Raw genomic sequence first — 56,680 nt, forward strand, 5'->3', positions numbered from 1 at the left:
GGTGGAGGAAACTTTACAATTGACAATTTCTATATTTCTGGAGTTGATTTAGGTGTTAAAGTAAAATCTACTGATGCTGAAGCTGGTGCAAGAATTGAAAACGGAGACTTAGTAATGACTAATGTTGAGTTTGCAAATAATGCTGCTGGTTTCCAAATGACTGATTATACTGGTGCTGCCGGTTCTACTTTCATTACTCAAGGAACAACTACTGGTGCTGGAAACGGAGCTGATGCTCCTGCTTGGGCTTCTGGATGGACTAGAGGGTTATAAAATACTTTTCTATATAAAAACAAAAAGCCGCGGTATATCCGCGGCTTTTTATTCTTTAAGGGTTTAATTCTTACTTTATAGCAAGTTTAGCTCCTTCTTTACGAGATTGCACACTTGCTACAGCGTTGTTCTCATAATTAACTTCTTTTAGGCCTTCTTTCGTCCATACAAGCCATTTACCTACCTTTTTACCTAGGTTATATTGAGCAACGACAGTTTTGTCGCCTTTTTCGTCAAAACGCTTCCAAACGCCATGTAATAGCTTATCTTTATAATAACCTTGCTCTTTAATTTTTCCGTTATCGTAAAAATGGGTGACTTTTATTAGATCGCCATCTTTTTCATAAAGAGGCTTTATTTCTTGTGCTTGCAGTATTCCGAACGTTAATACACAAGCTAATATCATTAATTTCTTCATACCTGTCATTTTATTCATTAACATTAATATTACAAATATAGTCATTTTTTTTACTTTTAAACAACATTCTCGTAACATTAATTTAACATTAAGGAGTTTTCCCTTCTCATAATGAATAAAATAGCTTTTTCAATGATCGAAACAACAAGCTTTTCGCGTTAAAATCTCACCACAAACACACTTCATATAACATACTGATTTTAAAAACATTAAAAATTCTCATCTTATAAAACGACTCATTATACACTTAAGTAGTATATTTACAATACTTTATGAATTATTAATCAATTAAAATTGTTCTTATGGCTGTAATGAAAGTAATAGAAATTTTATCTAACTCAGAAAAAAGCTGGGAAGATGCAACTAGAAAAGCAGTAAAACAGGCTTCAAAATCTGTAAAAAACATCAAATCTGCTTTTGTACAATCGCAAAGTGTTGTGGTTAACGACGATGAAGTAACTGAATTTAGAGTAAACTTAAAAGTAACTTTTGAAGTTAAATAACTTCTTTTAATATAAAAACTAACTACTACTACTTTTTATTTGCGGTATTAATTTAATTAAAGCCGCTTTTTTATTTTAAATCATAATTCAATACTATCTAAAAAAATGAAAGAAGACATTTTAAAACTGAAAAACATTTTAATTGAGTACGCTCCTAAAGTTGCTGCAGCTATATTTTTATTAATCGTTGGTTTATGGGTAATCAATATGTTTACCAGAGCGACTCATAAAATCATGGAAAAAAGAAGTTTAGACCATTCATTACGTGGTTTTTTTGCCAGCTTATTAAACTGGGGTTTAAAAATCTTTTTATTCATTACTGTTATTGGTCAATTAGGAATTCAAACAACTTCATTTGCTGCTATTATTGCTGCTGCAGGTTTAGCTATTGGAATGGCATTACAAGGATCGCTATCTAACTTTGCTGGAGGTGCACTTATATTAATGTTTAGACCTTTTAAGGTAGGTGATTATATTGAAGCACAAGGTGCTGAAGGTTTTGTAAAAGAAATACAAATATTTACTACTAAACTAAACACTGTAGATCATAGAGAAGTTATTTTACCTAATGGAGCGTTATCTAATGGAAATATTGTGAATTATTCTTCTGAAGAAACCAGACGTGTAGATTTAACATTTGGAGTTTCTTATGATGCAGATATTAAAGAAACAAGAGCAATATTATTAAGCGTGATTAATGGTATGTCGTACACCTTAAAAGATCCAGCACCAGCTATTTTTGTTGGAGAGTTAGCAGATAGCTCTGTAAACTTTATTACAAGAACATGGGTTAAATCTGAAAATTATTGGGATGCCTATTTTTACATGATAGAACATACAAAAATTGCATTAGATAAGGCTGGTATTGAAATACCGTATCCGCACTCAGTCGAAATTCAAAAAGAAGGCTAAATCTTTTTCTTTTCTGGAGTTACCATAAAATCTTTTAAGTAAAAAGGTTCAAAATAAGCGACATCTTCGATGTCGTTTTTTTTGTACTTCTCATAACTTAATTCTGCCATTTCTTTTGCTGAGGGTAATTTACCTTCAACAAATATTGCGTTTTCATTTTTTATAACCTCTTTACACTTTGTAACACCATCTCCAACAAAATATACTTTATCATTTAGAAAATCTGAAAAAGAATCAGCATCAATAACTTCTGCTTTTATTTCTCTAATCTTATCGTAATCTTTATTATATACGGCTGCATACACTTCCATTCTTCTAGCATCTAACATCGGAATAACAGCTCCCTCTTCTATACTAACTGTATGTGCAAGTGAAGTAAGTGTTTCAATACTAATTAACGGAATATCTAAAGAAAAGCACAATCCTTTTGCAGCAGAAACTCCAATACGTAAACCTGTGTAGGAACCAGGGCCTTTACTAACTGCAACAGCAGTAATGGCTTCTTTTTCTATATCTGCCTCTTTAATTACTTCTAAAATAAATGGATGTAATTTTTCTGCATGTGAATAATTTCCATCATTTAATTCTTTTAACGCTAGTATTTTCCCATCTTCTGCTATACTAACAGAACAGTTTTTAGTAGACGTTTCTATGTTTAAGATAATGGCCATGTATAAATTTTCAGCAAATATAAAGCTTCCCAATAAAACAAAACCTCTCAAATTATGTTTGAGAGGTTTTGTTTTATTGAAAAAATTAACAACTTCTATTCTTAATTTAATATATTTTCTCCATAGTAGAACTTTAATACTTTTGTTTTAAACACATAATCGTACTTTGCACGTATTAAAGCAGATTCTGCATTTACCAATCTATTACGTACTTGATCGTAATCAAACTGTGTCATCTGTCCATAATCAAGACTCACTTGCGCATTTTTAAACGCCTCTCTTTGTGCCTCTAAAGAAACTTGAGCTGCTTCATAAGTCTTAGCCGCTGCTTTAGAGTCTAAGAAAGCTTGCTCTATAGTTTGCTGTAAACGTAGTTTAGCACTTTCTAAATTATTATCAGATATTAATTTATTTATTTTAGAACGTTCTACATTTGCATCATTTCTAAATCCATTAAAAATAGGAATACTTACATTAAACCCAACTCCATATCCTAAGTTATTATCTAATTGAGTAAGTAAACCTGTATTGGTAAATCCTGGTGGTGGATCTAATGAGAAACCATAATTGGAATTAATATTTGCAGAAGTTGAAATTGATGGATAATATCCAGATTTAGAAATCTCCACACCTAATTCAGCATTTTCTATAGCAAGTTTAGCTTTTTCAATTTCTGGTCTGTTCGTTAATGCCTTTTGATATACTTGATTAGAACTACTATATAATAAAGCTGCTGATGGTGTACCTACTTCTATAGTAGCTACATCAAAGTTCTCATATGTTACTTGCAGTAATTGAGCTAACTGTAATAATGCTAGGTTTAATGCATTTTCTTGGGTTACTACATTTTGAGCATCATTTGCCGCTGTAGATTGTATATTTAATAAGTCACTTTTTGGCGTTGCTCCTACTTCAAATTGTGCTTGAGCTCTATCTATTTGATTTTTGCTTATTTCAGCTTGAACTTTAGCTACTTCTAAATTTTCTTTAGCAAATAATACGTTTAAATAAGTAGTAACTACTTGTAACGAAATATCATTTTCTATAATTTCTAGATCTAACTTACTACTTTCTACTCCTAATTTAGCTTGTTTATATGTATTTAAATTTCTAAAACCATTAAATACAGTATAACTAGCTCCTACTCCTACTGATCCTCCAAAAGTACTTGTAGAAATTCTATTATTAGATACAGGATCGAATGTAGAACCAAAGTTTAAATTACCTCCAGTTGAAGCATTTAAGGATGGTAAAAAATTTGCTTTAGAGCTTTTTACATCTTTTTGAGACACCTCTATACTCAACTTATTAGTTTTTACACTAATATTATTTTTTAAAGCGTGGTCTACACATTCTTTTAGTGTCCATTGTTTTTGTCCGTATGAAAAATATGTTGCTAGTAAAAAAGTCGATAGTAGCAGTAGTTTCGTTTTTTTCAAAGTATTTTATTTTAATAAATCAAGGATATGACGACAAAGTAATCATTATGTTACAAAAAATACGAACGAATATTAATTTTTTAGTTTCTTTCTGTGTCTGTATAACATATAAAATAAAATCCCCACTAATATATAAGGAAAAATCATTAGGTAAGTAATCCCATCATTTACGCCTTCTGCCATGGATTCATTTCCTCCTTCAACAACAGCTTTACACATAGCACATTGTGCATTACTTACTTCTGCAAGCAACAACACAAACAATACAGATAAATATTTTTTAATGCACATAATAAGGGGCTATCATTACATAAACAATTACACCAGTTATAGCTACATATAACCATAACGGAAAAGTAATTTTGGCAATCTTTCTATGTTGAGGAAACTGTCCAAGTTTAGCTCTCATATATGTAAATAACACAAAAGGAATTACAACTATAGAAAGTAAAATATGCGTGATTAAAATAAAGTAGTAGATATATTTTATGGTTCCTTCTCCTCCAAATTTTGTCGACTCAGAAGTCATGTGATAAGCTACATACATTACTAAAAACAAAGCAGAAAACACTAATGCAGTTGTATTTAACTGTTCGTGTAACTTCCTGTTTCCTTTTTTTATAGCTATAATAGAAGCAATTAATAAAACGGCTGTTGCTCCATTAATTGTTGCATAAATAGGTGGCAAAAAAGACAATGGCGCCACATTAGGTAATTTTATTCTAAACAAAGCTGCTACAGCAATAGGAATTACAATAGAAACAATTGTTATAAATTTTTTATAGTTTTTTTCTGAAGCAGATAAATTACTCATTTAATAACAGTTTGATATCTTGTTTTAATTCTTTAATTTGATCTGGGAATTTTTCTTCTTCTAAAGCTCTATAATACATAATAGGATTTCCATATTCATCGTATCTAGAACGGATGTATCCATCTTTATCTACCAAAGCAAATAAACCTGAATGATAAAAACCTCCATGATCTTTTCCTCCTTCTCCAACTGGTAATTTGAAACCATTATTAGACAAATTAAAAACGTTCTCTTCTGGTTTTCCAGTTAACAAGTTCCAGTTTTTATGGTTTATTTTGTAATTCTTTGCATACTCTTTTAATACTTCTGGCGTATCTATATCTGGAGTAATAGAAAAGGAAGCAATTCCAAACTCTGGGTTCCCTAAAAACTCATTTTGTACCGTTACCATTTTTCTATTCATAATAGGGCAAATAGTTGGACAAGTTGTAAAGAAAAACTCTACTACATATACTTTTCCTTCGTAATCTTTATTAGTTATAGTTTTCCCTTCTTGGTTTATAAACTCAAATGCAGGAACCTTATTAAACTTAAATAAATCAGCTTTTTCAAAATGTTTTACAATCTTTGGAATTGAATAAATTCCAAATAATAAAACAATAAAGGAAATACCTATATAGGAATATTTATTTTTTGACATTGTTTTTATTTTTTTCTATCAGCACTATTTTTCTTCAACGCTAAACGATATTCTGCCAATACAACTTTTACATCATCCTTCATTTTATCGTTTAATTCGCCTACAGATTTCATATTATATCCATATAATAAACCATCTACGCTATCTTTATCATTATTTCTTCCTCGTAAGCTTACTTCTTTATCTATAATAAAAGCGTCTGAAGAGTGTAAGTTAGCATCTAAAGGTTTATTGGTTTTGAAACTTTCATAAAATGCTTTAATAACTGCATCATCTGCAAATACAAATCTCCAGTTTATCATATTTGTATAAGCTCCCACTTCTTTTTTTATTTTTTCTGCTTCAACTTTAGCTTCTGAAGGAATTACAGCAATCATTTGAAAATCTTTAAACCCGTAAAATGGTTTGTAAATTTTCTGATTTAAGTTAAAAATTTCTCCTTTAATTGTAGATATCTGTTTCCCTGGGAAAATAATGATCGAAATCTTTTGAGACAATTCATTTTCACTGTCAATTACTGAAATATCAGTTACATTTTTAGTTAAAACAGGCAACTTTGCAAAGTTATTAATCCCCATTGACAGTAAGACATAAAATAGTAAAGGGACAATAAACAACGAAAATAAAACGATGTACTTTTTTGTTATCTTCATGAATTTTATTTCAAGTGATGAGCAAAAAAAAAGTGGTTAAAACCACCTTTTTTTTATTGATTACCATTTTACTAATGGTGCTAATGTTTCGTGTAAATAACTACCTTCTATTAATACAATGAATAAAAGATAAGAAATTAAGAAGACTGCTGTCCAAACTATAGAACGTCTAAACCATTTTTTCTCTCCTTCTAAGTGCATGAATGCCCATGCAATATAATATGCTTTTGCAAGTGTTAAAATGATAAATATCCAGTTTAACCAGCTAGTTCCTATTCCGTGTAAGTGTAAGGAATCTGGCTTAACGATACCTAAACCAACTTCTACAATAGTAATTAGTGATAAAAGTCCTAATACTATCCAAATTCTTGCATTTGATTCGTGTGAGTGTCCTGCCATTTTTAATTCTTTATTGTTGAAATTATACTAAGTAGAAGAAGGTAAATACGAATACCCAAACTAAATCTACAAAGTGCCAATATAATCCTACTTTTTCTACCATTTCATAATGTCCTCTTCTTTCATAAGTTCCTAGAACAACATTAAAGAAAATGATAATATTAATAACGATTCCTGAAAATACGTGGAATCCGTGGAATCCAGTAATAAAGAAGAAGAAGTCTGCAAAAATAGGGTTACCATATTCGTTTACATGTAAATTAGCTCCTTGTACTACTTGAGTAGCTCCTGCTAATTTCTTTAAACTTTCTTCTCTAGAATAAATTATTTTCTTCTTCGTCTCTAAATTCATTCTTTCTGATCTGATTCGTAACGAAGGATCATTTTTAAATGCTTCTTGAACTTGTGCTACAGAATACTCAGGAATAGTTGGTTCAGCTTTAAACCATAATCCATTTGTTGGAGCATGCTGTTCTCTTCCATCTTTTCTTGCATTCGTAACAAAGTCAGCTAATGCTATTTGATGTCCTTCTGCATTAACGAATTGTAAGATTCTATTATTCTTAGTTTTTACTGCTCCATAAGAACCTTTAATAAAAGTTTTCCATTCCCAAGCTTGAGAACCTACGAAGATTAAACCAAATATAATAGTGATGAACATATACAATGCCACCTTCTTTTGTTTCATTTTATGACCTGCATCTACTGCCAATACCATAGTAACAGAAGAAACAATTAATATGAACGTCATAAACGCTACATAGTACATTGGGTAATTACCATGAAAAAAAGGAACGTGGGTAAATACCTCATCTGCAATTGGCCATGAATCGATAAACTTAAAACGTGTTAAACCGTAAGCGGCTAAGAATCCTGAAAAGGTTAATGCATCCGATAGAATAAAAAACCACATCATCATCTTACCATAGCTGGCACCAAATGGTCTTACACCTGCACCACCGTCCCAGGTATTTTTGTCGTCAGAATTTACAGCAATATTTGCTTCCATAAATATCTTAATCAGTTAAATTTTGTTAAATAGTGCGCCAAAATTACGCATTTTAAATCATTTGTAAAACTTAAAGAATAAAAATAAGAGTATCCAAAGTAAATCTACAAAGTGCCAAAATATTGCACCGAGTTCAAACCCAAGCATATCGGCAGATGAATACTTCTTTTTATAATGATTATAAATAACAACAAAAAGTACTATAATTCCTGCTAATAAGTGTAAAACATGCATAAATGTTATCCCTATTATGAACGAACTAGACACTGTACTTTCTGGTCCTGTAAAATATAATCCTAAACTTTCTAACTCTTTAAAACCTACATACTGGTACCACACAAATGCAATTCCCAATATTAATGTTAGTAATAAAAAGATAAAAGATAGCTTTAAATTGTCTTTCTTTAAAAATCGTTGAGATACGAATAAGGCAATACTACTTGCTACAATTAAAAATGTGCTTATATAAAAAGCTTGAGGTAAATCGAAAGCAACCCAATCTTCTCTTTTAGCACTAACAATGTAAGCACTTGTTAAACCAGCAAAAAACATCACCATACTTATCAAAGCAACCCATAACATTGGTTTTGCTGATTTTCGTTTTGCTTGTCTTAGTTCATTATCAATCTCAATCCTGTTCTCCATTTAATGAAAAAATTTATCTATTACATATATAATTGGCAATATTGTGATGTAAAAAACACTTGCCAACATTAATTTTCTTGCGTCAGTATTCTTCTCTGATTTATATAATTTTATTCCGTAAAACAGCATTAGTAAACCTAGTAAAGCAACAATTACAGCTGTTATTCGATATATATATAAAGTACCTGTTACTCTAAGCACTGGAGCTACAGAAATTAAAATCATTACACAGGTATAAAAAATTATTTGAGCGACAGCTCCTTTGTCTTTTTTATCCATAGGAAGCATATGTAAACCTGCCTTATTATATTCTTCATATTGTAACCAACCAATAGCCCAAAAGTGTGGGAATTGCCAGAAAAATTGAATCATAAATAAGAAACCTGCTTCAATTCCAAAGTTTCCTGTTGCTGCTACCCAACCTAACATAAAAGGAATAGCTCCTGGAATGGCTCCAACAAAAACAGCTAATGGTGTTATTGCTTTTAACGGTGTGTATGCGCTTGTATATAAGAAGATAGATATCGCTCCAAAAAGTGCGCATTTAGGATTAATTGCGTATAAGATTGCAATTCCTGCTATTGTAAATAATGTAGCAATAGTTAACGCAGTAGTAACTTTCATTCTTCCAGAAGGCAAAGGACGATTCTTTGTTCTTTGCATAACGGCATCTATATCTTTTTCTATTACTTGATTAAAAGCATTAGAAGCTCCTACCATTAAATAACCACCTATAGCTAATTGGAGAATAATTGAATAGTTTATAGTTTCTGCTCCTAACAGGTATCCTGCAATTGAAGTAAAAACTACACTTACTGACAACCCTACTTTAGTTAGTTGTTTAAAATCAGTAAAAATTGTTTTTAAAACCGATTTATCTGCCATCAAAACTGAACCCACCTTGCTTTATAAAAAATTTGCACAAAGATATTTCATTAATTTATTACTGACAATCTTTTTTTTACAGGAAATAATTAGAAAAAAAACAAAAACTACTTTGTAATTAAAAAAAACATGTTATATTTGCACCCGCATTCGCAGTAATGCACAAGTTCATTAAAATAATATATGACTACGCGAAAGTAGCTCAGGGGTAGAGCATCACCTTGCCAAGGTGAGGGTCGCGGGTTCAAATCCCGTCTTTCGCTCAATCCTTTTAAAAAATTAACGCTGAAGTGGTGGAATTGGTAGACACGTTGGACTTAAAATCCAATGAGCCGTAATGCTCGTGCGGGTTCAAGTCCCGCCTTCAGTACTAAGCCTCGCTTTTACGAGTGAGGCTTAATTTTAAAAGTAGTCATAAAAACATATATGCTGAAGTGGTGGAATTGGTAGACACGTTGGACTTAAAATCCAATGGGCCGTAATGCCCGTGCGGGTTCAAGTCCCGCCTTCAGTACTAAAAAACCGAAACAATCTTGTTTCGGTTTTTTTATGCTTTTTATTTTTCTAATTTCTCAAGTAAATATCTAGCTTTAGTATAGTTATAGTTTGTAGGAGTTTTAGTAATTCTTTTCAACGTTTGTATCAATTGCTTTTCTTTCCCTTCTTTTAAGTACACCAATGCTAGCAACCATTGTGATTTTTTAGACTGTAATGTATTTGATTTCTCTAAAAGTAAAAATTGATCTTCTGCTTTTGCAAAATCTTTTAACTCCAAATACGACAATCCGTTATAAATATAACTCAATACATTTGCTTTTTCTTCTGAAGTTTCTTGATATACACCAAAGATTTTTATCGCTTCTTTGTAGTTCTTTTCTTCAAATAAGAATTGTCCCTTTGTTAATAAATCCTCAACATCGCTACCTCTATTTACAAACGAAGGCAAACTACCTGCTTCAGATTCAAAATATGTATTGTATAAATCATTATAATTTGGATTGTTATAAAATAATGTATAAGAAACAGATACTGCAAATGCAATTGAAGCAGCAACAGCGATACTTTTTAAGAACAACCTTCTCTTATTTCTTTTTTTTTCTTCCGAAATAACAGCTGAAATTGTATTTCTAAGTTTGGTAGCCTCACCACTACTATAAAACGATTTTAATTGAGTTGCTTTTTCAGTCTTTAAAACGCTACGATTCCCTATTTTCCATTCTTCATCTTCATACATTTTTCTCATATCGCTTTCTAACTTGAAAGCTTCATATAAGGTTTTATCTACCATAAGTTGCTCTTCAAAAGCTTTGATTTCTTCAGCATCCATTTCTTTATTGAGATACTTATCTATCTTCTTAAAAAAATCATCTTCCTGTAAAAAATCACTCATAATTCTTTCAATTCGTTATACCTAACATCGCTTTTAATTACTTTCGATAGTTGGGATTTACAATTAAAAATACGTTGCCTTACCACATTATCTGATTTGTACCCTAGTTTTTTCACAATTTCTTTATAAGGTGTTTTTTTAAAAAATAACTTCAATAGCATCTTACAGTTTTCAGATATTTTATTTAATTTTTCTTGAAAAAGCTCCCATCTTTCTTGCTCTAAAGCAGCCAAGACAAAATCATCTTCTTCACTTACTAGTTCCACTATTTCATTATTTGTTACCCTTCTTTTTTTCTTATTTAACTCTCTCTTCCACAGATTGGTTCCTGCTACATACAAAAAACCCTCTATGGTGCTTTCTATAGTGAATGTTTTGGTTTTATACCTAGCAATTACTTGCATTAGTAGTTTTTGAAAAACATCTTCTGCGTCTTCTTCCCTTCCTTTGTTTTTTAAAACATAAATAGAGATCTTTGGAAAAACATTTGCGTACAGTGTTTTTATAACTTGTCTATCCCCATTAGCAAGCTTTTTCAAAGTATCATTTGATCGATCTAACATCCTTATTTTATAGCATTTAATTATTTTATATACTTTTAGCTAGTAACTTTTTTAGTAGTTGAGGAACGTACTAATATAAAGCAAAATAATATGAAAAAAATGATTAAACAAATTGCAGTTGCATTCTTACTATTAGCTTTTGTAAGTTGCACTGAAGAAAAAAATCTGGTTCCTAACGAAGAAGTTACTCAAACAAAAGTATACGAGCTTCCTAAAAATGCTGTAGATATACATACAGTTTTAAAACAATATAAAATTGCTATTGAAAAGAACGCTAAACAAAAAACACTTTTCTCTAACCAATTAAAGTCACCTACTTTAATAAGTTCTGATGATGACACCCCTACTCCAATAGGCCATAGCGGATATCAAAAGTTTTTCATCGTATACCCTATAAATTGGACATTACAAGATCGTTTTAATTTTTTATCCAATTATACAAATAGACTAAACATTTCCCTTGGTCAAATAATAATTGCAGCCAATTCTTGTCAACATGTAGACACTTGGTATATCTCCAACACTGTGGTTTTTGAAAAAAATAAATCTAAAAACTTAATCGTAGCTACAGATCCTTCAACCGGAGAAGAAGAAGACGAAGAAGATGGTCCAAAAACTGACCCGTTAGAGTATACTACTTGCGACGAAGTACCTATACCTCTTACATTTTTAGAATAATAAATCTAAAACCAATTCAAATGAAAAAAGTACTCACACAAATTATAGCTACAGTTCTATTAATGCATTTTGTAAGCTGTACAGATGAAAAGAATGAAATTATCAGCACAGAAAAACAAGCTGTTACCCAAAAACTTCCAGAAAACGCTATAAGCGCAACTAAGCTTTTACAAAAACGAAAAGGCAACATAAAAAACGTTTATGAAGCACAATCTAAACAAGCTGTGTACTATAAAATATTCTTCGTTTTATACCCTACAGATTGGGATGATAGCGATAGACTTGATTTTTTAGAAACTGCAAAAAAATATCATTTTAAAGGTAAGCGAATATTAATAGTAAGTGGAGAATGTGACTATGTAGACACTTGGTACGTTGCATACACAATACCACCAGTAGACAAAGGGAAAAACTTAATCGTAGCATCTGATCCAGACCTAGACCCAGATGATGGTAGCGACGGAGGACCTGGAGAAGTTCCTTCTGGAGATGGGGGAAATTATGCCTCTTGTCATGATGTTCCACTTCCTCCAGAATATTATTTATCTTCGTCTATAGATATTGTAACGCCAGAAGATCCAGATGAAAACTTTCCTACACCTATTCGATAATACAATTATATCATATATATATTCGTATAACAAAAAGAGAAAAAACATATTTTTTCTCTTTTTGTTTTTTATCTCCATAGTATCAGGATTTACACAGGAAGTTTCAGCTACTTTTGATTCTATATACAAACTCCCAGAAAAAAATATTGATAAATTATCTCTATACAATAACCTCTTCAATACTTACCAAAAAAACAACGATTTTAAACAATTAGGATTAGAAACATACGAATTAGCAAAAAAAGTATACAAGCAAAGTATAGACACAGCCATATATTATAATCAGAAAGCTATTGATGCAACATTAAAAACAAATCCGATTGATTCCTGTTTATTAAAATCGTGTTATTACAATGTTGGTTTTTATAACAAACGAAAAAAAGACTATATCAAAGCTATTGCTGGATATAAAAAATCATTAACCTTAAAAGATTGCAAAAATTTAAGTAAAGGAGCTAGAAAACATCTTCCAAAAACGTATTTCGCATTAGCAAGTCATTTTTTTCAAAATGGTGATTATTTTACTGCTGCAAAAAATTACCAAAAATCATTAGACCTAACTCCTCCAAATGAAATCGGTCAAATGATAAATTCTCATACGAGAATAGGACGATCTTATAAAAATATGAGAGATCTTACCTCTGGCAAGAAAGCGTTGTATCATTTTTTAAAAGCTGACTCTCTATATAAAACACTATCAGATCAAAACATTGAAAATAATTTTATCTTTTACAATAATATAGCTGGGCAATATGCTCAAAATGGGCAACACCTAAATAGCAGTAATGAATCGACTCAAAATGCCTTAAAATATTATGCGAAATCAATTGAACTTGCTAAAAAAATAACGAATCCAGTACTATTAGAAGAATTCTATTATAATCTAGGAATTACTTATCAAACCATTGACTTAAAAAAAGCCGAACAATACTTTTTAAAATCTATAGATGCAGCCCATCAATTAGAAAATAATTTTAAAAAATACACTTTTTTAGGTTTAGGAATTACTGCTTCTTTAAATAAAAAACACAAACAAGCTCAGGAGTATTTTTTAAAATCGCTAGTCTATTTTCTTCAAAAAGAAAACATAACTGAAAACACACCTATATCTGACAAACAATTATATACAGTACAAGATAAAGAACGATTATTAGAATTGTTCAGGAGTCAGATGGAGAACTGGGATCGAATGTTGGATGAAAGTCAGAGTACTGAAGTAGCTAAGTTGATGATTCAAAAAGCGAAATTAAGTGATCGATTGATAACAATTATGTTAAAAGAGGATCTTTCAAACAGCTCGAAATTACTCATACGAAATTTAGCTTCTGAAATCTACATTTTAGCTTTAGAAGCTTGCTATAGCATTAACGATATAAAAAATGCTTTCTATTTTGCTGAGAAAAATAAAGCCATTTTACTTATACAAAACATTAAAAAAAATTCTACATCAATAGATAATACTCCAATAATCAAACCTACTTATTTTTCCAATCCAAATTTAATTTCCATACTTCCTTTCGAGGAAATTAATTTAGTTGAAAATGAAGTAATACTACATTATGTCATGGCAGAACGCCTCTTAGGTAAAGTTCCTGATGCATACGGAATATACATTTCTAAATCTATAAAAAAGATATTTAAAATAGCAGACACGGATGGTTTGATTACTAATATTAAAACACTTAGAAAAAAGCTAGACACTCCTTTTGTAACTGAGGAAGATCAACAAAATTATTATAACTTATCTAACAAAGTTCTCAACACAATTATTCCTACTGAAATCCAAAAGGATTTACCAAATAAAAAACTCACTGTCTTAGGAGATCATATTTTGAACTTCATTCCTTTTGAACCCTTAATTATAGATAAAAAACTAAATAAATATCTAATTGAAATCTGTGAAGTTCGTTACGATTATTCTTTAACTTTTAAAGAAGAAAATAAAAATATAATAAGAAAACCTTCTAAAGAATTTCTAGGTATTGCTCCTATATACTTTGACACTCTCACTTCATTAAAAAATAGTGAGAAAGAGATTTTATTGGGTAAAAAATATTACACTGGAGAAACACAAACAGACAAAAACACCACTAAACAAAATTTTATCAATAATGCTACGAATTATAAAATTTTACATTTAGCTACACATGCAAATGCTTCTGATTCTATACAGCCGTGGATTGCTTTTCGTGATTCTAAATTAAGTCTTCAAGAACTAGATACTATTAAAAACAATGCTGAATTGGTAATATTAAGTGCTTGTAACACTTCTATTGGCAAAATTAATCAAGGGGAAGGTGTTATGAGTTTAGCCCGTGGGTTTTTTAAATCTGGCGCCAAAGCAGTAATTCCTTCTTTATGGAAAACAAACGACAAAGCAAGCTTTTATATTATTGCTACATTTTATAAATACTTACATGAAGGACAAACCTCTTCTGCTGCTCTTCGAAGTGCAAAAATAGATTATCTAAAAACACATACAGATGCTGAAGCCTCACCTTATTATTGGGCTCCATTGATTATCATTGGAGATTCAACTCCTATTCTGTCACAAAAAAAATATAATTCCCTCTACATTCTTCCTCTAGTAATAATTGCTGTAATTATTTTTTTCATTATTAGATATCGAAGAAAGATGATCGAAGCATAACATTTTTGTTTTTAAACACCTTCCTTTAAATAATGAATACTTTGATCGTATTCATTTCTAAAAAACTACTATTATACGACTATAACCAACTTTAAAAGAATAGTTATTTACAGTAACATTTCTTAGCTCATTGTAACGTTTAGGTACAAATGCTAGTCTTTATGTTAAAGTATCGTTATAGTTTTTTTAAAATTTGTAACAAAACTCACATAAATGAGTAATGTTGTATGACAATCATATGAATCGACAACCTGATAAATGAACAAACCAATATAAACTTCGTTTAGTAGCCCCCAAAATCAAAAAACGAATTACGAACCTAATTACTATGGATATAGAAAATGAGCGCATCACACTTTTCAAACTACACTAAACAACCTAAAGGAATATTTCTTTTAATATTACTAGTTTTAGTAAGCTTTACGAATACTAACAACAAAGAATTACAATATCCTGTAAATAACCCTACAGCAAATAAAGTTATACATACTGTTTTTAAAAAGAAAGCTCCTAGTCAATATACTTTATTTTCTATAGAAGACACATGGTTTTTAATTATAGAAAGAAAACATAACGAATACATCCAACATTTTGTTTGTATCAATAAAAACAATGATATAAAAACTATTGAGAGCAATGTAATAAAAGAAAATCTCACTGTTTTAAATAGAGCTTTTAACAAAAACATTTATCATCAAAATTATATAGATTTAAATGCTGGTTTTTATACTGTTGGTCGTAAATTTTCTACTGGTAAACCTACCTATTTTTGTTATAAGGATACAGATGGAAAAATATATGGAGAAGCAAGTTTAACTACTGTTATTCAACCTAACCCTATAGATCTTTCGGTGTATGGTTTTTTACTTGATAAGCTTTCTAATTATATCAAAACAAAACAACAAGAATAACTTGTTAAATTTACTTTTGGAATATTCTTTGTAAAGACTCTATAAAAAACACGTCTAACCCCAAAAATCAGATACATAATTATGAAGAAATTAATTCCAATTGTAAGTTTATTCTTAGCTTTAAATATATCTGCACAAACAAGTGTTTTCAACAGTTTACTTCAAAAACATGTTGATACTAAAGGAAATGTAAATTATAAAGGTTTAAAAAGCAATGAAGCTTCCTTAGATAAATATATCTCTTACTTAGAAAAAACAACACCTAGCAGTTCTTGGTCTAAAAACAAGCAAAAAGCATTTTGGATGAACGCTTACAATGCTTATACCATTAAATTAATCTTAAACAACTACCCTGTTAAGAGTATCATGAAGATTAAAAAGAAAGGAAAAAATGCTTGGAATATTCCATTTGCTGTAGTAGGCGGAAAAACATACACATTAGATCATATAGAACATAAAATATTACGTAAAAAATTATTCGACCCAAGAATTCATGTAGGTGTAAATTGTGCTTCTATCTCTTGTCCTAAGTTATCTAACAAAGCTTTTACAGAGAAAAATGTAAATAGTGAATTAGAAAAGTTAATGAAGCAATTTATTAATGATCCTAAGAGAAACAATCTTTCTAAGAAAAATAAACTTCAAATTTCAGAAATCTTTAATTGGTTTAAAGCCGACTTTACTAAAAAAGGTTCTGTAACAGATTATATTAATAAATATGCTGATCAGAAAGTAGACGAAGGTGCTAAAATCAGTTATTTAAAATACAACTGGAATTTAAACGGAAAATAAATCCCTATTTTTATATTTCAATAGAAAATAAAACAAAGTATGTCTAAAACATATTATGATCCTGCTGACTTACGTAAGTTTGGTAAAATAACAGAATGGAGCGAAGAACTTGGAAACAAGTTCTTCGAGTATTATGGTAAAGTATTTGAAGAAGGTGCGCTTACTGCTCGTGAAAAATCATTAATTGCACTTGCTGTAGCACATACAGAACAATGTCCGTATTGTATAGATGCTTACACAAAAGATGGCTTACAACGCGGAATTACCAAAGAAGAAATGATGGAAGCCATTCATGTTGGTGCTGCTATTAAAAGTGGTGCAACTTTAGTTCATGGAGTTCAAATGATGAACAAAGTGAATAAATTAGAAATGTAAGTAGCCTCTAATTTAGCTTTGCTAAATTTTAGAGATTGCTTATCCCAACGAAAGTTGGGAACTTTTTATTACAAAACAATTAGAAAGAAAGGAGCTGAAACAAACTCAGCGTGATGGAATAATGAAAAAATCTTTAAAATCTAGAAACAACGATTTAGCCAATACACAACGTCAATTAGAAATATTATCGAATGGTATTTTTAAAAATGGTGAATTGCCTACGTTTGCTGAAAAAATAAAAGAAACTAGTCAATTTCCTTTAAAACCTAAAAAACTAGAGATTTTACAAATCAATCTAGGGTATATGTGTAATCAGGTTTGTGCACATTGTCATGTAGATGCAGGTCCTGATCGTAAAGAGATCATGACGATAGAAACTATGCAACAATGTTTAGACGTGATAAAAAAAACAGGAGCACATACCTTAGATTTAACAGGTGGAGCTCCAGAAATGAATCCAAATTTCCGTTGGTTTGTAGAAGAAGCTTCTAAAGCTGGTATTAAAGATTTTATTGTACGGTCTAATCTTACTATTATACGTGCCAATAAGAAATATTACGATTTGCCAGAGTTTTTCAAAAAACACAACGTACATGTCGTTTCTTCAATGCCACACTGGACACGTGGAAAAACAGACAAACAAAGAGGTGATGGTGTTTTTGACAAATCGATAAAAGCATTACAAATGCTAAACGAAGTTGGTTATGGTAAAGAAGGAACAGGCTTACAATTAGATTTGGTGTACAATCCATCAGGAGCTTTCTTACCAGGAGATCAAGCCGCTTTGGAAAATGACTTCAAAAAAGCTTTAAAAGAAGATTTCGATATTGTATTCAATAGTTTATTTGCCATTACAAACTTACCAATAAGCCGATTTTTAGATTACTTAATAGCTTCTGAAAATTATGAAGATTATATGTATGCTTTGGTAGAAGCATATAATCCTATGGCTGTAGAAAATGTAATGTGTACTAATACACTTTCTATTAGTTGGGATGGATGGTTATACGATTGTGATTTTAATCAAATGCTAAATTTAAAAGTAGCAAGTAAAGTAAAACATATCTCAGAATACAACGAAGAACTTTTACAAAACCGAAACATTATCATTAACCAGCATTGTTATGGTTGTACAGCTGGAGCCGGAAGTAGTTGTCAAGGAACTGTAGCGTAATACTTATGAAAAACGTTCTACTGTTTTTTTCATTCCTTTTACTACAAACTTCTTTCTCTCAAGAAAGTTTAAAAAGAGTATTGAAAAAATATAATAGTGAAAGTGTTCCTTATATTTCTGTAACAGATTTAAAAAAAGATCAGGAGAACGTTGTTTTGTTAGATACCAGAGAACCTCAAGAATTCAACGTAAGTCATTTAAAAAATGCGCTTATCGTTGGATACGATCATTTTAACCTTACAAAGACACTACAAAAGCTACCCAAAGATAAAAGTTCAAAAATAGTAGTATATTGTTCTTTAGGAATTCGTTCTGAAGATATTGGGGAACAACTTCTTAAAGCGGGATACACTAATGTATACAATTTATACGGAGGTATTTTTGAATGGAAAAATAACGGATACTCCCTCATCAATAATCAGAAAAAAACTACAGAAAAAGTCCATGCCTTTAACAAAGAATGGGGCAAGTGGCTTACAAAAGGAATAAAAGTATATGAGTAAAAACTTGTTGATGATTTTTACCCGAAATCCAGAATTAGGAAAGGTAAAAACAAGACTTGCAAAATCTATAGGAGACGAAAAGGCCTTAGAGATTTATAAATTCTTACTAAACAGAACCAAAACAATAGCAGAAGAACTTACAGTCGATAAAGCTGTTTTTTACTCTGTAAAAGTGAGAGAAAATGATATTTGGGATGCTCAAATATATCAGAAGTTTCAGCAATCAGGTGAAGATCTTGGTGCGCGTATGCAACATGCCTTTGAAACTGCATTTGCGAATGGTTATGAAAAAGTAGCTATTATTGGAAGTGATTTATATGACTTAACACCTCAACATATAGAAAATGCTTTTGAACAATTGCATACACACGATGTTGTAATGGGTCCTGCAGAAGATGGTGGCTATTATTTATTAGCATTAAAACAAGTATATCCTGCTATATTTCAAAACAAAGCATGGGGAACCGAAACAGTACGTGCTGCTACCCTATCCGATTTAGAAAAACAAAACGTATTTTTACTCCCTGTTTTAAACGATGTGGATTTCGTTGAAGACATTCAAGATCATCCAGCATTCGCTCAATTTTTAAACTCATGAAACAACAACAATTAAAAGAGACTATAAGTTTTCTTACATCAAAAGGAATTGAAAACCCTGAAATCGGTATTGTTTTAGGAACAGGACTTGGTAAGTTAGTAGACGAAATTACCATTGAAAAAGAAGTTCCGTATAATGAAATTCCTAATTTTCCTGTAGCAACTGTAGAATTTCACTCAGGAAAATTAATTTATGGAGATTTGGCAGGTAAGAAAGTACTTGTAATGTCTGGGCGTTTCCATTTTTATGAAGGATATAATTTATGGGAAGTAACCTATGGAATTCGTACCATGCATGGATTGGGAATTAAAAATTTATTGATTTCGAATGCTGCTGGAGCTATTAATTTATCGTATAAAAAAGGTGAATTAATGTTAATTGAAGATCACTTAAACTTACAAGGAGGTTCTCCACTAGCTTTTAAAGGAGCTAATGATTTTGGGAACATTTTTGTAGACATGTTAGCGCCTTACGATAAAAAATTAAACGATCAACTGAAAGTTATTGCACAAAATAACGACATAACGCTACATGAAGGTGTGTATGCTAGTGTTGTTGGACCACAATTGGAAACACGAGCAGAGTACAGAATGTTGCAAATTTTAGAAGTAGATGCTGTAGGAATGAGTACTGTACCAGAGGTGATAGTTGCGAATCAAATAGGATTGCCATGTTGTGCAATTTCTGTATTAACAGATGAATGTGATCCTAAAAACTTACAACCTATAGACATTCCAGAAATTATAGCTGTAGCAGCAAAAGCGGAACCTAAATTGGTAACAATCTTCAAACAATTAATAAAAGAATTATAATGCTGAATAAACAAATAGCTGTATTAACAATTCGCCTATTATTAGGCTTTATCTTCTTTTTTCAAGGTTTTGGAAAAGTATTTAAATTCGGTTTAGATGCCGTATATAAAAACTTCTTTGCAGCTAGTTATTCAGAAATATTACCCGATGCATTATTATTAATGACTGCTTACTACACTTCTATTATAGAGTTAATAGGTGGTTTCTTATTAATTATTGGATTTAAAAGAGATATTTCTTTGTATGCCTTAGCATCTGTATTGGTTATTGTAACTATTGGACATGGCTTAAAAGATCCTATTTGGGACTTATCTCACGTACTATACAGAACAATACTTTTGGTAAGTTTATTATTACTTCCCAAAGAACTTGATAGATTTTCGATAGACTTTTTAATGAAAAAAGACACAAAAGAATGAGTTATTTAGAAACAACGAAAGACGTATATAAAGAAGCGGCATTAACACCAGATGTTGGTTTATGCTGTACTACCAATCCTATTTGGGAATTACCAGGATTAAAAATTCCAAAAATCATGCAAGAAATGAACTACGGTTGTGGTTCTACAGTACATGCAAGAGATTTAACTAACAATCCTAAAGTATTATATGTAGGTGTTGGTGGAGGAATGGAATTATTACAATTCTCTTATTTCTCTCGTCAAAAAGGAGGTGTAATTGGTGTAGATGTAGTAGACGAAATGTTAGAAGCTTCTAAAAAGAACTTTGTAGAAGCAGAAGAGCAAAACGATTGGTTTAAAAGTGAATTTGTAGACCTTCGTAAAGGAGATGCTTTAAACCTTCCTTTAGAAGATAACTCTATAGATGTTGCTGCACAGAACTGTTTATTCAACATTTTTAAAGCAGAAGATTTAAAGAAAGCTATTGCAGAAATGTATCGTGTATTAAAGCCACACGGACGTTTAGTTATGAGCGATCCTACTTGCGAGCAACCAATGAACGAAACGTTGCGTAACGACGAACGTTTACGTGCTTTGTGTTTAAGTGGAAGTTTACCAATTGCAGAATATGTTAAAATGCTAACAGATGCTGGTTTCGGAACCATTGAAATTAGAGCTAGAAAGCCTTATAGAATATTAGATCCAGTAAATTATCCAACAGACGAATTAATTTATATAGAGTCTATTGAAGTTGCTGCTATTAAAGATCCAATGCCAGAAGACGGACCTTGTGTATTTACAGGAAAAGCTGCTATTTACTTTGGTGAAGAAGAATATTTTGATGATGGTAAAGGACATACTTTATTACAGAATCAACCATTAGCTGTATGCGATAAAACTGCTGCTGCATTACAAGATTTAGGTAGGAATGATATTTATTTCTCAGAATCTACATTCCATTACGATGGTGGTGGATGTTGTTAGAAGTAAATAATAGTCTAAAAAGATTATTACATACTTTTTAAAATATTAATGCCCCTTTTGAATTTCAAAAGGGGTTATTTTTTAGGTTATGTATGTAAGTGAATTGAAATGATTTGATTTACTATCTTGTCAAAAAATTATAAGATCATACCCTAACTCGCTATGATACAATTAAGAAAACTTACACTAGACGATTTAGAAGCTTATGAGTACTGGAAACTTCCTACACATAAATATCATGAGCTAAACGGCCCATATTTCAAAAAGAAAAATAGTACTGAAATCAAAAAACAAATTCAAACAATTAGAGATGACTTGTTACAAGAGAAATCTGTATTAGATAATGTAAGAATTATTTCTAATGAGACCAATGAACTTATAGGAGAAGTAAGCTGGTATTGGCGATCTCAAGAAACCAATTGGTTAGAGGTTGGAATTGTTATTTTTAACGATCAATTCTGGGGAAAAGGAATTGGCGCCATTGCTTTAGAATTATGGATAGATGAAGTTTTTAAAGAAAAACCAGCACTTGTGAGAATTGGTTTAACCACTTGGTCTGGGAATCAAGGTATGATACAACTAGCAAAAAAAATAGGCTTACGAGAAGAAGCTCGATATAGAAATGCAAGAATTGTAAACGGAAAATATTTTGATTCTGTGAGCTACGGAATCTTAAAAAAAGAATGGGAAAACAGATGAAATATTTACTACTAATGTTACTTTTAATTCTTAGCTATTCCTTTACCTTATCTGGCAGAAAAACAAATAACACATACTTAACTACATAGTACTGTAAATTTACAAGGGACTGAAGTCCCTTGGTATCAGTTATTATCTATTAAGTTGAATCTCATTAAAAATGTCAGTTCGAGGTTTTTGATTAGTTTTATTATCTAGCGTAGGAAATCGACGTATTTAACTCTAGTTCGTTTAAGAGATGTTTAAAATGATACCATCCTTTAAAAAAAGTGACCTCCGAATTAAAATTTTGAAAATCAATGAAGCCGTGTTGGCAGAAAGATAAAAAGCTGTTTGAGCGATAGCAAGTTCTTTTTATCAGCGGAAGGCTCCGTAGTATTTTCTTGAATTTTAATTCGAAGTCTTGATTTTTGTTTAGTTCACGGCTTTTTGATTTGTTTAAGTGTTCATGAATCTCCTAAAGTCGATTTCTTTTCATCAATGAAAAGAAAGAGGAATTAGTCACATTTTTCTTACTTAAGAACTTTCTTTAAAACAATAACATCATAAAATTTACCTCCAATTAACATTCAACTAACATTTTTTTAAAAAACCTGTAATGTCTCCGTATTTATGTCGACCTTTTAACAACCTATTTTGTATACATGTTCAAAAGAAAGACAGATACTGCCATCTTATTATTTACCAATGCTGCTAGCAAAGAGGTAACCTATAAGAATATTCTTAATGGCGAATCGCTATTTGAACATTTGACGCAACAAACCATTCGTAAAGCTGAAAAAACTGGACTCGATCTTGTTGTGTACACAGATGATTTACAAATAGGAACTACTTTTGGAGAACGATTTGCAAATGCAATTGCCGATGTTTTTAGTAAAGGTTATAAAAACATCATTACTATTGGAAATGATAGTCCAGATTTACAATCGAAACAATTACTAACAGCGCATCAAAACTTTCAAAAACAACAAAATACATTAGGACCTTCTATAGATGGTGGAGTTTATTTAATCGGAATTTCCAAACATCAATTTGAAAAGGAATCTTTTGCAGCCCTTCCATGGCAAACAACTAGCGTAAGACAAGCCTTACAAAACTACTTAGTTAAAGAAGCTACCAACTCAATTCATCTTTTAACAACACTAAAAGATATTGATGCAAAGCAAGACTTGTATCACTTTGTACAACAATTCAAGTACAAAACACATGCTTTTAGGCAAATCATCCTTGCTTTGTTACAACAAACAATTGTAAGTGTTTTTATTAATGCTACGAAACCACGTTTCATTTATACAAAACTCCTTTACAACAAAGGTTCTCCCACTATACTATAACACGAAACTATTTTCAATAGAAAACACGCCACTCTTAGTATTCACAGCACTAAAAGTGACGTATATATACGCTTAATCTAAATAAATTAAATTCATATTAATACAGATGAAAATCAAATTTTTAATAGCTTTTCTCTTAACTACTTTTGCTATTTACGCACAAGAAACTACGGGTAACTTAGAAGGAAAAATTATCGATCCTGAAGGAAATCCAGTTCCTTATGCAACCGTTACTATTACCGATACTGAAACTAATTTTGCTTACGGAACCACCTCACAAGAATCAGGTTTGTATGTAATTCCGAATATTCCACCAGGGAATTCTTATAAAGTAACAGTTCGTTTTATTGGGTTTCAAACCTATACAAAAACGGGTGTTATCATACAATTAGGAAAAACCAGTACGGTAGATATTAGTTTAAAAGAAGAAAGTACGAATTTAGAAGAAGTCGTGATTTCTGCTACTTCTAACAGAATTAATCCTTCTGTAATTAGTACCAAACAGCTATTAAAAACACCTACCATTACCAGAAGTGTTCAGGATTTAACACGTAATTTATCGGAAGCCAACTTAAACTCTTTTGGAGGTGCAAGTAATCGTTTTAATAACTTTAATATTGATGGGATTGCGAGTAATGATGTAGTTGGATTTCAGGAACCTGCTAGTGGAGCTGCTGGTTCTTCTGCCAACGGAACACCAGGAAGTTTATCTCGTAGTCAGCCTATTAGTTTTGGAGCTATTAAACAGTTATCTGTAAAAACATCACCTTTCGATGTAAGTATTGGAAACTTTACAGGAGCAAACATTAACGTGGTGACTAAAAATGGTACCAATACGACAAAGAAAAGTGTATATGGTTATGGAAATAATCAATGGTTAGTAGGTTCTTATGCTGATGGAATTCAACAAACTATTAATGATTTTTACGATGTGCAATTTGGAGGAGAAATTGGTGGCGCTATTCAGAAAGACAAGTTGTTTTACTACGTAAATGTAGAACAAGCATTGAGTAAAATCCCGTTAATTGGAGCACCAGGAACTGCAGCTTCTAACATCGATCAACAAACCGTAATTGCGATTGCCGATAAATTAATTAACGATTATAATTACGATCCGGGAGCTTATGAAAGTAGCGATATTAAAACCGCTTCTACCAAGTTATTCGCGCGTTTAGATTACAACCTTTCAAACAACCATAAATTAACCTTAAGAAATAACTTTGTTAAGAGTTTTGCAGACAATTTAGAATGGAATCAAGCGGTATTTAACTTTGGAAACCAAGGATATCGTCATAATAGCATTTTAAACAGTACTACGTTGGAGTTAAACTCTACGTTATCTGAAAGTACTTCGAACATTTTAACCTTAGGATACAACAAAGTAAAAGAAGATAGAAGTTATGACGGACGTATTTTTCCTCATATAGAAATTAACGATGGATCGAATCGTATTTTTGCAGGAACATATAGAGAAGCTTCTATTTACAATACCAACCTCAACACATTTCAGCTAAGTGATAAGCTTACCTATTATAAAAACAATCATACCATTACAGGAGGTTTATTATTTCAATACAACGATATTGATTATGGATTCTTAACTGCTTGGAATGGACGTTGGGCCTACAGATCTGTAGACGATTTCTTAAACGATCTTCCGTCTCGTATTCGTGGAGTATATCATGTAAGCAACAATACGTTTGATTTTGTAAATAGCCGCCCTTCTGCCACCATTGATATTTTAACCTCAGCTTTTTACGTACAAGATAAAATCCGTTTGAATGATCGACTTTCTGTTAGTTTAGGAGTTCGTTTAGACAACCAATTGTTATTAGACAATTTACCAATCAGTCCGTTGGTAAAAAACACACCCGAGTTTAGCGGTTTTGATAATACTATTGATACTGCACCGCACATCAATCCAAGATTCAATTTTGAATATTTTTTAGACGAAGACAAGAACTATAAACTGAGTGGAGGAACTGGATTATTTACCGGTAGAATTCCATATTTATGGTTTGCTTATGCAGAATATATCTCTGGAACCGATTATTTTAATATTGATATTCGTCCAAACGGAAACACCGTTCCTTTAGTAGAAAACTTAGGCGATTTAGCTTCGCAACAACCAGGCTTAACAGAAATCAATTTAATTGACAATGATTTTGAGTTGCCAAGAGAATGGAAAAGTCGCATTCGTTTTGATGCCAAATTACCACACAGATTCCAATTTTCTGCGGAAGCAACCTATACCGATGTGTTGAAAGGAATCTTTTTCCAATCGATTAACAGACGTTTAGAATTTGGTTCTTACTCAGGAGCAGACAATCGTTTATTTTACAACGGAACACGTGTAAACGATGATTTTACGAATGTGTTTTTATTAACCAATACCAACAAAGGATATCGTTATAATATCAACTTAAGTCTTTCTAAACAAACCGATAATTATGCTGGTTTTGTAGGTTATACTTATGGACGAAGTAAAGATGTTTCTAGTACGGTACGAAACTCCTCTGCTGCTAATTTTGAATGGAATCAAGCGATCAATTCAAACGATCCTGCATTGGCATTTTCTAATTTCGATTTACGTCACAAAATTGTATCATCTAACAGTTATCAAATCAACTTTAAAAACAACCATCAATTACAACTTTCGGCATTGTATACCGGAACTTCAGGAAGTCCATATTCTGTCGTGTATCAAGGCGATGTAAACAGAGATGGTTCGTCTCGAAACGATTTGGTGTACATTCCAGCCAATCAAAGTGAAATTCAGTTACAAGATATTACCGATACCAACGGAGCGGTATTAGTTTCTGCACAAGAACAATGGAATCGTTTGGATCGTTTTATAGAAAACAACGATTATTTACGTGAAAATCGCGGTGGTTATGCAGAAAGAAATGGCGGAAGAACGCCTTGGAATCATCAAATAGACGCAAAGCTTTTATACGATATTCCGTTTGCTAATGGAGACAATTTACAAGTGAGTTTAGATATTTTTAATGTCTTAAACTTATTAAATAAAAACTGGGGGCGTTTGGTATTTGTACCTAATGTAGCGAACTCTAACTTTAATTTACTGGAGTTTAAAGGCGTACAAAACAACCAACCGGTGTATCAGTTTACCATAGATGAAAGTGCAACACCTTGGGTATTGGATCCTATCAATTCTCGTTGGAAAGCACAGTTAGGATTGAAGTATCAGTTTTAAATTTTTACATCATTGTAAAGTTGGAGACTGAGCTACGTCGAAGTCAACAACTGAAGCAATCTCTTCATCGAAGGGTATAACTTGTACAAAGCGAAGCCATCTTTCTATTCTAAAAAGATGGCTTCGCTTTTTTTATTTCACAATGACGGATTAAAGTTTAGTCCTCCCTTCTTTATTATAAATATTAACAACTAAATCTATAATTCCTTTTTTCTCAACAGTTGTCCTATCTTTAAAATCTAATTTTAAAGATTATTTCATTTTAATTAGATATAAATTTATAATAATGCGCTATAATTTTCTCTAGACTACAAAACAATAACTTAATTTATGATTTGCTTCATTAATTGCACACCAAAACTTGATAATCGATAACAATCGGCTAGTACCAATTCTGTGGTTATTATTTTATTATCAAAGTTATCTGAATTCTCTCTCACTCTTTCTATTAATCTAGGAGGTTCTTCTTCAATTAATCTTAACCTTAACAAATTATCAATTATTAATACTCCCATTTCTAATCTTGATTCGGACTTTCTAACTAACTCCTTTTTTTCAAAATAAGGTCTATCCTCACTAGATTTTTGAAAAGAATTTATAAACATATAATTTAAAATTACAACTTCTGATATGGATAACTGATTTAATACTTGACTAAAAATATAACAAGTATCAAAAATATTTTCAGGATCTAGTGTATTAGCTAAAAGATTAGACCAACAATCTTGCATTGTTTCATTATCTTCGTAAGAAGAATATTCTAAAAGAGTACTAAGGTCTTTTATAGGAATTTTTTTAGGCATTGTTACTCCTTTTGATTTTAGAAACTCTATAGCTTTTATAGTCCTATCAACCTTATTTTTAAATCTAATATATTGAATTTTATCAGTTAGAATTCCTGTTCCTTCTATTATTGGACCACCTATTATTTTTTCTAAAAATTCAAGAGCTTTCTCCGCTGCTATACCAATTCCATTACTAATTTCTTGTTTATTTTCGTTTTTCATATTCATTAATACAACCTATTATTTATTTTTAAAGATATCAAATTACTCAGCATTACTATTATTGTTAACAGTAAGCACCTCAAAATAAAAACAAAAGGAATAGGGGGACTATTCGATATAAGTTTTTCGAGGGTTTAAGATATAAAAAATAAGTAACTATTGGTTGTAGAATTTATCAGCGAACTCCGTACAACAAAATTTTTACCGTAGAAACCATCAGCGAACCGCGCTGAACAAAACTTTTACTGTAGAAACCATCAACGAACCACGCTGAACAAAACTTTTACTGTGGAAACCATCAGCGAACCACGCTGAACAAAATTTTTACTGTAGGTTATTATAAACAGATTGCCGCGCTCCATTGCATTTCGCTCGCAATGACATATCATGAAACGTCATTACTGTAAAGATCGACTAATTCGTTTAAGAGATGGTTAAAATGATAGCACTCTTAAAAAAAGCGACCTCTGAATCAAAATTTAAAAAATCAAGGAAGTAGCGTTGGCTGTAAGATAAAAAGCTGTTTGAGCGTGAGCGAGTTCTTTTTATCAGAGGAAGGTTCCGTAGTATTTTCTCAAATTTTTATTCGAAGTCTTGATTTTTGTTTCTTTTCATCAAGGAAAAGAAAGAGGGAAACTACTATTTTTACACAACCCTAACTATCTTTAAAACAGACCCTTATAAAAGCCGTCAATGGTAGTGGTTTTACAAAGTGATAACGGAGTAAAATTGTATCGAGAACTAAAAACAGATTGCCGCGCTCCATTTTATTTCGCTCGCAATGACGAAAAAAGAAGCATATTCTAAAAGTACCCTTCGATATAACTCAGGGTTCTATCATACAAAGAAAAAAGAAAGAAAAAACAGATTGCCACACTTCATTCTATTTCGTTCACAATGACCATAATTAAACGTCATTACGAGCGTTTCTTGAGGTTACTCGAAGGAACGACGAAGTAATCTCTCTATTTGAGATAGATTAAGGCAATAACTTCATCAAATTATTTCGGTAATTGTCTCCAATAGGAATTTCAATAGTGCCAATTTCAACATCATTTTTGGTATACGCAGTAATTTTATCTTTATTAATAATATAAGAACGATGTATTCGGATAAATCGGTTATCTAGCTTTTCTTCAAAAGCAGAAATACTCGATTTCGTAACATGGTTTTCTGCTCCTAAATGTATTTTAATATAGTCTTTTAAACTTTCTACATATAAAATAGCATCTAAATATACTTTTACTTGCTTTCGCTCTTTTCGTATATAGATAAATGCATCTTTTTGAGTTGTTATAGCCTCAGTAACAGAAACTGTCTTGCTGTTTCTTTGCAATGTTCTAAACTTTTCTATAGCATTAAAAAAACGCTGAAACGTAATAGGCTTTACAATATAATCTACAGCATTTAATTCAAAACCTTCTACGGCATAATCTCTATAAGCTGTAGTAAAAATAACCTTGGGCTTGTATACTAAATTTTTAAAAAAATCCGTTCCTTTTAACACAGGCATTTCAATATCTAAAAACAATAAATCTACCGTTTCCTCTTGTAATATTTTACTTGCCTCAATAGCACTTCCGCAGGACGCTACCAATTCAAAATCATCTAGCTGAGACAAATGTGTTTGTATAAGTCCTCTAGCCAATTTTTCATCATCTACTATTACGCATTTATACCTCATTTTGTTGGTAGTTTTAAATGTACATAAAACCAATTTTCTGCTTCTTTAATCGTTAAAGAATAACTATCTGAATACAATAATTCCAGCTGTTTTTTCACATTTGTTAACCCAATTCTTTCTTTAGTTTCTTCAGCAATATTTCTCGCGATGGAATTGCTAATATCAAACAAAATATGAGTTCCTTGCACAGCAATACGAATTGTTATTGTAGCTTTTTGCAAAGCATGAGACACGCCATGTTTAAAAGCATTTTCTATAAAAGTAAGTAGAATTAAAGGCGCAATTCGAACCTCTGTAGTTCCTTTTTTCTCAAAATTTATTGTTACTCTATCATCGTATCGAACTTTTTCCAAAGCCAAATAATTCTCTATTAATTCTATTTCTTTTTGCAACGGCACATACTGTTCGTTACAACCGTACAACATGTAATCTAGCATTTCAGAAAGTTTGGCAATTACTTCTGGAGCTTCATCTGATTTATGAAGTGTTAATGCGTATAAATTATTTAGCGTGTTAAATAAAAAGTGAGGATTTAATTGGTGTTTTAACACGGATAACTCTGCAGATTTTTTCTGTTCGTTAAGTTCTAAATAACTTTGTTTCTCTTTGTAAAACTTGGCTATTACCAGTAAAATAGTAGGTGTTAAAATTAGAATTGACTTTCCTAAAAAAGCACGAAAACTCAATGCCTTTCTCCAAAAACCTTCTGCTGCTTTGTAAGTTATTTTTTCATGAGGTTCTAAATATTTTGGTATATAGTAGTACTGATGATAAACTACAAAAACAATAAATACACAAGTCATTAGTATGAATAAACCAATGCTGAATTTAAAATGCTTTTTAGGAGTTAAAAAACGAGGGATTAAAAAATACAACATTGTGTACGCTACTACAATTTGGCTAAATACATAAATCGCATAATGTTCTAGAGCTTCTATATAGCCACTATCGTAATTCGTACTTATAAAATAAGTATATACTCCTATCCAAAACAACAAATGCTGTAAGGGTACTTTAAAAAATAGTAATGCTTTTTTAAAACGATTCATGCGCGCACTAAAATACAATTTTAATAAGCTCACCTTAAAAAAGTAGCCTAAAACCGCTGTTTGGTCGCTAAAAACAATTGTATTGTAGACAAAGTCTTGTTTCTTTAAAACTATACTTTCTAAACATCAAAATAAGGTGTTCGTCTACTTTTTAAAATAAACGGTTACTTCTAAAATAGTTTTGTGAATCAAGTGTGTATTTGTACACAAACACTTTGCTTAACTTTTTAAACTTAGTACATGAAAAACATTCTAATGCTAATTGTTATGTGCATAACGCTATTGCAAGTACAAGCACAACGCATTGTTTATAGTAATACTTCTATTGATTTAGATGGAGAACTTAACGAGTCTATTTGGGAAACACTTATTCCTGAAAAGGATTTTAAAAATTACATTCCTAACAACGGAAGTTTAGCCCCTAATACTACAGTAGTAAAAATGTTTCATAACGGAGAAAAATTATACATAAGTGCTGTATATACAGATGTTAATCCTACCGTACAAATAGGTTCCTTAAAACGAGATCATATTGGTGTTTCTGGTGCAGAAAGTGATTCTTTTGCAATCATTATAGACACATACAAACAACAACAATCTGGTTTTTTCTTTATTGTAAATATGGGGGGAGCTTTAATAGATGCTTTAGTAGCTAGAAATCGTGATGGATTTAGAGTAAATACTAGTTGGAATACTATTTGGAATGCCAAAACTTCTACAAAAGGTAATCAGAAAATATATGAAATAGAAATTCCTTTAAAAGCCCTAGGATATAAAGTAGATAGCCCAGAATGGGGCGTAATGTTTCATACGAGAAATATTAAATTAAACGAATGGACTACAAATACTGCTATAGATCGTAACTACCAATTGTTTGATTTACGTTTTGCAAAAACTTTTCAAGTAGAAAACTTATCTGAAAATAAAACTTCTCGATTTGCTGTAACCCCAGCAGTTACGATGAACTATGCGAAAGATGTAACGAATAATACCGATGATACAACGCTAAAACCAAGTGTAGATGTACAGTTTAATGTAAGCTCTTCTTTAAAATTAGATGCAACTATTAACCCTGATTTTTCTCAAATAGATGTAGATCAGCAAGTAACAAACTTAAGTAGGTTTTCAGTATTTTTTCCTGAACGACGTAATTTCTTTTTAGAAAATAGTGATTTGTTTACTGGTTTAGGAGTTCGCGGTGTAAATCCTTTTTATTCAAGACGTATTGGGGCAAATAGTGAAATTTCTTTCGGATTAAAACTCTCTGGAAATATTAGTAAAAAAACACGACTTGGTGTTTTAAATGTAGCTACAAAATCTGAAGATAATTCTCCTTCTCAAAATTATGGAGCTTTAGTTATACAACAGCAATTATCGAACGCTTTTACAGCCACAGGATTTCTAATTAACAGACAAGAAACGGATGGTTTTTCTTTTTTGAATGACTATAACAGAGTTGCTGGAGTTAACATTAATTATCAGTCAAAAAACAATAAATGGACGGGACTTGCCAATATTGCTGGAAGTGCTACCAATAATATTTCTGGAGATAATAAATTTTATAATCTAGGAATTTGGTACAATAATATTAACGCGTCTGGACACCTTGGAGTTAGAAAAATTGGTACAAATTATATTACAGATGTAGGTTTTACACCTCGTTTATACAATTTTGATGCATTGACTGGAACGACTATTAGAGAAGGTTACACGCAAGCTAGCAGTCGCATTAGCTTAACTAAATTTTATAAAAACTCTACAACTTTTGATAGACATCGATATTTCAATATGTCTAATCAAAGCTATTGGGATGACTTAGGAACCATAACGCAAGCAACTACAGTGTTAAATAATGACTTGGTTTTTAAAAATCAATCTTCTGTGTATGGTGGTTTGCGTTATGAATACGTACAGCTAAAATATGCGTTTGATCCTTTAAATAATGGCAATCCTATTCTTCCGAATTTGTATCAATATTTAGATTTTGGAATGGGATATGATTCTGCCGATAACAAACAATTTCAATATGGTGGAGATATAAGCTATGGTAGCTATTATAATGGTCATAAAAATCGTATTCGTATCAATACGCAATATCGACTCACTCCTTTAGCGCGTTTGCAAATTAGATATGAACGTAATGGCATTGATTTAAATGAATTAGGAAAAGCTACCTTTCATTTAGCTCGTTTTACAGGCGAAATATTTTTCTCGAATCGTTTAAACTGGACAACGTATATACAATACAACACACAGTTTGATAATTTTAATATTAATAGTCGTTTACAATGGGAGTACAAACCTTTATCATATATCTATCTAGTTATTTCAGACAATTACAATCAAGACATTACTCGAAAAAATTGGGGTATTGCTTTCAAAATGAATTATAGATTTGATTTTTGATTTGCTAGTAGATCGTTTTTTTATTTTTATGTTGTCATACAATGCCTTCTTGATATTTATTTCAGGAAGGCATTATTTTTTTAACAAGGATCGCCATGCTTCATTGGCTTACAATAACATACTATTAAACGTCATTACGAGCGTTTCCTGAGGTTACTCGAAGGAACGACGAAGTAATCTTTCTTTAAAAAAACAGATTATTAAGTTTTCTTTCCTTCTTATCTAACAACTTCAAAAAAATCAAAAAAAAAATTGGCTAGGGTGTAACAATTAAAACCTTTTATAATCAAAGGGTAAAATAACCTTAAAAAAATATAGAATGTACAAGTCAATTAAAACCATCTTTTTAGTAGCTTTTTTAATAAGCTCAATTAACAGCTTCGGATTTACTAAAAACATTTCTGAAGTAACTCCTACTTCTTTTCTAGTAGAAACAATTGGAAAAGGAAAACCTGTATTATATCTTCCAGGATTCGCAACGCCAGGTAGTATCTGGAAAGAAACTGTTGAAAATATAAACTTAGATAGAAAATCATATCTTTTTTCATATGCTGGGTTTAACGGAAATGCTCCTATTAAAATGCCTTGGTATGCTACAATTAAAAATGATATTATATCGTATGTAAAAGATCAAAATATGTCTGATGTAGTGATAATTGGGCATAGTATGGGGGGAAATTTAGCCGTAGATATTGCAGCTGCTTTACCTAACAAAATTTCGAAAATTATTATTGTAGATGCCTTACCTTGTATGCGAGAAGTAATGATGCCTAATGTTCCTGCAGAAACATTACAATATGAAAGTCCGTATAACAATCAAATGCTAAACATGGATGCAAATCAGTTTAACAACATGGCAAAAATGATGGCTGCTAATATGACCTACGACGAGAGTAAGAAAGAAACGTTAACTAATTGGATTACTAAAGCAGATCGTAAAACATGGGTATTTGGATACACGGATTTATTAAAGTTAGACTTAAGAGAAGCTTTAAAAGATGTAAACTGTGAAGTATTAATTTTAGGAGCCTCTTTTCCAGATGTAGTTGTAGCAGAAAAAAACTATCAGAAGCAATATGCCAACTTAGCTAACAAAACACTAAAAATGGCTTCTAAAAGCAAGCACTTTGTTATGTTTGATCAACCAGAATGGTTTTATACATCTGTAAACGATTTTTTAATCAATGAAACAAAATAAGAACCAAAATTTCGAGACAATTTATCGCCAATACCACCCTATGGTTTTACAAATGTGCTTGGGATTTGTAAAAGGTGATAAAGATACTGCCAACGATTTAGCGCAAGAAGTTTTTATAAGTGTGTGGAAGAACTTAGCAAAGTTTAGAGCAGATGCTTCTTATAAAACTTGGATTTATAGAATTACCGTAAATACCTGTTTGCAATACGTAAAAAAGGATAGTAAAGTTACCAAAGTTTCAGCAACAGCCTTAGAAAGTGAAACCAACGAAGCGGCGGAAACAACTAATGAAAACATCCAAAATTTGTACGAAGCCATTGGAAAGTTAGAAAAATTAGATCGTTTAATTATTATGATGGTTTTGGAAAATCAGGATTACGATAGCATTGCAGAAGTTATTGGTATTAAACCTACCAACCTTAGAGTTAAAATTCACAGAATTAAAAAACGTCTTGAAAAAATTTTAAAAAACAGTTAACATGAATAACGAATTTTCATCACTACAACAACAGTGGAAAAACAATCAACAGCACATTGCGTTTTCTGCTAGCAGTTTAAACGATCTTCATAAAAAGATACAACAAAAGGAACGAGAAAATTACTTTTTCTATTACGGAACCATTAGCACTTTGTCTATTACATTAATTGTAATTTCGCTATTCTTCTATTATGTAGCTCCTGTACAAGAATCATTAAGTAGAATTGGTGCAGGGTTAATGATTACTGGTTTAATTTTTAGAATCATTATTGAAATCTTTAGTATTTACAAAGCAAAGCGCGTTAATAAATCAGATAGTACCTTAACTGCTACAGAAAACTTATTGATCTTCCATAAATTCAGAAAAACGATCCATCAAATTGTGGCTCCAATTGTAGTAATATTATATACTATTGGTTTTTATTTAATTACTCCTGAGTTTAGCAAACACATGCCATTTTGGAGAATAGTACTTATTGATGTTTCTTATGTTGTTATTGGAATTATTCTTTTTATCGTAATACGTAAAGGAATCAAAAAAGAAATGGTAAAACTACAAGAGATTATCGACTTAAAGGATCAGATTACGACCTCAGCATAACGGACAAAATTCTATTTTAAGTAGTACTACTTTTAGTATTACATAGTAATTATCGTTACCAAAAACTACATTATACAATGTGGTTTTTGGGGTTATATGTGAAAAGAAAGATTTTAATTAAATTTACATTATAAAAACTGCTAATACTTAATTCTAAATGGAAAAGATTAAAAATCAAAAACACAGCAAAGAAGCTTTTTATTATAGTATATCAGCAATGTTTCAAAAAGCTTCATATTATGGACTTCGTGCATTGGTTGTTCTTTATATGATTGACGGAACTCTTAAAATGGACAATAACGAAGCTTTTAAAATATATGGTTGGATTATTACTGCACTTATATTTTCTAAAATTATTGGAGCATTATTAGGCGATTTGGTCATTGGTAATAAAAGATCAATCATTATTGGAACCATTACTCAGGCAATAGGTGCTTTTAGTTTATGTATTCCTTCAATGACAGGACTCTATATTGGTTTATTTTTAACTGTAACTGGTAGTGGTCTTTTCACTCCTAACATTATTTCTAGCTTTGGTAAATTATATTTAAACAAAATAAAGCTTTTAGATTCAGGCTTTACATTATTCTATTTGGCTATAAATTTAGGTGCATTCTTAGGTATTATGTTACTAGGATATATAGGAGAATATTATGGCTATAATATTGGATTTATTATAACTGGTATAGTAACATTAATCTCAATAATTCCCTTTGTAATTTTAAAAAAAGAAATAGCATCTGAAATTAAAAACAATAAGCTATCAATAAACAAAAAAATTATAAACATTAGTATTACTTTTATTGTTATAGCACTTTTTTGGAATATTTACCAAATCGCTAATATTCGAATTTTGGGGTTACAACAACAATTTGATGAGATTTCATCTTTTGATTTTTTAAAAAACAAATGGCAATCCATTAATGCTTTTTATGCCTTACCAATTAGTTTAATAGCAACAATTCTATGGAGTTACTTTTATAGTTCTCAATTTTTTAAACTTATGCTCGGTTTTATTTTTGGTACTATATCATTAAATATATTATTTTTTATTCCTGAGCTTCCAACTGAACAACACGCAATTATTTTTATAATTTCTTTATTCTTTTTAACTGTTTCTGAAATACTAATAGCACCTATAGTCAACTCTATTTTAACAAAATACACCAACCCTAAATATTTAGCTACTATAGTAAGTTTAGCTTTTTTACCAACTAAGCTTATGACTTTGGCTTTTGCTTTGTTTAATGACACATTCTATGACAACCCTATTTTAGGGGTAAAGTTTGGTATAATAGCAATGGGATTTATTGGTATTGGACTCTTTTCTTATGTATTTTGGAATAGAGAAAAAATGACATATTAACAAGAGTATTTTTTTATAGTTAATCAAATGAAACACATTACATTTTTACTATTTTTCTCTATAACCTCTTCTCTTTTTACGCAAAACATTATTCCTGAAGATATTTCAGAAGATCAAATTAAACCATGGGAATCTAAAAGTCTAACAGCTTATGAAGGCTTTTATAAATTTGGGGATAGTGAATTTGAATCTGATTTACGATTGTTTATGGTAGATTCTTTAATTATTGGACAAGTAATGCAAGGTTATTGGGAAGAAGGTACAGAAGAATGGAAATGGAAGTACAGCAATTTAACCAACATAAAAATCAACTCAGAAGGGAAGTTTACTTCAGATCAAACTTCTGGGCAGTTTGTTACCTATAAAGAAGGTAGTGAAACATCTAAAGGTTTAAAAATTGAAATTCCTTGGAATTCTTGGGTAATCGATGGTACTTATGAAATAGGTTACAAGTTACCTATATCTCCTCGTTCTTTTAGAGGAACATACCCACAAGCTTCTTCAAAACGTCTAACCATTGAAGAACTCAACAAATTATCTAAAAGTCAATTACAAATTATGCGTAATGAAATCTTTGCTCGTTATGGATATATTTTTAAGCCTAATGGTAAAATGGATACCTATTTTAAGAAGATACAATGGTACAATGCACAACATAAAAATGTTACATCGTTTTTAACTGCCTTAGAAAAGTATAATATTAAGCAAATTCAAAAAGTAGAAGCTAAAAAAGCAAACTGATTCCTCATTTTAGTTCACTAAGTTTATTTGTAGTTAAATGTAAATAACCTCTACAAAAACCGACAATAACAAATACACTTTTAGTCGTATTTTTATAACATGAATAAATACTGGGAAATCATTTCTAAATCTTATTCCGATTATTGGAATTATTTAAAGCAATCGGTTTTATTTGAACTCAACTGGGAGAATTATTTTTATGGTTTAATCATTATCTCTCTTGTGGTTTGGGGCTTAGAAATAGCATTTCCTTGGCGTAAAAATCAATCGATTTTTAGAAAGGACTTTTGGTTGGATACCTTTTATATGTTCTTCAATTTTTTTCTATTGAATTTAATTGTTCTCATTGCTTTATCCAACACTACCGCAGAAGCTTTTAATAGTGTTTTAGGCATCTTTGGTTTGTCTATTACAAACTTTCAATTATTTGATATCAATACCTTTCCGTATTGGTTACGCATTGCCATCTTTTTTATTGTTATCGATTTTGTTCAGTGGTACACCCATACCTTATTGCACAAATATGAGTTTTTATGGAACTTCCATAAAGTACATCATTCTGTAAAAGAAATGGGCTTTGCAGCTCATTTACGATATCATTGGATGGAGCCTGTAGTGTACAAATCAATGAAGTATATTCCGCTAGCTATTATGGGCGGATTTACAGCTCAAGATGTTGCTATAGTTCATTTTTTCAACATTGTTATCGGACACTTAAATCATGCTAATATTAATTGGGATTATGGCTATTTAAAATACATTTTAAACAATCCAAAAATGCACATTTGGCATCATGCAAAAGAGCTTCCTGAAGAACGTAGAAATGGTGTGAATTTTGGAATTACACTTAGTATTTGGGATTATCTATTTAAAACGAATTATATTCCACATTCTGGACGTGATATAGAAATTGGTTTTGAAGGAGATGAACAATTTCCTAATGATTTTTTACATCAGGAATTATATCCACTAGGAAAGAAAAATGCTTCCTAACTTTATTCATTTAAATACCTGCTAGAGAAACTTTCTTTATAAGCTCTTCCTATAGGAACATCTTCTCCATTACTTAAAAAAGCTTTATTTCCAGATACTTTTTCTACCTGAGAAAAATTAAGAATGTACGATTTATGAACCTGGCAAAAATCTTCTCCTAATTTTTGAAGCCATTTCTTTAACGTATCACTACTTAAATATTTCTTATCCTTAGTTACTATTTCACAATAATCAGCATCTGATTTTATATATAAAATAGCCGTTTCTTTTACCTTTATATAATCGTAACCTTGCTTTATAAAAAAAGTTTCAGGTTGTTTTTTCTCTATACTATTCTGGGTTTCTGTAACTGTTCCTAACTTCGAAAAACATTTAGTAACTGCTTGTATAAAACGCTGAAAAGAAAAAGGTTTTAATAAATAATCTACAACATTATATTCATAACTTTCCAATGCATATTCTGAAAATGCTGTTGTTAAAATAACTTGCGGAGATTGCTGCATTGTCTTTAAAAAATCCATTCCAGAAATCTTTGGTAAGTGAATATCTAAGAAAATAAGATCAACAGATTCTTGTTGCAAAAAAGTAATCGCATCTATTGCATTAGAAAACGTTCCTTTTAATGTTAACACACCATAATCGCCAATGTACTTTTGTAAAATACGTTGTGCTGGTGGCTGATCTTCTATGATTATACAAGTTTTCAATTTGATTATTTTAGAGCATGTAACTTTATTGTCAAATCTACTTTATACGTTGGTTCTTCTTCCTCAATCTTTAACGTATACTTATTAGGATATAGTAAATCTAATCTTTTCTTCACATTTTGCAACCCAATTCCAGCAGATAAACTTTGATTATTTCCATTAGGTAAAAAACTATTTTCACACACAAAATGAAGTACACCTTTACTAGAAACATCTAATAGAATGCGAATACGAATATTTTCGCTTTGGCTTGCTGTGCTATGTTTAAAAGCATTCTCTACAAACATAATTAAGATTAAAGGAGCGATACTGTAATCGTTAGCAGCAATATTTGTTATCAGCTCGACTTCTCCTCTATTTTCTATCTGCAATTCGTTTAAGGCTGTAAAATCTTTTAAATGTGATACTTCTTTAGAAACCGGTACAAAATCTTCTTTACAATCGTACAACATATAACGCAATACAGAAGACAATTCTAAAATGATAGAAGGTGTTTTTGGAGAATTTTCTATTGCATATGAATACAAGTTGTTTAAGTTATTGAATAAGAAATGAGGATTGATTTGTGATTTTAAAAACTGTAATTCACTTTCTTTTACGGTAGACTGTAAGTTGTCTAACTCACGCTGTTTTTTTATAGAATCCCACGCTAACTTAAAACTTACCATAATAATAAGTAAAGGACCAATATCTAAAAGTGTATAAAAAATATTACTAACATGTTCCGCTCTATGGTTATCAAAGAAGATTTTTTCTAGCACCAATTCCTCTAAAAGATACATCAATAAAAACACCACTATTAACCCTATAACAAACTCTTTATACTTTTTCGTGTATAAAAACTTAGGCGTTAAATAATAACTAACACTAAACGATAACAAAGCATAAGTTAAGAAAAACACTACAGAATGTAATTTTATTTCTGGAGTATGTTTGTTAAATGAAGACAAAAAGAAAAGTATCGTTAAAAAAACTACTTGATACGCTAACTCTTTGTAGTTAATACGATTGAATAATGGTTTCATACTACAAAAATAGAACTTTCTATATGCGTAACCATTCAAAATCTGAAAGTAACAGAACTACACCTTTCAACAACAAGAATACTACTACAAACAACAGAAGTATATTTATAACTCTCCATTTTGTGGTTAAAAGGACAACTTTGGTTGTTTACAGATTTCTTTTTTATAAAACCATACTTCTTATCAGATTTGTCTGCATTAAATAAAAAATATCAGATGAACGTCAAGCAATTGATTTTTGTACTTGCTTTATCTTTTTTAGGACATTTTGCGGGGGCACAAACTAAAAACAAAACAATAAAAGGAGTTGTAATTGATAAGAATACCAATACTCCTATAGAATTCGCTACAGTTATTATTGCCGATAACACAAGTAAAAAGCCTATTACAGGAATTACTACAGATGAAACTGGAGTATTTAACTTTACAACAAAAGCAACGAATTTTTACGTAGAAGTCAGCTTTATAGGATACACTTCTAAAACAATAACCGATTTTAACAACGCCAATACCGAAATAAATCTTGGGCAAATCTTCTTATCAGAAGAAGCTAATCAATTAGAAGAAGTAGTTGTAAGAGCAGAAAAATCTTCTACAGAATTTAAACTAGATAAACGCGTTTTTAATGTTGGTAAAGATTTAAGTTCTACTGGAGCTAGTGCTATTGAAGTTTTAAACAATGTTCCTTCTGTAAATGTAAATATTGAAGGACAAATTAGTTTACGTGGCGGACAAGGAGCACAAATATTAATCAACGGAAAACCTTCTGTAATAGCAAGTCAAGAAGGAAATGCGTTAGGTACTATTACTGCAGATCAAATTGAAAAAATCGAAGTAATTACTAACCCTTCTGCAAAGTACGAAGCTGAAGGAACTACAGGAATTATCAATATTGTTTTAAGAAAAAACGAAAAGGCTGGTGTAAATGGTTCTATTACCTTAAATACTGGAGTTCCTAATAATCATAGCATTGGATTTAGCTTAAACAAACGCACAGAGAAATTCAATATTTTTAGTCAATTAGGTGTAGGAAAACGTACATTCCCAAATACGTTTACTAGTTTAAGTAGAAACAAAGCAGATGCCACAGAGATTACAGCAACAGGTTCTGGAAATAAAAATGAACAATTTTATAATGTTGTTTTAGGTACCGATTACCATATTAATAAAAACAATGTAATTACCTTATCTGGAAACTTTGCATATGAATTTGAAAATGAAGATTCCGAATCTTTATTTTCTGAAAACTACACAGACAATACATTAAATCGTTCGTATACTAGAATAGAAACTACTGAAGCTACCAATCCTAAGTTTCAATACGAATTACAATACAAAAAAGATTTTGAAAACAATAAGGAACAAAACTTACTATTTAGTGCTTTAGGAAGTTTCTTCGGAAAAGATCAATCTTCTGAATTTAATAATACTGTACTTAGTGGTGTTTTAAACTCTTCCAGACAACAAACCAGAACAGATTTTAAAGAAGCTCAATATACTTTTAAGCTAGATTATACACATCCAATTTCTGAAAAATATACCATAGAAACTGGAGGTCAGTACGTTTTAAATGATGTAACAAACGATTATGCTGTAAACGATTTTATAAATAATGCTTGGATTAACAATGCTGGATTAACAAACATATTCAACTATAACCAAAATGTATTAGGAGCTTATGTTACTGGTGCTTATGAAGGTAAAAAATGGGGTATAAAATTAGGTACTCGATTAGAAAACACCAATTTAGAAACAGTGTTACAAAACACAAACGAGAACAATAGTCAGAATTACACCAATCTATTTCCAAGTATTCATACTTCTTATAAAATAACACCTAAGTTTTCGTTACAAGCAGGCTTTTCTAAACGAATTTATCGTCCTAGATTATGGGATTTGAATCCGTTCTTTAATATTCGAAATAATTTCAACATTTTCACAGGAAATCCAAACTTACAACCTGAATTTACAGATTCTTATGAAATTACTTCTATACATAAACTCGGCAAATTAAATCTGAATCTAGGTGTGTATCATCGTTATACTACAGATGTTATTGAAGATGTAAGTTTTTTCAATGAAACTACGAATGTAACTACTAGAAGACCAGAAAACTTTGGAACAAGTAATACAACTGGTTTCGAAGCTAATTATAAAGTAGGCTTAGCAAAATGGTTTTCTATAAATGGTGATTTCAACTATAATATTTTCAATAGAAAAGGACAGTTTGATGCTAATAATAATTTCGATTTTAACGGTACGCGTTGGGATACTAAATCGACTGCAAAATTTAAGCTTCCTGCTAGTTTCGATCTTGAAGTCACAACTATTTATCGCTCTCAATACAAAACAGCTCAAAATCTAATTAAAGACAACTTATTTGCTAACCTTGGGCTTCGAAAAAAGATTATTAAAGGAAAAGTAATTCTGAATTTAAGTGTTAGAGACATCTTTGCTTCTAGAAGATTTCAAAGTATAACAGATGTACCTACTTTTTACGCAGAAAGCGATCGCCAAAGAGGACGATTCGTCACATTTGGAATTAGCTATGGATTTGGAAAAGGTGAAGCTATGGAGTTTGGAGCTTCAAAAAGATTTTAAAAATAACTTAATCCTAATATTATAAACATGAAAACTAAATCATTCAAATTATTTACAAGTTTGCTGTTAATCTTAATTTCAATAAATGGATTTTCACAAGAAAAATGGTCGGTAGACGTTTCTCATTCTTCAGTAAACTTTGCTGTTTCTCATTTAATAATTTCAGAAACAACAGGTTCTTTTGATGCTTTTACAATTGATGCTACTACTGAAGCTAATTTTGAAAATCCTGTTTTTACAGTAGCAATAGAAACTGCAAGTATCAATACTAAGAATGAAGGAAGAGATAAACATTTACGTGCTAATGATTTCTTTGATGCTAAACAATTTCCTACAATTACATTCAAACAAAAATCATTTAAAAAGCTTGAAGGTAAAAACATTGAAATTACGGGTGACTTAACTATTAAAGGAATTACAAAACCAGTAGTTTTAAAAGGTAAAATTAATGGAGTTGTAAAAAATAAATACGGAACAAAAGCTGGTTTAAAGTTAGCTACTACTATAAAAAGAACTGATTTTAATATAGGTGGATCTGGCGGTTCTATTGGTGAAGAAGTAACGCTAACGATTAACTTAGAAATGAATAAGAAATAATTCCCGAACCCTTATATTATTGTAGCAACGTTAGGTTATTAATTTCAAATAATTTTTTACTCACTACACCTAGCGTTGTTACTTTTTTAGTTTAAAAATATTGTCCAATACCAAACACAATACCTCTTGTATTGTCTTTTAAACTAACACCATAGTCTACTCGTAAAACTGCATTGTAAATCTTCTTATTGATAAAGCGTAATCCAACTCCAGAGAACAAACGAATATTTTCATTCTTCCAAAAATCGTTGATTTCTCCTCCAGGTTGTCGCCAAGTTCCAGCATCTATAAATGCATTTCCTTGAATCGTTAACCATTTTTTATCATAAAATGTATGACGGTATTCTGTATTATATACAATACTTGCTGTTCCTCTATCTACAATAATTCCTACACCTCTTAAATTAATATTATTATCTAATGCAAAAGGTGCAAACGGAGAATCGTTATTGGAAGCAAAACCAATACGCAAGCGATTAGCCCAGTTACCTTTTGCTCCTATTCTTCTATAATAGAAAAAATCGTTCCATGCAATCACAAACTGCTCTTGAAAATCGTTCTGAGAAGTTACATACTGTAAATACAAAATACTTTTAAATCCTTCTATGTAATGAAAATAGTAATCTAAATCTTCGTAAGAATACAAGAGTTTATATAGCAATTTATCTACTGTTAAGTTTCTAGGAACTGTAGGACTTGTTGCTCCTCTTAAATACTGATATTTCTCTGTAAAATAATTTATTCCAAAGGTCAATCTGTTATTAAAATCGATTTGATACAAGCCTAATAATTCCGTAGAAATATTATTATACAAATAATTAGCAGATTGATTATCGAAAAATAACGGTTCTTCGCTTTTCCAATTTTGATGACTTAATGCCAATCCGAAATGTTTTGAAAATAAATTAGGCGCTCTTACATTAATCGCATAAGTATCGTAGCCATTATTTTGATAAAATCCTCCAAGAGCTATATTTCTACCTAAAAAATTATACTCGTATACACCTACTTTATAAGCAAATCGATTATTGGTCGTTGTCCAAAATCCTAATTCAGGAAGAATTGTGAAGTTCTCCTGTATATGTATAAATACGTTATACGATTCGTCTTCTGAAGGAAATACTTGATAATACGCATGCGCTACTGATGGCAATCGTTTTAAGGTAACAATATCTTCTTTTAATGTAATAGAGTCTAACGGTTTTCCTGCTTTTGTTTTTAGTAAACTCTTGATAAAAGACGGTTTAGTTTTAGTTGCTCCTTTTATCTTTAAATCATGTATTACATTATGTTGTGCTTGTAAATTCGCACAAAAAAGGATGAACAAAAAAAGAAATTGTCTTAACATTAATTAAAGTCTTAAAATGTTTGTCGGGCATGTACATTTACCCAATTATCTTCACTAACTCCTAAAATATTCATTTGATATTCAGCAGTAGTATTTAATGTTGGAGGAGTTCCTAAATTAATATCGAGTACCACATTACTCGTATCATAATAACGGAAACATTTCTCTATCGTATATGTTCCTGAAATAAATTCGTTTGTATTCGTTACCAAAGCTTGAAAATAAATAGCATCTTCCCTGTAAGAACTTTCTTCCCATTGAAATTTTGGCGTTCCATTTTGTGAAGTATCTATGACAATATTTTCTGTATAGATTGTTGGTTTGGTTTGCTGTTTTAAGCGAATAGGATTCGATTTATGAATTTTTCCTTCCGTTAAAAAAGTAACTATTCCCCAAGCTTCGTATGTTGTTTCTCTTGTAAAAAAAGAAAGTTTATCTCCAAAAACTCCTTCAGAAGGCAGTTCTTTTAACTTATAATTAGAAAAATCATTTGGATTTACAGCTGCACTTTCTGTTTCGTAATACCTGTAATTAGAGCTCCCTACAATCGGATAATAATACACAAAAACCTTTTCAACATTATTTCTTTCATTACCAGCGCAAGCAATTACTTCATCTATAACTTTGTCTTTATGGATTTCCAGATAATCTTGTAAAACGGTTTCTGAAAGTGACGATTCATTTGCTTCAGAACAGGCAAAGAGCCCCAGTAATAACACTAGGCAAAAAAATAGATATTTACTTGTATTTCGCATACAATTGCTGAATTAATTCCTCTACGGGTTTATTTTGAGGTGTAAAACGGTTATTTTGCTCACCTCCTACACTCTCATGATTATGAAACCATTTCCATAAAAAACCTCCAGCAAACCAATCTTCTTTCCAAAATGTATTATGAATGGCCAAGGTAGCATTATGTTGTCCTATTAAATTTACTTGTCCATTTATACGATCTGACTTCCAAGGTTCTTTTCCTGTATAATCTACACTACGATATCCAAACTCTGTAAACAAAATTGGTCTATCATACATTTCTTGTATTCCTTTTATTACTTCTTTATGAGGTTCCCAACCTTTTTCTAAATCGGTAACTGTAGGTGTTTTTTTATCACTTACAGGAAAATAAGCATCTATTCCTATATAATCTAATTCTTTCCAAAAAGGCACACGTTTAAATTCATCCCAATTGGCTGCATAAGTCAGTTTCCCCTTGTAAATCTTTCTGATTTTTACAATCAGATCTTTCCAGTAATCAGGTCTATTTAATACAAACTTTTCTAATTCTGTTCCTATACAAAAAATAGTAGCATTGATTTCTTTTGCCAATTCCGCATATTCTAAAATAAATGTAGCATAAGAATCTTCCAATGTTTTCCATTCTTCTTCAGACTTCATTTCTATATATCCTGTAAACTCTCCTCTCCATACCCAAATTTGAGGTTTTAACATTACTTGAATGTTTTTATTTTCAAAAACAGACGCATATTGTTTTACACCTGCTCTTGTTTCTCCAAACCATTGTCTAGAGGTATTGTATATTACTTTAGGAGAAGATAAATCACGTATAAATCCAAAAGGCATCAGTGAAACATAATTCGCTGATGCCTTTTGAACTGGTAAGATATGTTTATTGTTTATAGCTTCTGGAGAGGCTACAAAACTTAATCCGTTTATCTTTTCTTTCTGACTGTTACAAGACTGAAATATTGCTAATGAAAGTAATAAGAAAAATAATTTTAGCTTCATATGCTAAAAATAGTCATTACAAATTATATTACTTTCCTATAAACTCTTAAAATAAAGCTCTTAAACCAATACTATATGTTTCTCCTAATCCTTGGAAATTAAATCCTCTTACAATATTGCTATATAGTACTTCAACATTTAATACATCTGTAATTTGGTATTTTCCTCCAAAACCTAATGCAGTATTATCTTGTGCAAAATCTCCAAAACGCTCAGAGTGTTGTACAAAACCTAATACCGTAGCATCTTGCGTAGGGAAATAGCTCATGAATACTCCTGGAACTACTAAAAAGGTATTGTTTGCAAAACTTTGATCGTCTCCAAAACTATATTCCGTATTTATTTCTGTAAATAATTGCCATTTACCACTTGGGAATGTATAATCGTAGAAAAATCTGTTTTGGAAAGCCCAAGCTGTTTGATCTAAAAATCCGTTTGCATCTCTTTCATCACCACTATCTAATAATGGAATATGTAATGCACTCTGAATAGAGAAGTTTCCTATATTTTCTAAAGGCTGAATTTTTACTGCTGGTGCAATAGAAGAAATTCCCTTACGATCTGAACTCGTATCTTCTAAGCTAAATACAGAAAGTGCTTGTCTTCCTCCAAAAGTATTTGAACGAAATTCAATAATTCCTCCAACGTTAATTCTATTATTATCTGAAATACCTGTAAATACTTCTAATGTAGAGGTAAAAAAGTTTTGTCTAGGAATACTCTCACTATCACTATTTTTATCTCCTGTTCTTTTGGTTTCTGTATATAAACTATTAAACCATTTAATGTCCCACTGCCCTTTATTTAATAATTTTGAAGGCGTAAATACTTGTAAATTGTTCTTTTCTTCTTGTTCTTCTTCCTGAGAAAATATGTTAAGACTACATAGCATTACTGCTAAGAAGATTGAAATTCGTTTCATTATAGTAGTTTTAAAAATATGCTGCTCAGTCGTAAAAAAAGAGTTCACATTACACTTTTCCCCCTTTTTTCAGTGTAAATCCTTATTTAAAACAATTCTAAATTTATTTCATCAGTAAATTATTAACTTTCTTCTCGACATAAGGTAAAGCAATTCTCAAAACATGGAACACATCGTTATTATTGGTAATGGTATTTCAGGCGTTACGGCTGCCCGTCATATCAGGAAATTATCAGATAAAAAAATCACTATTATTTCCGGTGAAACGGAGTATTTTTTCTCTAGAACAGCACTCATGTACATATACATGGGACATATGAAGTTTGAAAACACACAACCTTATGAAAATTGGTTTTGGAAGAAAAACAGAATAGAACTTAAAAAAGCATTTGTAAACAGTATAGATACTGATAATAAAACTCTTTTATTAGATAATAACGAATCGTTTTCTTACGACAAGTTAATTATTGCTACAGGATCTAAACCAAATAAATTTGGTTGGCCAGGGCAAGATTTAAATGGCGTAATGGGAATGTATCATAAGCAAGATTTAGAAAGCTTAGAAAAATATGCTCCAAATAAAGATGCGTGTAAACGTGCTGTAATTGTTGGCGGAGGTTTAATTGGAATTGAATTAGCCGAAATGCTACATAGCAGACACATTCCTGTTACTTTTTTAGTAAGAGAAACTAGTTTTTGGAATGGTGTACTTCCCGATCAAGAGTCTGAAATGATTAATCAAGAAATTTTAGATAATCATATTGATTTACGATTAGGAGTTAATTTAAAAGAAATTAAAGCAGACAATAAAGGCAATGTAAAATCTATTGTGATTGCTGAAACAGGTGAAGAGATTGCTTGTAATGTAGTAGGATTAACTGCTGGAGTTTCTCCAAATATAAACTTCGTTAAAGATTCTGCTATAGAAACCAATCGCGGAGTATTAGTAAATCGTCAATTAGAAACCAACATTAAAGATGTATATGCTATTGGAGATTGTGCTGAGCAAAGAGAAGCTATTGGTCAACGTAGACCTATAGAAGCAGTTTGGTATACTGGGAGAATGATGGGAGAAGCACTAGCACAAACAATCTGTGGAAGTCCTACGGCTTATAATCCTGGGCACTGGTTTAACTCAGCGAAGTTTATCGATATTGAATATCAGACTTATGGTTGGGTATGGGCAAAACCTAAAGAAAATGAAGCTCGTTTCTTCTGGAAACACAGTGGAGGAAAAAAAGCAATTCACATCAATTTTGATAAAGAAACTAAGGAATTTATAGGTATCAATACTTTTGGAATTCGAATGCGTCATGAGTTCTTTAATCGTGTACTTACTGAAAAGAAATCTGTTGAATATGTATTAGAACACTTAGCAGATGCAAATTTTGACCCTGAATTTTACAAACAACATGAGCAGGAAATTGTAGCTCAATTTAATAAAGAACACGGAACGAGTATTAAGGCTAAAAAGAAAAGCTGGAAACGCATATTTACAAAAGCATAAAATTAGAAATTCAATGAAATTAGTTAAAAATATAGGGCTCGTTATTGCTTTAATAGGATTTGTTTTTTTCACGGGAAGTATTTTTACCGGAAGTAACAAAGTTTCTGAAGCAACATTTGATACATGGGCTTCACAAAAAGTTAAAAGTGAATTCTTTATAGAAAAGGCTAAAAAGCATATTGTTGGTAAAGAATTAAGCACAGGAGAATTAACTAGTAAGCTTATTCAGATTGCTGAAGAGTCGAACGAATATCATAAAAGTCAAAAAGAAATAGCTTGGGATAAAATTATCTGGATTAAATGGAACAAAACTTATAAAGATTTTGTTTATCCTTTAGTTCGAGCATCTGCTACAGGTTGGGTTTCTAAAAATCAAGGTTTATTTTTCTGGTTAACATTTGGTTTGGCTATTCTTGGTGGATTAATTGCTTTTGGTTCTGATTATAAATTATTAGGACCTGCAGGTATTAAAAACAATGGAATTTTCCAACACTCTGCTACAAACAGAGGTCCTTTAGGATTAATTGCCTTTGTATATTTTGTTGGGTTTTATGTATTACTATACTTCTTCCCTAACTATTTAATTAATCCTATTTTATCTGTTAACCAAGTTAGTTTAGGTTTAAGTGGAAACGAATCTAGTCAGTGGTTTTTATATGGTTTTATGTACTGTTCTGTAATGACAGTATTTGCAGTACGTATGTTTATTAAATACAGACATAATAACTACCAAATTGTAAGAACTGCCGTGGTATTATTTTTCCAAATAGCTTTTGCCTTCTTAATTCCAGAAATATTAGTTGCTTTTAATAAGCCTTGGTTCGATTTTAAAAATGCATGGCCATTAAACTATACGTTCTTCTTTGATTATAATATTAACAGTTTAATAGAAAGCGGAAACCTTGGAATATTTATGCTAGTTTGGGGAATTGTTTTAACCTTAGTTATTGTGCCAGTAATGGTGTATTTCTATGGAAAACGCTGGTATTGTTCTTGGGTTTGTGGTTGTGGTGGATTAGCCGAAACTTTAGGAGATCCTTATCGTCAGCTTTCTAGCAAATCTTTATTCTCATGGAAAATTGAGCGTTGGTTAATTCATGGTGTATTAGTATTCGCTATTTTAATGACTGCTTTAACTTTGTATACCTATTTTGCTGAAATTCCAAGTTGGAAAGAACTTGCTTTTGGTTTCTCTGCATATGATGTTCAGAGTAGTTACGGATTTTTAATTGGTTCTATTTTCTCAGGAGTTATTGGTACAGGATTCTATCCAATATTAGGGAATCGTGTTTGGTGTCGTTTTGGATGTCCTTTAGCTGCCTACATGGGATTAGTGCAACGTTTTAAGTCTCGTTTTAGAATTACCACTAACGGAGGACAATGTATTTCATGTGGAAACTGTTCTACCTATTGTGAGCAAGGAATTGATGTTAGATCATACGCTCAAAAAGGAGAAAATATAGTAAGAGCTAGTTGCGTTGGTTGTGGTGTTTGTTCAGCTGTATGTCCAAGAGGAGTTTTAAAATTAGAAAACGGTCCAGAAGAAGGAAGAATCAATCCAACAGAAGTTTTATTAGGAAACGATGTTGATCTTTTAAAGTTAATGAATGAAAAATAACCTTTTAATTGGCTTTCTTTTACTTTTTTCATCGGTAGTTTTTGCTCAGAAACAATATGCTAAAAACTATCATACAAACGGCAATCTTAAAGAAGAGGGTTGGGTTAAAGACAATTTAAAACATGGTTATTGGAAATTTTATTATCCAAATGGAGTTTTAAAAGAAAAGGGGCATTTTAAGAAAGGTTTAAAACATAAATATTGGTACTTTTACCGCGCAGATTCATTCAAGGAAAAAGAGGGGCATTATATTAATGGATTACAAAATAAGTGGTGGCTATTTTATGATAACAATGGAGACGTTGGACATAAATGTCAATTAAAGAACAATATAAAAAATGGATATTGTTTAGTCTACCAAAAAAGAAAGTTAGTTAAAGCCTCTAAATTTGTGAATGGTAAAAAAATAAAAGAGTGGAAAGATTTTTCTTCTTTTAAAAAAGAGAATAATCTTAACGATTTAAAATAATTCATGAAGCCGATAATTAAAGTTATTATCCCCGCATATAACGAGGAAGATTCTATAACGAAAGTTATTAATGATATTCCAGATTTAGTAGATGAGGTAATTGTTGTAAGTAATAATTCTACAGATGCTACTGAGCAGAATGCTAAAAATGCTGGGGCAACGGTACTTTCTGAACCTAGAAGAGGATACGGTTATGCTTGTTTAAAAGGTATGGACCTTATAGCTAACACCAATCCTAAACCAGATATTGTGGTATTTCTTGATGGTGATTATTCTGATTATCCTGAACAACTTACTGAAATTATTTCTCCTATAACAAATGAAGATATAGATTTTGTAATTGGTTCGCGAGTTAAACGACTACGTGAAAAAGGTTCCATGACACCACAACAAGTTTTTGGTAATTGGTTGGCTACCTTTTTAATGCGTTTGTTTTTTGGTGCTAAATTTACCGATTTAGGTCCGTTTAGAGCCATTAAATACGATAAGTTATTGGATTTAAATATGGAAGATAAAACATATGGATGGACTGTAGAAATGCAGTTAAAGGCTATTAAGCGAAAATATTCATATGTAGAAGTGCCTGTAAAGTACAGAAATAGAATTGGTGTTTCTAAAGTTTCTGGTACCGTAAAAGGCACTATATTAGCAGGCGTAAAAATTTTAAGTTGGATTTTTAAATACAGTTTCAAATAATGATACTAGATTACATCATTATCAGTCTTTATAGCATTTCATTATTGCTAGTCTTCATGTATGCTTTAGCACAATTAAATTTATTGTTTAACTACTTATCTTCTAAAAAGAAAGTAGATGATGCTGAGAAGTTTGATCTTTCAAATGAAGGTGAAGTACCTTTTGTTACCATTCAACTCCCTGTATATAATGAGTTGTATGTAATGGAGCGCTTGTTAGATAATATTGCAAAGCTTAAATATCCAAGAGAAAAACTTGAAATTCAGGTTTTAGATGATTCTACAGATGAGTCTGTTCTTAGTACTGCTGAGCATATTCAAAAACTACAAGAAACAGGTTTAGATATTCAACATATCCGAAGAGAAAACAGAGCTGGTTTTAAAGCTGGAGCTTTAAAAGAAGGTTTAAAAGTAGCTAAAGGAGAATATATTGCCATTTTTGATGCAGATTTCCTTCCAAAACCTTGTTGGTTAGAAAAAACAGTTCCTTATTTTAAAAATCCTGAAATTGGTGTTGTACAAACTAGGTGGGGACATATTAACAGGAATTATTCTACACTAACAAAAGTGCAAGCATTTGCTTTAGATGCGCATTTCTCTTTAGAACAAGTAGGACGAAATAGTAAAGGTCATTTCATCAACTTTAACGGTACTGCTGGTATTTGGAGAAAAGAATGTATTATAGATGCTGGAAACTGGGAAGGAGATACATTAACAGAAGATCTAGACTTAAGTTATCGTGCACAGCTTAAAAAATGGAAATTTAAGTATTTAGAAGATGTGGTTACTCCTGCTGAACTTCCTGTAATTATTAGTGCTGCACGTTCTCAACAATTTAGATGGAATAAAGGTGGGGCTGAGAATTTCCAGAAAATGTTAGCTCGAATTATTACTAACAAAAATGTAAACTTAAAAACAAAAGTCCATAGTATTTTACACTTGTTAAATAGTTCTATGTTTACGTTTGTTTTTCTAATGGGAATTCTAAGTATTCCTATGTTATACATTAAAAATAAATATGAACATTTAGAAGTGTTTTTCTGGGTGATGAGTTTCTTTGTTACAAGTACTTTCATCTTCTTTACCTGTTATTGGTTTATGTATAAAAATACTTTCGGCGGAGGTATAAAGAACTTTATTAAATATATAGGCGCATTTTTCACATTCTTCTCTATTGCTATGGGATTCTCTTTACATAACACTATAGCTGTATTAGAAGGGCATTTTGGAAAGAAAAGTGAATTTGTACGTACGCCTAAATTTAACATTAAGTCTTTAAAAGACAGTTGGAAAAACAATAAATATATTCGTAAAAAACCTTCTTGGAATGTGATTATTGAAGGACTTTTAGTACTTTATTTTGCTTTTGGTTTATACAGTGCTTTTGTTGTTGGAGATCAAGGTGGTGATTTTGGACTTTTTCCTTTTCACTTAATGCTTTTCATAGGATTTGGTTACGTATTTTTTAAATCTGTATTTTCTAAAGCCTAATAATGATTCACTTTCTTAAGAGGTATTCTTTTTATTTCATTGCTGTTATATCTAGTATTCTTTACTATTATTTTGCATATCATTTAGAAAGAACTTCTTTTGGAACGTTATGCATACTATGGTTTTCTTTATTTACAGGTTATTTTTTCCTTACGAATAAACAGCAGTACTCTTTTAAAAGTCTTGCTTTTTTAGCAATTCTTTTTAGGTTGATCTTTTTGATTGCAACTCCTAACTTATCTCAAGATTTTTATCGATTTGTTTGGGATGGAAGAATGATTTTCGAAGGATTTAATCCTTATATGTACTTGCCAGAAACATTTATAAAAAATGGTGTTTTCCCCGTTTCAAATGCATCAGAATTATATGCTGGAATGGGAGCAATGAACGGAAGTCATTATACAAATTACCCTCCTTTAAATCAGTTTTCATTTTTTATTGCAGCATTATTTTCTAACGATTCTATTTGGGGAGCTGCTATTGTATTGCGCTTACAAATTATACTAGCTGATATTGGTATTTTATTTATTGGAGCTAAGCTATTAAAGAGTATTAATAAAAATCAGTATTTAATCTTTTTATATGCGCTAAATCCTTTCATCATTATAGAAATGACTGGGAATTTGCATTTTGAACCAGTAATGCTATTCTTTTTAGTATTATCTCTTTATTTATTTTATAAAAAGAAATGGGTCTATTCAGCTTTTATGTTTGCGTTTTCTATAAGCGTTAAGCTTATTCCACTACTCTTTTTACCTATTTTCTTAAAACCTTTTTTAGTACGAAAAGGTAAGATTGAATGGGAACGAATTTCAAAATTAGTTTTATTTTACACTGTTATCATAATTACTGTTCTTGTATTATTTGTACCTTTTCTTTCTCCTGATTTAATAGATAATTATAGTAATTCAGTTGGATTATGGTTTCGTAATTTTGAATTCAATGCTAGTTTCTATTATATATTCAGAGAAATTGGATATTTATTTAGAGGCTATAATGAAATTGCTGTAATAGGTAAAATAACGCCTGTTTTAACCGTTATTTTTTTAATGGTAGTTAGTTTATTCAATAAAAACAAAACAATTACAGATATTACTACTTCTATGCTTTTTGCATTGTCTTTTTATTATTTCACAACAACAACAATGCATCCTTGGTATTTAGCAACATTAATTATTTTATCTGTTTTTACAAAATATAGATTCCCTTTGGTATGGTCTTTGGTAATAATATTGAGTTACCAAGCCTACGCAAATACACCCTGGAAAGAGAATCTTTGGTTCGTAGCAATTGAATATATCGTTATGTATTCATATTTATTTTATGAAATAAAAAAACCCACTCAACGATTGAGTGGGAAAAATTGCTATGAAAAAGAAAAAGAAAGTGGTTTATAACCACGCAACAAATATATACTATAATTCTTTTTCTCCAAAAGAAATTAACATTTTATTGCAATATTTTTAACAATTTGTTCTTATTGGTAAGTTGATATTTTTCCGAAGTTTCTGGACAAAACGCGATTCCACCTTCATTAAAACTAAGTTTACACCCATGTTCACTTACCCAACCAATCTGTTTAGATGGGTTTCCAACAACTAATGCATATGGAGGAATTTCTTTTGTTACTACTGCTCCAGCGCCTATTAATGCATATTCTCCTATATTGTTTCCACAAATTATAGTGGCATTTGCTCCAATACTTGCTCCTTTCTTTACAATGGTTTCTTTAAACTCATTTTTTCTATTTACAGCACTTCTTGGGTTAATTACATTTGTAAATACCATAGAAGGCCCTAAAAAAACATCGTCTTCGCAAATAACTCCTGTATAAATAGAAACATTATTTTGCACTTTTACATTATTTCCTAATACTACTTCAGGAGAAACAACAACATTTTGACCTAAATTACAATCTTCACCAATGACAGCATTTGGCATTATGTGGCTAAAGTGCCAAATCTTTGTTCCTTTACCAATGTTACAACCTTCATCAATAACCGCTGTTTCATGCGAGAAATATGCTTTTTTATCTTCCATACTTACAAAAGTAAAAAACTCGATCAATTAATTGATCGAGTTTTTTGTTCCTATTCTACCATAAAGCTGATAGGCAATGTATATCTTACTTGAACAGCTTTATCATTTTGTTCTCCTGGTTTAAACTTTGGGATTTTTTTTATAATTCTATTCGCTTCATCTTTCAATCTTGGATGTGGTGCTCTAACTTTAATATCAGTAACCAGTCCATTTTTATCGATTACAAATTGTGTTAGGATTTTGTTTTTTCCACTTCTTAACCCTAATTCATTCGCTAAATCTGTATCAAAATGCCTTTGTACTAATTGCTTCATCTTTTTTTCGAAACAAATTCTATTTTCTGCTTCAGAAAGCCCTTCACAACCTTTAAAAACAGGTGCTTTTTGTACAGATCTAATAGAAACGGTTGTATTTTCTGGAGTTTTAGGCACGCTAGGAATTACAACGTTCGTTTTATTAATCTCTGTAGGTTGATCTACTGGAATTTGCACTACAGTTTCTTGTTTAACTATATCAGTATTTTTAATAGGTTCTACTTTAGTTAATACTTGTACTGGTTTTAGTACTGGCTTTTGAGGTTTAGGAGTTTCTACTACTACTCTTTTTAATTCTTTTCGAAAATCTGTTATCACAAATGTAGGCTCATCAGTATCATTAGATGTTGTAGTAAAAGCAGTGGCTCCTTTCTTTTCCGTTTTGTGTTCTAATGTAACAAAAACAACAAATAGTACTAATACTAATCCTAATTGTGTAAAAATTGAAGAAAACTTCTCTAATTGCTTTTGCGGTAGCTTTTTAACCTTTTTCATAATATAATAGTTTTAAATTAGGTTAAATAGATTCCAAAAAACATGCCACAAAAAAAGCAGCTCAAAATGAACTGCTTTAAAAATATATAGATCTAAATATTTTACTCTACATTGAAGGTAATTGGTAATGTATAACCTACACGTACTGCTTTACCTCTTTGTCTACCTGGCTTCATTTTAGGTAGTTTTTTTACGATACGTTCTGCTTCTTTCTTTAATCTTGGGTGTGGTGCTCTAGCTCTAATGCTAGTAATAGAACCATCCTTATCAATTTTGAACTGTACATAGATTCTCTTCTTACCTGCTGGTAAACCTAACTCATTTGCTAATTCAGCATCAAAGTATCTTTGTACGTGCTTACGCATCTTTTTATTTAAACAGTCTTTCTTTTGTTGATTTGTTCCTGTACATCCAGGGAAAACAGGTACATCTTCAATAATAGAGAAAGGTACATCTTCTACTACTTCTTCTTCCTCTGCTACCTCAACAATTTCTTCTACTTCAACAGCCTCAGATTCATCTGTCTCTGTAGATTCAATTACTGTTTCTTCAATTTCTTTATCGTCTTCAACAACTTCAATTTTCTCTGGAGTTGGTGGTGGTGGCGTTGCAGGTGGCGGTGGCGGTGGT

At 31.0% G+C, this 56,680-nt stretch carries 57 protein-coding genes, 3 tRNA genes and 1 pseudogene; 36 read left to right on the plus strand and 25 right to left on the minus strand.

Translation table 11 applies throughout. The features are described from left to right. Positions 1 to 273 (plus strand): annotated as a pseudogene (locus tag ACKTTC_RS07775) (hypothetical protein); the annotation flags it as partial. A 70-nt stretch (positions 274 to 343) separates the two neighbouring features. Here the strand turns inward: ACKTTC_RS07775 and ACKTTC_RS07780 are convergent. Continuing rightward, a complete protein-coding gene (locus ACKTTC_RS07780) occupies positions 344 to 736 on the minus strand; it encodes a toxin-antitoxin system YwqK family antitoxin (RefSeq protein WP_408039243.1) in 393 nt (130 codons plus the stop codon). A gap of 257 nt (positions 737 to 993) precedes the next feature. Here ACKTTC_RS07780 and ACKTTC_RS07785 point away from each other — a divergent pair, with 257 nt between their 5' ends. Further along, the gene (locus ACKTTC_RS07785) at positions 994 to 1,194 is read left to right on the plus strand and encodes a dodecin family protein (protein WP_408039244.1); all 201 of its coding nucleotides are present in this window, start codon (positions 994 to 996) and stop codon (positions 1,192 to 1,194) included. A 105-nt stretch (positions 1,195 to 1,299) separates the two neighbouring features. Next, positions 1,300 to 2,106 (plus strand): mechanosensitive ion channel family protein, encoded by an 807-nt coding sequence (locus ACKTTC_RS07790; RefSeq protein WP_408039245.1) that lies wholly within the window; start codon positions 1,300 to 1,302, stop codon positions 2,104 to 2,106. Here ACKTTC_RS07790 and tsaB read toward each other — a convergent pair. From tsaB to cyoE, 10 genes are all read right to left on the minus strand, one after another. Continuing rightward, positions 2,103 to 2,777, minus strand: coding sequence for a tRNA (adenosine(37)-N6)-threonylcarbamoyltransferase complex dimerization subunit type 1 TsaB (tsaB, locus tag ACKTTC_RS07795; protein WP_408039246.1), 675 nt, complete (start codon positions 2,775 to 2,777; stop codon positions 2,103 to 2,105). The two genes, ACKTTC_RS07790 and tsaB, sit on opposite strands and share 4 nt — an antisense overlap. A gap of 101 nt (positions 2,778 to 2,878) precedes the next feature. Beyond that, entirely contained in the window at positions 2,879 to 4,216 is a 1,338-nt protein-coding gene (locus ACKTTC_RS07800) for a TolC family protein (protein WP_408039247.1), read from the minus strand. A gap of 72 nt (positions 4,217 to 4,288) precedes the next feature. Continuing rightward, positions 4,289 to 4,507, minus strand: coding sequence for a hypothetical protein (locus ACKTTC_RS07805; RefSeq protein WP_408039248.1), 219 nt, complete (start codon positions 4,505 to 4,507; stop codon positions 4,289 to 4,291). Beyond that, complete coding sequence (locus tag ACKTTC_RS07810) at positions 4,497 to 5,030, minus strand: DUF420 domain-containing protein (protein WP_408039249.1); 534 nt, start codon at positions 5,028 to 5,030, stop codon at positions 4,497 to 4,499. The genes ACKTTC_RS07805 and ACKTTC_RS07810 overlap by 11 nt, the downstream gene beginning before the upstream one ends. Beyond that, the gene (locus tag ACKTTC_RS07815) at positions 5,023 to 5,670 is read right to left on the minus strand and encodes an SCO family protein (RefSeq protein WP_408039250.1); all 648 of its coding nucleotides are present in this window, start codon (positions 5,668 to 5,670) and stop codon (positions 5,023 to 5,025) included. The genes ACKTTC_RS07810 and ACKTTC_RS07815 overlap by 8 nt, the downstream gene beginning before the upstream one ends. A gap of 5 nt (positions 5,671 to 5,675) precedes the next feature. Beyond that, positions 5,676 to 6,323, minus strand: coding sequence for a hypothetical protein (locus ACKTTC_RS07820; protein ID WP_408039251.1), 648 nt, complete (start codon positions 6,321 to 6,323; stop codon positions 5,676 to 5,678). Between the two features lie 60 nt (positions 6,324 to 6,383). Further along, positions 6,384 to 6,722, minus strand: coding sequence for a cytochrome C oxidase subunit IV family protein (locus ACKTTC_RS07825; RefSeq protein ID WP_408039252.1), 339 nt, complete (start codon positions 6,720 to 6,722; stop codon positions 6,384 to 6,386). A gap of 22 nt (positions 6,723 to 6,744) precedes the next feature. Further along, positions 6,745 to 7,731: a cytochrome c oxidase subunit 3 gene (locus ACKTTC_RS07830; protein ID WP_408039253.1), complete on the minus strand. Its 987-nt coding sequence runs from the start codon at positions 7,729 to 7,731 to the stop codon at positions 6,745 to 6,747. Positions 7,732 to 7,788: 57 nt separating this feature from the next. Beyond that, positions 7,789 to 8,376, minus strand: coding sequence for a cytochrome c oxidase subunit 3 (locus ACKTTC_RS07835; protein WP_408039254.1), 588 nt, complete (start codon positions 8,374 to 8,376; stop codon positions 7,789 to 7,791). After that, on the minus strand, positions 8,377 to 9,261 hold the full coding sequence (gene cyoE, locus ACKTTC_RS07840) for a heme o synthase (protein ID WP_408039255.1): 885 nt from the start codon (positions 9,259 to 9,261) through the stop codon (positions 8,377 to 8,379). Positions 9,262 to 9,452: 191 nt separating this feature from the next. Between cyoE and ACKTTC_RS07845 the strand changes: the two genes are divergently transcribed. The 3 genes from ACKTTC_RS07845 (at position 9,453) to ACKTTC_RS07855 (ending at position 9,775) form a co-directional block, all read left to right on the plus strand. After that, positions 9,453 to 9,524 (plus strand) — tRNA-Gly (locus ACKTTC_RS07845). Positions 9,525 to 9,545: 21 nt separating this feature from the next. Beyond that, positions 9,546 to 9,631: transfer RNA gene (locus ACKTTC_RS07850), tRNA-Leu, on the plus strand. Between the two features lie 58 nt (positions 9,632 to 9,689). Continuing rightward, positions 9,690 to 9,775: transfer RNA gene (locus tag ACKTTC_RS07855), tRNA-Leu, on the plus strand. A 42-nt stretch (positions 9,776 to 9,817) separates the two neighbouring features. Here ACKTTC_RS07855 and ACKTTC_RS07860 read toward each other — a convergent pair. Both ACKTTC_RS07860 and ACKTTC_RS07865 read right to left on the minus strand, forming a co-directional pair. Then, positions 9,818 to 10,651, minus strand: coding sequence for a tetratricopeptide repeat protein (locus ACKTTC_RS07860; RefSeq protein WP_408039256.1), 834 nt, complete (start codon positions 10,649 to 10,651; stop codon positions 9,818 to 9,820). Continuing rightward, positions 10,648 to 11,214 carry an RNA polymerase sigma factor gene (locus ACKTTC_RS07865; RefSeq protein WP_408039257.1) on the minus strand — a complete coding sequence of 189 codons (567 nt, stop codon included), beginning with the start codon at positions 11,212 to 11,214 and terminating at the stop codon, positions 10,648 to 10,650. Before ACKTTC_RS07865 ends, ACKTTC_RS07860 begins: the two co-directional genes overlap by 4 nt. 99 nt (positions 11,215 to 11,313) lie before the next feature. On the opposite strand from ACKTTC_RS07865, the gene ACKTTC_RS07870 reads away from it, so the two are divergent. The 15 genes from ACKTTC_RS07870 (at position 11,314) to ACKTTC_RS07940 (ending at position 26,952) form a co-directional block, all read left to right on the plus strand. Continuing rightward, on the plus strand, positions 11,314 to 11,892 hold the full coding sequence (locus ACKTTC_RS07870; RefSeq protein ID WP_408039258.1) for a hypothetical protein: 579 nt from the start codon (positions 11,314 to 11,316) through the stop codon (positions 11,890 to 11,892). A 20-nt stretch (positions 11,893 to 11,912) separates the two neighbouring features. After that, positions 11,913 to 12,503, plus strand: coding sequence for a hypothetical protein (locus ACKTTC_RS07875; RefSeq protein ID WP_408039259.1), 591 nt, complete (start codon positions 11,913 to 11,915; stop codon positions 12,501 to 12,503). A gap of 61 nt (positions 12,504 to 12,564) precedes the next feature. Then, positions 12,565 to 15,153: a CHAT domain-containing protein gene (locus tag ACKTTC_RS07880; protein ID WP_408039260.1), complete on the plus strand. Its 2,589-nt coding sequence runs from the start codon at positions 12,565 to 12,567 to the stop codon at positions 15,151 to 15,153. A 341-nt stretch (positions 15,154 to 15,494) separates the two neighbouring features. Further along, positions 15,495 to 16,064, plus strand: coding sequence for a hypothetical protein (locus ACKTTC_RS07885; RefSeq protein ID WP_408039261.1), 570 nt, complete (start codon positions 15,495 to 15,497; stop codon positions 16,062 to 16,064). A gap of 81 nt (positions 16,065 to 16,145) precedes the next feature. Then, positions 16,146 to 16,856, plus strand: a complete 711-nt coding sequence (locus ACKTTC_RS07890; protein WP_408039262.1) for a DUF547 domain-containing protein — start codon at positions 16,146 to 16,148, stop codon at positions 16,854 to 16,856. Positions 16,857 to 16,895: 39 nt separating this feature from the next. Then, the gene (locus tag ACKTTC_RS07895; RefSeq protein WP_120185760.1) at positions 16,896 to 17,231 is read left to right on the plus strand and encodes an arsenosugar biosynthesis-associated peroxidase-like protein; all 336 of its coding nucleotides are present in this window, start codon (positions 16,896 to 16,898) and stop codon (positions 17,229 to 17,231) included. A gap of 118 nt (positions 17,232 to 17,349) precedes the next feature. After that, positions 17,350 to 18,405, plus strand: coding sequence for an arsenosugar biosynthesis radical SAM (seleno)protein ArsS (arsS, locus tag ACKTTC_RS07900; RefSeq protein WP_408039298.1), 1,056 nt, complete (start codon positions 17,350 to 17,352; stop codon positions 18,403 to 18,405). A gap of 5 nt (positions 18,406 to 18,410) precedes the next feature. Further along, a complete protein-coding gene (locus ACKTTC_RS07905; RefSeq protein ID WP_408039263.1) occupies positions 18,411 to 18,908 on the plus strand; it encodes a rhodanese-like domain-containing protein in 498 nt (165 codons plus the stop codon). Beyond that, the gene (locus ACKTTC_RS07910; RefSeq protein WP_408039264.1) at positions 18,901 to 19,506 is read left to right on the plus strand and encodes a TIGR04282 family arsenosugar biosynthesis glycosyltransferase; all 606 of its coding nucleotides are present in this window, start codon (positions 18,901 to 18,903) and stop codon (positions 19,504 to 19,506) included. The genes ACKTTC_RS07905 and ACKTTC_RS07910 overlap by 8 nt, the downstream gene beginning before the upstream one ends. Next, complete coding sequence (locus ACKTTC_RS07915) at positions 19,503 to 20,318, plus strand: purine-nucleoside phosphorylase (protein WP_408039265.1); 816 nt, start codon at positions 19,503 to 19,505, stop codon at positions 20,316 to 20,318. Before ACKTTC_RS07910 ends, ACKTTC_RS07915 begins: the two co-directional genes overlap by 4 nt. Then, on the plus strand, positions 20,318 to 20,737 hold the full coding sequence (locus ACKTTC_RS07920) for a DoxX family membrane protein (protein ID WP_408039266.1): 420 nt from the start codon (positions 20,318 to 20,320) through the stop codon (positions 20,735 to 20,737). The genes ACKTTC_RS07915 and ACKTTC_RS07920 overlap by 1 nt, the downstream gene beginning before the upstream one ends. Beyond that, positions 20,734 to 21,702: an arsenosugar biosynthesis arsenite methyltransferase ArsM gene (gene arsM, locus ACKTTC_RS07925; protein WP_408039267.1), complete on the plus strand. Its 969-nt coding sequence runs from the start codon at positions 20,734 to 20,736 to the stop codon at positions 21,700 to 21,702. Before ACKTTC_RS07920 ends, arsM begins: the two co-directional genes overlap by 4 nt. Positions 21,703 to 21,864: 162 nt before the next feature. After that, a complete protein-coding gene (locus ACKTTC_RS07930; protein ID WP_408039268.1) occupies positions 21,865 to 22,401 on the plus strand; it encodes a GNAT family N-acetyltransferase in 537 nt (178 codons plus the stop codon). A 644-nt stretch (positions 22,402 to 23,045) separates the two neighbouring features. Next, positions 23,046 to 23,735, plus strand: coding sequence for a TIGR04282 family arsenosugar biosynthesis glycosyltransferase (locus ACKTTC_RS07935; RefSeq protein ID WP_408039269.1), 690 nt, complete (start codon positions 23,046 to 23,048; stop codon positions 23,733 to 23,735). Positions 23,736 to 23,841: 106 nt separating this feature from the next. Then, complete coding sequence (locus ACKTTC_RS07940; protein WP_408039270.1) at positions 23,842 to 26,952, plus strand: TonB-dependent receptor; 3,111 nt, start codon at positions 23,842 to 23,844, stop codon at positions 26,950 to 26,952. A 323-nt stretch (positions 26,953 to 27,275) separates the two neighbouring features. Here the strand turns inward: ACKTTC_RS07940 and ACKTTC_RS07945 are convergent, their stop codons facing one another. The 3 genes from ACKTTC_RS07945 to ACKTTC_RS07955 form a co-directional block, all read right to left on the minus strand. Then, positions 27,276 to 27,965, minus strand: a complete 690-nt coding sequence (locus ACKTTC_RS07945) for an Abi-alpha family protein (RefSeq protein ID WP_408039271.1) — start codon at positions 27,963 to 27,965, stop codon at positions 27,276 to 27,278. Positions 27,966 to 28,938: 973 nt separating this feature from the next. Next, positions 28,939 to 29,643 (minus strand): LytR/AlgR family response regulator transcription factor, encoded by a 705-nt coding sequence (locus tag ACKTTC_RS07950; protein WP_408039272.1) that lies wholly within the window; start codon positions 29,641 to 29,643, stop codon positions 28,939 to 28,941. Then, entirely contained in the window at positions 29,640 to 30,692 is a 1,053-nt protein-coding gene (locus ACKTTC_RS07955) for a sensor histidine kinase (RefSeq protein ID WP_408039273.1), read from the minus strand. Before ACKTTC_RS07955 ends, ACKTTC_RS07950 begins: the two co-directional genes overlap by 4 nt. Before the next feature lie 240 nt (positions 30,693 to 30,932). Between ACKTTC_RS07955 and ACKTTC_RS07960 the strand changes: the two genes are divergently transcribed. From ACKTTC_RS07960 to ACKTTC_RS07990, 7 genes are all read left to right on the plus strand, one after another. Continuing rightward, a complete protein-coding gene (locus ACKTTC_RS07960) occupies positions 30,933 to 33,098 on the plus strand; it encodes a DUF5916 domain-containing protein (protein WP_408039274.1) in 2,166 nt (721 codons plus the stop codon). A 319-nt stretch (positions 33,099 to 33,417) separates the two neighbouring features. Continuing rightward, the gene (locus ACKTTC_RS07965; protein ID WP_408039275.1) at positions 33,418 to 34,296 is read left to right on the plus strand and encodes an alpha/beta fold hydrolase; all 879 of its coding nucleotides are present in this window, start codon (positions 33,418 to 33,420) and stop codon (positions 34,294 to 34,296) included. Further along, complete coding sequence (locus tag ACKTTC_RS07970) at positions 34,283 to 34,774, plus strand: RNA polymerase sigma factor (RefSeq protein ID WP_408039276.1); 492 nt, start codon at positions 34,283 to 34,285, stop codon at positions 34,772 to 34,774. The genes ACKTTC_RS07965 and ACKTTC_RS07970 overlap by 14 nt, the downstream gene beginning before the upstream one ends. A 1-nt stretch (position 34,775) precedes the next feature. Then, positions 34,776 to 35,375, plus strand: a complete 600-nt coding sequence (locus tag ACKTTC_RS07975) for a hypothetical protein (protein ID WP_408039277.1) — start codon at positions 34,776 to 34,778, stop codon at positions 35,373 to 35,375. Positions 35,376 to 35,532: 157 nt separating this feature from the next. Beyond that, positions 35,533 to 36,741: an MFS transporter gene (locus ACKTTC_RS07980; protein ID WP_408039278.1), complete on the plus strand. Its 1,209-nt coding sequence runs from the start codon at positions 35,533 to 35,535 to the stop codon at positions 36,739 to 36,741. Positions 36,742 to 36,768: 27 nt separating this feature from the next. After that, positions 36,769 to 37,482, plus strand: coding sequence for a YARHG domain-containing protein (locus ACKTTC_RS07985; RefSeq protein ID WP_408039279.1), 714 nt, complete (start codon positions 36,769 to 36,771; stop codon positions 37,480 to 37,482). A gap of 99 nt (positions 37,483 to 37,581) precedes the next feature. After that, complete coding sequence (locus ACKTTC_RS07990) at positions 37,582 to 38,475, plus strand: sterol desaturase family protein (protein WP_408039280.1); 894 nt, start codon at positions 37,582 to 37,584, stop codon at positions 38,473 to 38,475. A 2-nt stretch (positions 38,476 to 38,477) separates the two neighbouring features. Here the strand turns inward: ACKTTC_RS07990 and ACKTTC_RS07995 are convergent, their stop codons facing one another. Together ACKTTC_RS07995 and ACKTTC_RS08000 are read right to left on the minus strand one after the other, a co-directional pair. After that, positions 38,478 to 39,182 (minus strand): LytR/AlgR family response regulator transcription factor, encoded by a 705-nt coding sequence (locus tag ACKTTC_RS07995; RefSeq protein WP_408039281.1) that lies wholly within the window; start codon positions 39,180 to 39,182, stop codon positions 38,478 to 38,480. A 5-nt stretch (positions 39,183 to 39,187) separates the two neighbouring features. Continuing rightward, positions 39,188 to 40,207 carry a sensor histidine kinase gene (locus ACKTTC_RS08000; protein WP_408039282.1) on the minus strand — a complete coding sequence of 340 codons (1,020 nt, stop codon included), beginning with the start codon at positions 40,205 to 40,207 and terminating at the stop codon, positions 39,188 to 39,190. A 216-nt stretch (positions 40,208 to 40,423) separates the two neighbouring features. Here ACKTTC_RS08000 and ACKTTC_RS08005 point away from each other — a divergent pair, with 216 nt between their 5' ends. Together ACKTTC_RS08005 and ACKTTC_RS08010 are read left to right on the plus strand one after the other, a co-directional pair. Continuing rightward, the gene (locus tag ACKTTC_RS08005; RefSeq protein ID WP_408039283.1) at positions 40,424 to 42,808 is read left to right on the plus strand and encodes a TonB-dependent receptor domain-containing protein; all 2,385 of its coding nucleotides are present in this window, start codon (positions 40,424 to 40,426) and stop codon (positions 42,806 to 42,808) included. A 27-nt stretch (positions 42,809 to 42,835) separates the two neighbouring features. Next, positions 42,836 to 43,405, plus strand: a complete 570-nt coding sequence (locus ACKTTC_RS08010; protein WP_408039284.1) for a YceI family protein — start codon at positions 42,836 to 42,838, stop codon at positions 43,403 to 43,405. A gap of 91 nt (positions 43,406 to 43,496) precedes the next feature. On the opposite strand, the gene ACKTTC_RS08015 is transcribed toward ACKTTC_RS08010, so the two are convergent. From ACKTTC_RS08015 to ACKTTC_RS08030, 4 genes are read right to left on the minus strand one after another with little or no spacing between them, the layout of a single operon-like run. Next, the gene (locus tag ACKTTC_RS08015) at positions 43,497 to 44,753 is read right to left on the minus strand and encodes a BamA/TamA family outer membrane protein (RefSeq protein WP_408039285.1); all 1,257 of its coding nucleotides are present in this window, start codon (positions 44,751 to 44,753) and stop codon (positions 43,497 to 43,499) included. A gap of 11 nt (positions 44,754 to 44,764) precedes the next feature. Next, the gene (locus ACKTTC_RS08020) at positions 44,765 to 45,508 is read right to left on the minus strand and encodes a hypothetical protein (protein WP_408039286.1); all 744 of its coding nucleotides are present in this window, start codon (positions 45,506 to 45,508) and stop codon (positions 44,765 to 44,767) included. Then, on the minus strand, positions 45,492 to 46,499 hold the full coding sequence (locus ACKTTC_RS08025) for a glycoside hydrolase family 113 (protein WP_408039287.1): 1,008 nt from the start codon (positions 46,497 to 46,499) through the stop codon (positions 45,492 to 45,494). Before ACKTTC_RS08025 ends, ACKTTC_RS08020 begins: the two co-directional genes overlap by 17 nt. A 46-nt stretch (positions 46,500 to 46,545) precedes the next feature. Continuing rightward, the gene (locus tag ACKTTC_RS08030; protein WP_408039288.1) at positions 46,546 to 47,421 is read right to left on the minus strand and encodes a hypothetical protein; all 876 of its coding nucleotides are present in this window, start codon (positions 47,419 to 47,421) and stop codon (positions 46,546 to 46,548) included. A 163-nt stretch (positions 47,422 to 47,584) separates the two neighbouring features. Here ACKTTC_RS08030 and ACKTTC_RS08035 point away from each other — a divergent pair, with 163 nt between their 5' ends. The 6 genes from ACKTTC_RS08035 to ACKTTC_RS08060 are packed head-to-tail and all read left to right on the plus strand — an operon-like array spanning position 47,585 to position 54,598. Beyond that, positions 47,585 to 48,928 (plus strand): NAD(P)/FAD-dependent oxidoreductase, encoded by a 1,344-nt coding sequence (locus ACKTTC_RS08035; protein ID WP_408039289.1) that lies wholly within the window; start codon positions 47,585 to 47,587, stop codon positions 48,926 to 48,928. Between the two features lie 13 nt (positions 48,929 to 48,941). Next, entirely contained in the window at positions 48,942 to 50,546 is a 1,605-nt protein-coding gene (locus tag ACKTTC_RS08040) for a 4Fe-4S binding protein (RefSeq protein ID WP_408039290.1), read from the plus strand. Further along, on the plus strand, positions 50,536 to 51,015 hold the full coding sequence (locus ACKTTC_RS08045; protein WP_408039291.1) for a toxin-antitoxin system YwqK family antitoxin: 480 nt from the start codon (positions 50,536 to 50,538) through the stop codon (positions 51,013 to 51,015). Before ACKTTC_RS08040 ends, ACKTTC_RS08045 begins: the two co-directional genes overlap by 11 nt. A 3-nt stretch (positions 51,016 to 51,018) precedes the next feature. Further along, a complete protein-coding gene (locus ACKTTC_RS08050; RefSeq protein ID WP_408039292.1) occupies positions 51,019 to 51,711 on the plus strand; it encodes a glycosyltransferase family 2 protein in 693 nt (230 codons plus the stop codon). Then, positions 51,711 to 53,201, plus strand: a complete 1,491-nt coding sequence (locus ACKTTC_RS08055) for a cellulose synthase family protein (RefSeq protein ID WP_408039293.1) — start codon at positions 51,711 to 51,713, stop codon at positions 53,199 to 53,201. The genes ACKTTC_RS08050 and ACKTTC_RS08055 overlap by 1 nt, the downstream gene beginning before the upstream one ends. Positions 53,202 to 53,203: 2 nt before the next feature. Next, positions 53,204 to 54,598: a mannosyltransferase gene (locus tag ACKTTC_RS08060; protein ID WP_408039294.1), complete on the plus strand. Its 1,395-nt coding sequence runs from the start codon at positions 53,204 to 53,206 to the stop codon at positions 54,596 to 54,598. A gap of 52 nt (positions 54,599 to 54,650) precedes the next feature. Here the strand turns inward: ACKTTC_RS08060 and ACKTTC_RS08065 are convergent, their stop codons facing one another. From ACKTTC_RS08065 to ACKTTC_RS08075, 3 genes are all read right to left on the minus strand, one after another. Next, a complete protein-coding gene (locus tag ACKTTC_RS08065; protein WP_408039295.1) occupies positions 54,651 to 55,241 on the minus strand; it encodes an acyltransferase in 591 nt (196 codons plus the stop codon). Positions 55,242 to 55,291: 50 nt separating this feature from the next. Continuing rightward, the gene (locus tag ACKTTC_RS08070) at positions 55,292 to 56,050 is read right to left on the minus strand and encodes an energy transducer TonB (protein WP_408039296.1); all 759 of its coding nucleotides are present in this window, start codon (positions 56,048 to 56,050) and stop codon (positions 55,292 to 55,294) included. Between the two features lie 101 nt (positions 56,051 to 56,151). Further along, positions 56,152 to 56,680, minus strand: a 529-nt coding sequence (locus ACKTTC_RS08075) for an energy transducer TonB (protein ID WP_408039297.1), incomplete at its 5' end; no start/stop codon positions are given.

This window comes from Tenacibaculum amylolyticum, assembly GCF_964511145.1.
Taxonomy (GTDB): Bacteria; Bacteroidota; Bacteroidia; order Flavobacteriales; family Flavobacteriaceae; genus Polaribacter; species Polaribacter amylolyticum.

Coding starts and splice junctions, on each gene's coding strand:
- ACKTTC_RS07780 (WP_408039243.1), bottom strand. CDS start 736: ATGACTATATTTGTAATATTAATGTTAATGAATAAAATGACAGGTATG.
- ACKTTC_RS07785 (WP_408039244.1), top strand. CDS start 994: ATGGCTGTAATGAAAGTAATAGAAATTTTATCTAACTCAGAAAAAAGC.
- ACKTTC_RS07790 (WP_408039245.1), top strand. CDS start 1,300: ATGAAAGAAGACATTTTAAAACTGAAAAACATTTTAATTGAGTACGCT.
- tsaB (WP_408039246.1), bottom strand. CDS start 2,777: ATGGCCATTATCTTAAACATAGAAACGTCTACTAAAAACTGTTCTGTT.
- ACKTTC_RS07805 (WP_408039248.1), bottom strand. CDS start 4,507: ATGTGCATTAAAAAATATTTATCTGTATTGTTTGTGTTGTTGCTTGCA.
- ACKTTC_RS07810 (WP_408039249.1), bottom strand. CDS start 5,030: ATGAGTAATTTATCTGCTTCAGAAAAAAACTATAAAAAATTTATAACA.
- ACKTTC_RS07815 (WP_408039250.1), bottom strand. CDS start 5,670: ATGTCAAAAAATAAATATTCCTATATAGGTATTTCCTTTATTGTTTTA.
- ACKTTC_RS07820 (WP_408039251.1), bottom strand. CDS start 6,323: ATGAAGATAACAAAAAAGTACATCGTTTTATTTTCGTTGTTTATTGTC.
- ACKTTC_RS07825 (WP_408039252.1), bottom strand. CDS start 6,722: ATGGCAGGACACTCACACGAATCAAATGCAAGAATTTGGATAGTATTA.
- ACKTTC_RS07830 (WP_408039253.1), bottom strand. CDS start 7,731: ATGGAAGCAAATATTGCTGTAAATTCTGACGACAAAAATACCTGGGAC.
- ACKTTC_RS07835 (WP_408039254.1), bottom strand. CDS start 8,376: ATGGAGAACAGGATTGAGATTGATAATGAACTAAGACAAGCAAAACGA.
- cyoE (WP_408039255.1), bottom strand. CDS start 9,261: ATGGCAGATAAATCGGTTTTAAAAACAATTTTTACTGATTTTAAACAA.
- ACKTTC_RS07860 (WP_408039256.1), bottom strand. CDS start 10,651: ATGAGTGATTTTTTACAGGAAGATGATTTTTTTAAGAAGATAGATAAG.
- ACKTTC_RS07865 (WP_408039257.1), bottom strand. CDS start 11,214: ATGTTAGATCGATCAAATGATACTTTGAAAAAGCTTGCTAATGGGGAT.
- ACKTTC_RS07870 (WP_408039258.1), top strand. CDS start 11,314: ATGATTAAACAAATTGCAGTTGCATTCTTACTATTAGCTTTTGTAAGT.
- ACKTTC_RS07875 (WP_408039259.1), top strand. CDS start 11,913: ATGAAAAAAGTACTCACACAAATTATAGCTACAGTTCTATTAATGCAT.
- ACKTTC_RS07885 (WP_408039261.1), top strand. CDS start 15,495: ATGAGCGCATCACACTTTTCAAACTACACTAAACAACCTAAAGGAATA.
- ACKTTC_RS07890 (WP_408039262.1), top strand. CDS start 16,146: ATGAAGAAATTAATTCCAATTGTAAGTTTATTCTTAGCTTTAAATATA.
- ACKTTC_RS07895 (WP_120185760.1), top strand. CDS start 16,896: ATGTCTAAAACATATTATGATCCTGCTGACTTACGTAAGTTTGGTAAA.
- ACKTTC_RS07905 (WP_408039263.1), top strand. CDS start 18,411: ATGAAAAACGTTCTACTGTTTTTTTCATTCCTTTTACTACAAACTTCT.
- ACKTTC_RS07910 (WP_408039264.1), top strand. CDS start 18,901: ATGAGTAAAAACTTGTTGATGATTTTTACCCGAAATCCAGAATTAGGA.
- ACKTTC_RS07915 (WP_408039265.1), top strand. CDS start 19,503: ATGAAACAACAACAATTAAAAGAGACTATAAGTTTTCTTACATCAAAA.
- ACKTTC_RS07920 (WP_408039266.1), top strand. CDS start 20,318: ATGCTGAATAAACAAATAGCTGTATTAACAATTCGCCTATTATTAGGC.
- arsM (WP_408039267.1), top strand. CDS start 20,734: ATGAGTTATTTAGAAACAACGAAAGACGTATATAAAGAAGCGGCATTA.
- ACKTTC_RS07930 (WP_408039268.1), top strand. CDS start 21,865: ATGATACAATTAAGAAAACTTACACTAGACGATTTAGAAGCTTATGAG.
- ACKTTC_RS07935 (WP_408039269.1), top strand. CDS start 23,046: ATGTTCAAAAGAAAGACAGATACTGCCATCTTATTATTTACCAATGCT.
- ACKTTC_RS07940 (WP_408039270.1), top strand. CDS start 23,842: ATGAAAATCAAATTTTTAATAGCTTTTCTCTTAACTACTTTTGCTATT.
- ACKTTC_RS07945 (WP_408039271.1), bottom strand. CDS start 27,965: ATGAATATGAAAAACGAAAATAAACAAGAAATTAGTAATGGAATTGGT.
- ACKTTC_RS07950 (WP_408039272.1), bottom strand. CDS start 29,643: ATGAGGTATAAATGCGTAATAGTAGATGATGAAAAATTGGCTAGAGGA.
- ACKTTC_RS07955 (WP_408039273.1), bottom strand. CDS start 30,692: ATGAATCGTTTTAAAAAAGCATTACTATTTTTTAAAGTACCCTTACAG.
- ACKTTC_RS07960 (WP_408039274.1), top strand. CDS start 30,933: ATGAAAAACATTCTAATGCTAATTGTTATGTGCATAACGCTATTGCAA.
- ACKTTC_RS07965 (WP_408039275.1), top strand. CDS start 33,418: ATGTACAAGTCAATTAAAACCATCTTTTTAGTAGCTTTTTTAATAAGC.
- ACKTTC_RS07970 (WP_408039276.1), top strand. CDS start 34,283: ATGAAACAAAATAAGAACCAAAATTTCGAGACAATTTATCGCCAATAC.
- ACKTTC_RS07975 (WP_408039277.1), top strand. CDS start 34,776: ATGAATAACGAATTTTCATCACTACAACAACAGTGGAAAAACAATCAA.
- ACKTTC_RS07980 (WP_408039278.1), top strand. CDS start 35,533: ATGGAAAAGATTAAAAATCAAAAACACAGCAAAGAAGCTTTTTATTAT.
- ACKTTC_RS07985 (WP_408039279.1), top strand. CDS start 36,769: ATGAAACACATTACATTTTTACTATTTTTCTCTATAACCTCTTCTCTT.
- ACKTTC_RS07990 (WP_408039280.1), top strand. CDS start 37,582: ATGAATAAATACTGGGAAATCATTTCTAAATCTTATTCCGATTATTGG.
- ACKTTC_RS08000 (WP_408039282.1), bottom strand. CDS start 40,207: ATGAAACCATTATTCAATCGTATTAACTACAAAGAGTTAGCGTATCAA.
- ACKTTC_RS08005 (WP_408039283.1), top strand. CDS start 40,424: ATGAACGTCAAGCAATTGATTTTTGTACTTGCTTTATCTTTTTTAGGA.
- ACKTTC_RS08010 (WP_408039284.1), top strand. CDS start 42,836: ATGAAAACTAAATCATTCAAATTATTTACAAGTTTGCTGTTAATCTTA.
- ACKTTC_RS08015 (WP_408039285.1), bottom strand. CDS start 44,753: ATGTTAAGACAATTTCTTTTTTTGTTCATCCTTTTTTGTGCGAATTTA.
- ACKTTC_RS08020 (WP_408039286.1), bottom strand. CDS start 45,508: ATGCGAAATACAAGTAAATATCTATTTTTTTGCCTAGTGTTATTACTG.
- ACKTTC_RS08025 (WP_408039287.1), bottom strand. CDS start 46,499: ATGAAGCTAAAATTATTTTTCTTATTACTTTCATTAGCAATATTTCAG.
- ACKTTC_RS08030 (WP_408039288.1), bottom strand. CDS start 47,421: ATGAAACGAATTTCAATCTTCTTAGCAGTAATGCTATGTAGTCTTAAC.
- ACKTTC_RS08035 (WP_408039289.1), top strand. CDS start 47,585: ATGGAACACATCGTTATTATTGGTAATGGTATTTCAGGCGTTACGGCT.
- ACKTTC_RS08040 (WP_408039290.1), top strand. CDS start 48,942: ATGAAATTAGTTAAAAATATAGGGCTCGTTATTGCTTTAATAGGATTT.
- ACKTTC_RS08045 (WP_408039291.1), top strand. CDS start 50,536: ATGAAAAATAACCTTTTAATTGGCTTTCTTTTACTTTTTTCATCGGTA.
- ACKTTC_RS08050 (WP_408039292.1), top strand. CDS start 51,019: ATGAAGCCGATAATTAAAGTTATTATCCCCGCATATAACGAGGAAGAT.
- ACKTTC_RS08055 (WP_408039293.1), top strand. CDS start 51,711: ATGATACTAGATTACATCATTATCAGTCTTTATAGCATTTCATTATTG.
- ACKTTC_RS08060 (WP_408039294.1), top strand. CDS start 53,204: ATGATTCACTTTCTTAAGAGGTATTCTTTTTATTTCATTGCTGTTATA.
- ACKTTC_RS08065 (WP_408039295.1), bottom strand. CDS start 55,241: ATGGAAGATAAAAAAGCATATTTCTCGCATGAAACAGCGGTTATTGAT.
- ACKTTC_RS08070 (WP_408039296.1), bottom strand. CDS start 56,050: ATGAAAAAGGTTAAAAAGCTACCGCAAAAGCAATTAGAGAAGTTTTCT.